We start from the raw sequence: 57,671 nt of genomic DNA on the forward strand, positions 1-57,671 counted from the left end.
ACGTGAGCCGGGCGCCGCCCGAAGCATTCAGCTCCTGGTCGCCCCCGAAGCGCTGCCCGTCCTGCGATAAGCCAAACCGTCATAATCTCTGTGGCGCGGTACTAGTTCACCCGGCCTTCGGATTCGATCTGGTCAGCGACACCGCGCAGCAGAGCCGGCAATTCCGAACGCATTCCCAGCATCTCGTACATGTTCAGCGTCGCGCCCAGCATCGCAAGTGCGACCGTCGACGCCGGCGCGCCGTTCCGGATGAGCTTGGCGTACCCGTCCATCAGCGATTCCGCTACTTCGACGAAATCGACGAAATCGGTAGAGCTCTGATCTGCAAGCAACCGCTGCAACCCTTTCATTATTTTGGCAGATCTATCGTCAGACGAAGTCATCAGTGCTCAGCCAATATTAGCTGCAATCCATTGGTTGCAGCGCCCAACAGAATGTGCCGAGTTCCCCATACCCGACTTCGACTCAAACCCCGCGATCGGCGGATTGATTGCAATTCCGACATGCTTGCCGGGGCGAATTGCGCAATTCCTGCCGACCGAAATCAGCCTTTATATCTAAAGCGGGTTCTCTTTTAGCATCGTTTGGCCGCCCGGCGGGAAGGGTAAATGGGCTAAATCTCGTGGATAAGTGCGCCTTTGCGGTTAAGCCGCTGATCCATAGTTCCTTTACTCGCCCGGCACGTTTGAAGCCGGTAGACGCGCCTCGGTTCTGCCCCCGATAGCAGTCCGTTTCGGCTGCTTGCCTGCTCATTCGAATTAGGCGCGCGGGCTGACAACGCCCGCCTGCAACCGGAATCTATCGAGTCCGAAAATGTACGAGCAGCGGATAATCCGGCACATCCAGTTTCACCCGCCTGCCACCGCTGATCTTCAACGGCCGGACGGTGTTCTCCAACGGGTCGAAAACGGTCACCGTGACGCGGCGGCGCGTGGTACGCGCCCTGACCGTTACCGGCTTGGACGCCGTAGCCAGGGATTCGCTCGTGTATTGATCCCATCGCCAGAATTCGGAGCGGTTCCAAAGGGCGACCAGGAGGCTTCCATTCTCGCGACGAATGACGATCCTACCGATCCCGTCGTCCGCATTTTCGAGCATCGCGCCGACCGTTCCGGTCGATGCCGCCGATCGCGTTCGTTCGAGGTATTTCGTCAGGTTATGAAGCGCCTCTGCCGCGACCTTCGGCCGATGATCGAACGTGAAAAGGCCAAAGTGGAATTCCGGCTGGCTCCTGTCCGGATCGGATTTCTGATCCAGCAATTCGTAGACATAGCTGCGCGAGATGCCCAACGCTGCACCTTCGAAGAACGCATTCAGCACGATCTTGGCCTGCGTGGTTTCATCGACGCCGAGTTGGGTCGCACTTGCCCAATAGGGTTTCCGCTCGGGCCATCCCTCGGGCAGGGTGAAATTGCCGAACTCGGTATTGGCTCGCGGCAATCGCGCCGCCGCGCCGCCATACATGCGCAAAGCGCTCTGAATGAATGTCCGGGGTTGCAGGGCGTTGTCACTGTAAGCGTGGACGTTTGCCACGTCCGCCATGCCTGAAAGGTCGTCGGTCGCAGCCCCTCCGGTGAAATAGAACACCGGGATCTGCTCCAGTTCCGGACGGGCCTGGACCTTGGCATAAAGCGCCCTCTGCGCCGCACGTGCCGCATCCTCGCCCTCAAGGCCGCCATAGGTAACCGGCCAGTTATTGATCTCGTTGAAACCCTCGATCGCGGCAACCGAGCCGGGGACCTGCGATACGAGCCTTGCCGCGAAATCCACCGTTTCGTCGATCCGGTCCGACGTGGCGATCAGGTCGAAGCGCAGTCCGGCGCCCGCGAGCCTGGCATAGCTTTGCAGTGGGACCGCTTCCCCGCCCGCATGCGTACGCAGGTGAACGAGGCCCAGGTACCGCATGTGGGCCTCGACGCGATCGAGCCGGGCATATGCGCCGTCGGTATAGTTCAGGTGTGCGTTCACGCCGAACGTGTCGAGGAAATCCGCTTCCGGGATCGCAGCCTCGATGTCGGTCGCGGGTTCGCGGCTCTCACCTTCGGCGAGGGAGTAGCCGCAGGCGACCAGCGCGAGCAACGGCAGGATTGTGCATGCAAGTCGTTTCATCGCTCCATTGCCGATATCGCAGGAATTGTCGCGGTCGTCAGGACATGGTCACGCGGCCCGCCTGCCACATTTCCAGCGCGGATCATAGCCTCTGCCCAAGAGGATGAGGCCGCAAGCCCGTCGCTTATCCTTCCGGATAGATGCCAATGCACGATACCCGGAAGAGCCCCCACGGAGCTAACCTGAGCGCACGACACCTCCCTCGAGCTTAAGGGGAAACATGCGCGAACTGGTCACGTCCATTGCCATGCCGCTGTTGAAACACGCGACGCGCAACTACGTCGCCGGCGAAACGCTCGAGGACGCGGCACAACTGGCAACGCGGGCCGCCAGGCGGAACCTGAGCTGCACGCTGTGCTACTGGAACGACGGAACGGAAGAACCGGAAGTCGTCGCCTCGGAATACGCGGCCATTCTCAACCTTCTGCGCGAGCGCGGGATCGACGGTGCCCTTGCCGCGAAACTGCCCGCATTGAAGGAATGCGAAGAGCAGGTCGACAGGACCGTCTCGCTCGCGCGCAAGCTGGGCGTGCCGGTCATTTTCGACGCCCATGCCCCGGCTCAATCCGACGACACCTTCAGGTTTCTGGAACTCCACGGCAGCAAGGGGCTTGGCCTCGCTATTCCCGGCCGCTGGCGCCGCAGCGTGAAAGACGCCGACCGGGCGGTCGAACTCGGCGTAAGGGTTCGCGTGGTGAAAGGCGAATGGGCCGATCCCCACGAGCCCGGAATGGACCTGCGCGAGGGGTACCTGCGGATCATCGAGCGTCTGGCAGGCCGCGCCGCATTCGTGGGCGTCGCCACGCACGACGCGCCGCTTGCGGCAAAGGCCATGCGGATCCTGGCGGAAGCAGGTACGCCTTTCGAGCAGGAGTTCGTCTTTCCCCTGCCGATCGACGCAGCATTGCGCGAAGGCGCGCGGTTCGGCGCCGGCGCTCGCCTCTACATTCCTTATGGCGAGGCCTGGCTGCCCTATTCGCTCTCACGGGCGTTCAGGAAGCCGAAGACGTTCTACTGGTTCGCGCGGGATCTGCTGGGCGGCAGGAAGTTCGTTCTCCCGCCAACGCACCCCGGCGCGCCTTCAGTCTTGTCCTAGGCCGTTTACGGCCTAGATCCGCGCGGCGCGAATCCAGTCGCGTTCGACCTTGGTCAGATCGGGATGCGGGAAATCGAGAAGTAAGACCACCCGCGGCTCGCCCGAAGGATTCACGGCTTCGTGCTTGTATGACGAATCGAAGATAAGCGGCTCCCCGTAGCGCCATTCCCGTCTGATACCTCCGACTTCGATATGCCCGCCATCGGGAACAATAAGCGGCAGATGAAGCGTGAGAAAGACGTTGGAAACGTCGCGATGCGGCAGGATGACGCCGTGCGGACCGAGGATCGAATACATCGCATCGCGGAATGCGGGATAGCCGGGCACTATCCTGAGCAAACGGGCAGCCACCGGACACAGGGCGAGATTTTCGGGCCTTTCCTCATGCCGCTGGACGAAGCTGAAGTTGTGCCAGTAATCACCGTCCAGCCCAACGTAATGATACCTCTCGATGCGATCGTCGTGGCGCGCAAGGACGGTTTCGGCTTCCGTCCGCAACGCGTCGACCGCCTCGACGAACCGGGGCATCCAGCTGAATTCCTCCGGATCGTGCCAGGGCTTCGAGGTGAGGCCGACAAACGTGAACCCTTGCGGGCTCGCGCGGACCGAGATTTCCGAGGAGCTATCCTCCCAGTCGATGGAGGCCGCGATCCGGTTCACGTTCGCGTCCGGATCGGCAAATTGCAGGGCTTCTCGCATCTTGCCGATACCCGCCTTGATCGCCTGCCTGCGACGCACGGCGGAGACGATCAGAAGCGCTGTCACGCCGATCGGCGCAAGCAACGAAATGCCGACCAGCGGGAACAGCTTGAGCCCGGCCAGCGACACGCGCTCGGCAAGCAGGACAAAGGCCGCGGCGCACACGAAAAGCGCCGCGGTCAGAACCAGCGCCGGACGCATCCATTTATGGAAGCGCGCGATCGCGCTTGTTCCCCAGTAGAGCTCGACCGGCTCGAGCAGCGCGGACCACGCCAGCCACAATAGAGCGAGAACGACGGCGACCATCATCAGGTGCTCCGCCAACCCGACCGGCCCACCGAAAATCGAAGCGTTGTTTTGCCGGAAAACGACGCTCTCGAACGCGATCAGCACCAGCAGCACAAACTGCGAAGCCAGCAGGGCGAAAATGCCGTTGAAGGTTCTAACCGTACCCATCTCGCGATGTTCCGTTGTTGCTACGGTCGATCAGCCGCCCGAGCCTGTTTTGACCAACGACAACCGCGTCCCTGATGATCGCGGCAGATCCAAGCGCATTTCTCGGATAGTATCTTAACCTGAGGCGAGGACGTTCGGTCGAGGTCCAGAATTTCGTCCAGTCGGCCGCCTTGCCGAGGAACTCATAGCGCTTGAGGCCGCGGCTTGCGGCCCTCTCGATGCTTTCCAGCATCAGGAGCTGACCCGGAGAGCAGCGGGCGAAGCGTTCATCGTAACCGATCTTGAACAACCAGAAGCTGTCGTCGCATTCGGCGCAGATCTGGGCGGCGGCGATCACGGAACCGATCTTCATGAAAGCAATCCGGAATATGCCATCGGCCGACGCGAGGTCCGCATAGCGCCTGAAGAAATCCATCTGCACCTTGTTATCCGCAATCGCCGTTCGGGTGCGTGATTTCCAGCTTCGTGCCTCGACCGCGATAGCCTGATCGAGCAGCGCCGATGCCTCGTGCGGCTGGGGCTGATGGAACTCGAAGGTTATCCTTCCATCCTCTTCGGCGCGGCGGCGCATACGGCGGAAATCGGAGCGCCGACGCGAGCTGAATCGAGTCAGCGCATCCTTCCAGCTATCGTCCAGCTCAATGTAGGGAGATCCTTCGGTCGGCCGCGTGACCAGCAGCCCCCTGGCCCGGGCTCTCGACTTGAAGGCCTCCGAAAACACCGTCCCCTCGGGCGGCTGCCCGAGGTTGACCGGAAGCCGCTGCGCCAGGATGGCATCGACCAGACGCTCGGCCGCCGCCGCGTCGGCATAGCGCGCTTCGCTCGGCTCGCCCAGTTCCTCCGCCCCTGCAAGGTACAATGTCGGGATCGCCCCCTTGCGAACAAATGGAGCGATTCCGCCCTCCGTGACCAGCAGCACGGCGGAACGGTCCCGGTACATCGTGGCGAAGCAGGCTTCGTTCCAGATGAAATGCTGCATGGGCGAGAGCCGGGGGACGTCAATCGCATCCCAGCGTTCCCTCGGCAGCAGGGCTTCGAGAGGAGAAGCTTCGGCTGATGGAACGATCGACCCGATCTTCATGGCTGACGGAATCTCCTGAAGTTCGGCGAATCTGAAACGCATCAATGCGTGACCGAGCCCAAAAACGGCATGTCCAAATTCCCGCCAAGGCTAACTCGAATGCGCAATGGCGGCAATCGGACCAGAAGTAGTAAGTCCGCAGGCATGGCCGGGCATAGGGATACTTCCACGCACCCCAGAGCGGGCAGGTTCACCGGGCCTGAAACGCGCATTGCCGGGCTTCGATTTGCGCCTGCCCATCCGGCCAGGCGGGAACCCGGCCCCGGGGCTTAATTGACGAGGAGCTGTCGTTGGAACTGACGTTCATCGGGTGGATCCAGGCAGTGATCGGTCTCGCGATCGTCGTTGCCGGCGGCCCGAACAGCGCGTTCCTCTTTCTCATCCTCAGCGGTCTTTTCGACGGTTCCGCCGCAGTCCTGCTTCCCGCGCTCGGGGGCTCGTCGATCCCTCCGGTTCAGTTCGCGCTGATGTTCGTATTTCTGCGAATTCTGGTTCCGAAGGGAGGAGTTTACGGCCGCTTTCCCGATGCCGTTCGCGCCAACGCCTGGCTGGTCCTCTTCTGCTTCTATGGCATTGCGCATGCATTCATCGGGCCAAGACTGTTCGGCGGGGCGATCAGCGTCTACCCCATGCGCCCCCACCCCGAATCCGGTCTTTTCGATGTCATTCCCCTGTGGCCGAAATCGCAAAACCTGACCGCCGGCACATACCTTTTGGGCTGCCTGTTAATCGCAATCGCCGCTTACATCTTCTGTCGCGGCCGGGGGGGAGGAAAAGTCCTCGTCGATGCGTCGATCTGGGGCGGCTGGTTCTTCATCATCACAGGCCTGCTGGACCTGCTGACGCGCGGGACGCCGTTCGAACAGACGCTGTCGATTTTCCGCAACGGCGACTATGTCCAGATGAACGTCGAAGTGGACGGATTCATCCGCATCCGTGGCCTCTTGCCCGAAGCCTCGACCTATGCTGGCGCCTGCTTCACCTTCTTCGCGATCAATACCGAGCTGTGGTACCGGTCCGTGCGGGCAAGAGCGACCGGCGTGCTGGCGATCGCCCTTGCCCTGATGCTGGTCATGAGCACGTCCTCTACGGCCTATGTCGCGCTCGCCGCTTACTCCGCGCTTTTCCTGCTTCGTGCCGTGGCCGTTCCCGGCGTGGCGCCAAGGGGAAAGCTGCTGCGCGTTTCCGCTGCCGGTTTCATGATCGTTTTCGCGGTGGCCGTCCTGATGGCGGTCATCCCCCAGCTGCCCGCCGCGATCTACCAGATGGTCGTCGAAATGACGGTAGAAAAATCGTCGAGCGATTCGGGGCAGCAGCGTCTGTTCTGGGCCATGCAAGGCGTGCATGCCCTCTTCGAATCCCATGGCCTGGGCATCGGGCCGGGGAGCTTCCGATCATCGAGCCTGATCACGGCCATTGCCGGCTCGATGGGACTGATCGGCATCGTGTCCTTCACGATGTATCTTCTCGCAGTCTTTCAGCCTTCGCGGCGATCGAGCTGGGGCCAGGGGGGAGAACTGCCCCAGATGCTTGGAGGCGCTTTCGCAAGCGCCGCCGTCTTCAGCCTCATCCCGGCCGCGATCGGGTCTCCCCAGCCCAGCCCCCCGGCCATGTTCTCGATGCTGGCAGGCGCCGCGCTCGCGCTGCGTCCCGCCCTGACCGGACGCCCGGCGGCGAGACGGCCCGGGAGAGCGCCTGAACCGGCAAACGAGCTACCGGCCGGCGACCCGGCATGACCGCTCGTCGCGCCTGTCAACCAGACCCGGGAAATCCTATGCGACGCCATCTACTCGATCCATCCGATCTCGACGCGGACCTGCTCGCCCTCTGGAAGCAGTTCTGCGACGGAAATTCGCTCTACCATAGTCCGTTCTATCGCCCGCAGTTCACGCAAGCCGTCGCCCTCGCCCGCCCGGATGCGCGCGTCGCGGTTCTGGAAGAGCGCGGTGATGTTGTCGGGTTCTTTCCCTTCCATCTGACCCGGAGCGGAACCGGCAAACCGATCGGCGGGCACATCAACGACTACCACGGACCAATCCTCGCCCCTGGCGTGGAACCGTCAGCACACGCTCTGCTGCAAGCTGCGGGAATCTCGGCATACGACTACAACCATTTGCCCGCGGCGTTCACCGCGCTGACCGCCGGCGCGCATACATTCTCAATCTCGCCGCAAATGGACTTGTCGGACGGATTCGAGGCCTACCTCGCTCGCAAGGGTTCTCAATGGTGGGGCAAGGTGAAGCGCGAGGTCCGGCGCCGGAAGCGAAAAGCCGAAGACGCATTCGGCCCGGTTCGCTTCGTGTTCCATGATCCATCCGATCGGGCCTACAGCGTGCATGTCGCGATGAAGAACACCCAATATGAACGGATGGGTCTGCGGGCGACGATGGGTGACGGTTGGGCCGGCAAAGTGCTCGAAACGCTGAGGCACATGCAAGAGCCCGACTTCGCCGGCATCATGAGCACCCTGTACGCGGGGGACCGCCTGATCGCCGGCCACGTCGGTCTGCGTTCCGCAACCGTGTTGCACTGGTGGTTTCCGTCGTACGACCTGAGCCTGTCCAAGCTCGGTCCGGGTATCAGCCTGATCCACGAGTGTATGTTGAGCATGCGGGAGCATGGTCTTGCGATCGTCGATTTCGGCAAGGGCGATGAAGACTTTAAAATGTATTTCGCCGATCGCCACGAAAAACTGTGCGAAGGGTCCATCAGCCACGCCGGGAGTATGGCGGCGACACTGCGACAGGGCACCGACGCCCTTGTCGGGTTCGCGGAGCGCCTGCCGCTGGGCAGGTTCAAGACCTATCCGCGCCGCGCGGTGGCGCGGCTGATCTCCGGCGTAAATCTTCCCGAAGAAGTCGGATAGCGGGGAACATGAGCGACTTACCGATTCGGAGTAGGCCAAATTTATCATCCGCGGCCCTGTGCGGGAATTCGGCGGCTATGGGGGGGTATCGCAGTTACCCGGCCCGCCAGGTTGATGTAATCGGGGAAGGAACAACTCCAGCGGTTCGACAAGGCACGGTCAGTCCCTCGGCATCGCCGCTGCCGATTTCGTGTCTAACGGTGGGAACTTGGGCGCAATCGATGAACCTTCCAAACATCAGTACGGTGAATGACCAATGCGCCGAGGCGCTGCGGATCCATGTCGTCATTGCAACCTGCGGCCGCAGCGAGTCGGTGCGCAAGCTGGTCCGGCACCTGGAGAAGCAGACACGCCCCGCCGACGGGATTCTGGTCGTCGGAACCTGCGCGGACGATGTCGAGGGCGTCGAAAGTACGGGATCGAACACAACCGTCGTCATCGCCCCGCGCGGGCTGTGTTGCCAGCGCAACGCAGCGATCGACCTGATAACGGGAACGTCGGACATCGTCGTTTTTTTTGACGACGATTTTGTTCCGGCCAACGATTACCTCGAGGCTGTTCAGAAGCTGATGACGGCGCCCCCCGATCTCGCCGGGCTGACCGGCGCGCTGGTCGACGACGGGATCATGCACGATCCCATAGCGTTCGAACACGCCGTCCACCGCCTGGAGACCGAACGCGAACGTCCGTCGCAAACCGGCCATCTGCCGAGAAAGGCCCTGTACGGTTGCAACATGGTCATCCGTCTCGATGCGCTCGGCGAGTTGCGTTTCGACGAGAACCTTCCGCTCTATGGATGGATGGAGGATGTCGATCTGACGTACCAGCTGGGCCGTCGCGGCAAGCTGATCTGCGCGCCGGAAACCACCGGAATCCATCTGGGCGTGCGGGGCGGACGGCAGCCGGGAAAACGCCTCGGCTACTCGCAGGTGGCGAACATCGTCTACCTCTATCGCAAGGGAACGATGCAGCCCGACATCGGCTGGCGTCAACTGCTGATGAACCTTGCGGCGAACCTGGTAAGGAGCATCGCGCCGGAGCCTCACGTCGACCGGCGCGGGCGACTGACGGGCAACCTGCTGGCGATCGCCGACCTGCTGCGCGGACGGCTCGATCCGCGCCGCATCACCTCGCTCTGAAGCCGCATGGGCGCGCAATGACACCGGCTCTCCCAACCCCGGGCAAATCCGGCCCGGCAATCCGGAGCCCGGCATGAGTCTGAAACTCGGCATGGTGCGGGGGGTGTTTTCGCTCGCGGGCGCGCGTCTGGCTGCGAACCTGCTGGGGGCGGTCGCCATCGTGATCCTGGCCCGCCTGCTCACGCCCGAAGACTTCGGAATAGTCGCGATCGCGGGATCGGTCCTCAGCCTCGTCCAGTCATGCACCGAACTGTCGCTGTCCAACGCGCTTGTTCAGAAGGACAAGGTCGACAAGAGCCACGTCGACACGGTGTGGACAATGGCACTGATTCGATCAGGCGCCCTGTGCCTGCTTTTCTCCGTCCTGGCATGGCCGCTGTCCGTCCTCTATTCGGTGCCCGAACTGGTCCCCGTCCTGATGATCTCCGGGCTGACCGGCGCGGTGATGGGCCTCCAGAACCCGCTGATCACGCTCGTAACCAAACAGATGCGCTTCGGGCCGATGGCATTGGTCCAGTTGGGGCACAAGCTCCTGAGCCACGGGGCCGCGATCGCGCTCGCCCTCGTCTTTTATTCCTATTGGGCGATCATTGCGGGCAATGCGCTGGGCGCTGTCTTCGCGGCGCTGCTTACCTACGTCCTCGTGCCCTATCGGCCGCGCTTCTCGCTGCTCCACGTCCGGGAGATCTGGTCGTTTTCCGGCTGGATGTTCTTCAAGCAGCTGTGCGAAACGCTCAACTGGCGGGTCGATCAACTCATACTCGGCGCGCTGGTCCCCAAGGCGCAGCTCGGCGTCTACGCCATAGCGGACAGCCTCGCCGTGATACCCTCGCGCGAAACGATCCAGCCCATCCGTCACGCCCTTTTCCCGGGCCTCGCCAATCTCAACGGAGATGCCGTCCGCCTGAAGAATGCCTGCCTGCGCGCCCAGGCGACGCTCGCGATGGTGACGGCGCCGCTCGGCATCGGGCTGGCCCTCGTCGCGGATCCGGCCGTCAGGATCGCGCTTGGAGAGCAGTGGATCGCCGCCATTCCCTTCGTGCAGATCAGCGCCGTGTTCTATACCATCAGCATCTTCAGCACCGGCTTGCAGCCGGTCGCGATGGCCATGGGACGAACGCGGATACTCTTTATCCAGCAAGCCATAGTGCTCGTTCTGAAAGTCCCCCTGATCATCGTCGGCTTCCTCTTCGGCGGACTGCTGGGGGCCGCCCTGGGGCGCTGCCTGTGCGAATTCATTTCGATGGTGCTGGAGCTGATAGCATCGAAAATTCTGACCGGCGTGTCCGTGACCGCCCAGGCCATCTCCCATATCATCACGCTCATCGGACTCACGGCCATGGCCGGCGGCGTGTACCTCGCACACAGGTTGCTCGAACGGGCCCAAAGCGGCCATGCTGTCCGGCTGGCCGCCGAAATCGCCGCTGGCGGCACGATCTACGCGGCGGCCGTAGCGGCCGTCTGGTTCGCCGCGGGGCGGCCGGATGGGCCGGTGAGCGAAATCCTCCAGGTCGCGGGGCGCGCCGGCTCCTCGCTTCGGCAGGTGCTCACCGCGCGCCAGCCCTCCCGCAGCCTTCATCCCTGACGCAGAGCAATCGCGTCCGTTCAGCCCGAACGGGGTAGCCCCGCCGCCCCTCCAAGACATTGTAGCTACCGCCTAATAGGGGATGGGAGGGGCACCAGCCGCATCCTAAAGTTCGGGACTTGAGGCGCTGGGGAATGGGTTTCGCTGCCCATCGCCCCGCAGCGCGACCCGGATGAGGCGCGGTTTGACTGGATGAGGATGCAAGGCCTCCGCATTGCAATGGTCCTGCACAGCCCGGTGCATCCCCCCGATTGGTGCGCGCGACTGGCCGAGCAAATCCGCGCCGAACCGCACCTCGAGCTGGTTGCCCTGCTGCAGCCGCCAGCGCACCTCCGTCGGCGTGCCGGCAGCCAGCTGCTGACGCTGTGGAACGCCTTAGAGCGAAAACTGGCAGCGAGGCCCAAGCCAGCCGATTTCGCGGCCTATTCCGACGCCACGAAGGATCTTCCCGTGCTGCCGGTCGGAGACACGGCGGCGATCGATCAGCTCGGCCTCGACGTGATCCTCGACCTGTCGGGCGCGTTCGGCAGCGATTGCCATGCCGGCCTTGCAGGCCATGGCTGCTGGTTCCTCGACTGCGTGGATCAGGAACCCGGCTACGCGGGGTTGGCCGCGATCGCTTCGGATGCGCCGGTGACTACGATCTCGCTGTTTGGCAGGGTAGCGGATCGGGACGCTTGCGCGGGCATCGCGACCGCATCGCTCAACACGAAGTTCATTGCCGCACGAAACGAACTCTTCATGTGCGAAAAGGCAGTGCCGCTCATCATGCGCGCCTTGCGGCGCACTCGCCATTTCGGCTCGCCCGACCGGCTGGACGATCTCGAATTTGCGCGGCCCCGCCCCCCGAAGGTCCCGGAGTTTCTGAACTATCTCGTTCATCTGGGCAGAACGGGGTCGCGACGGGCGCTCAACATGGTCCGGGAAAGGATCGGGACGCGGCCCGGCATGTTCTTCCTGAAATCGGATGAATGCGCGTGGTCCGATTTCAAACCGGCCGAGGCGCCAGCCCACGTCTCCGACAGGAACGCGTATTTCGCGGACCCGTTCCTCTGGCAGAAGGACGGTTCGCTGTTCTGTTTTTTCGAGGAATACGATTATCGGACCGCCCGGGGCCATATCAGCGTCGGCAAGTTCAGGCAGGGCGAACTGACCGAGATCCAGCCGGCGCTGCGCACCGATTATCACCTCTCTTTCCCGTTCCTCTTCCCGCACGCCGGCGAGCTTTACATGATGCCGGAAACATCGGAGCAGCGCCGGATCGAGGTCTGGAGATGCCGCGATTTCCCGAACCGCTGGGAGCGTTACACGACAGCGCTGGATGGAGTCGTCGCTTCGGATTCCACGCTCAACCTGATCGACGGGACCTGGTGGCTCTTCACCAATATCTCGAACGATCCGTTCCTGGACATGAACACCGAACTTCACATTTTCAGGGCGGACGGCCCCGGCCTCACGCGGCTGGAACCGCACGCGGTCAATCCCGTGGTGATGAACGCGCGGGAGGCGAGAAACGCGGGCCGCATACTGGAAATTGACGGAAAACTGTACCGGCCGGCGCAAGATAACTCGCACGGCTTCTACGGCTATGGCTTGCGGCTGATGGAAATCCGCCACCTGTCTCTCGACGACTACGAAGAGACACTCGCGCGGGTGATCGCGCCGGACTTCGAACCCGGCATCATCGGCTGCCATCACCTCGATATTCGTGCCGGCCGCGTCATCATGGACGTGCGCAAGGCGGCCGGCGGCATAGCGGGCCGGACGGCCGCCGCGAAGTCGGTCAGTCCTGCGAACGAGGCGCTTCTGCGCTCTCGGGGTCCGACCTCGGTGAGCCATCCCTGGCCGGTCCCGGTCGGCAATCGGAGCAAATGAACGGATGACCGCGATCGATGAAGTAGTCGTTATCAATGACTTCGCCAGTGCGCGGGGCGGTGCGACGATGGTCGCGCTGCAGGCGGTGCATCAATACCGCCGCTTGGGTTATCGGGTCACTTACATCTGCGGGGATTCCCCGACCGCCGAACTGAATGCGCTCGGCGTTGCGCAAGTGGGGCTGAATTCGTCCGCCCTGCTCGAGCTGCCCGCCGGGCAGGCATTCGCGCAAGGGCTGCACAATCGCCAGACCGAAGACGTCATCGGGCAGTGGATCCGTGAGAACGACACGCCGCGCACCGTATACCACCTGCACAACTGGTCGCAGATCCTCTCGCCTTCCGTCTTTCGCGCGCTGCGCAAGGTGGAGGACCGGCTGATCGTCACCTGCCATGACTTCTTCAACATCTGCCCCAACGGGGGCTTCTCACACTTCCGGAGTTCGACACCCTGCAGCTATCGCTCGCTTTCCGCGCAGTGTCTGCTGAGCCAGTGCGATCGTCGCAACCCCGCCAGGAAATACTGGAGGGCCTTGCGCCATATGCACCTGAACGGCCTCGCCCGGTTCGGCAAGAGCCGCAGCACGTTCACGTTCCTGCACACGCGCATGCAGGAAAAGTTCGTGAACAGTGGGTTTGCCGCAAACGACCTCGTCTCCATCCCCAATCCGGCTGAAGCCTGGACCGATGACAGGATCGAGGCAGAGCGCAACGAGGGCTTCCTGTTTGTGGGCCGCCTCGGCCGGGACAAGGGAGCCGATCTCGCGATCGATGCCGCGCGCGCGACAGGCCAGAAGATGACGCTGGTGGGCATCGGAGACCTCGTGCCGAACGGTTCCGCCGAAGAAACCGGGGTAGAAGTCACCGGATGGAAAGGCCGATCCGAAATAGCGGAAATAGCCAGACGCGCCCGCGCGGTCGTCGTGCCCAGCAGGGTGACCGAACCCTTCGGGCTGGTCATACTCGAGGCCGCGATGAGCGGGCTTCCGGTAATCGTATCGTCCCACGCCTATCTGGCCGGCGACGTCGTGCAAATGGGGTTTGGAGACACCTTCGACATCGCGCATCCCGGTCATCTCGCGGAGGTCATCGGCGCGTTCGCTGCCGACGATGAGCGGATCGAACGCATGAGCCGCGCGGGATTCGCAAATGCCCACTCGCTCTGCAACACTCCGGAGAGCTGGATTTCAAACTTCATCCGGATATTCGAGGCAAAGCTGGCACAATCGGTCGCCGCGTAGGGAGGGGCGTCTTGGTCAACCCACCGCCGAATTCGAAGACCGAGACCTCCCGGAACCTGCCACCATGAGCGAGCGCGTCGATGCCGTCGTCGTAGGCGCGGGAGTCGTGGGCCTGGCCGTCGCCCGCGCTCTGGCGCGAAAAGGGCGCGCCCCGCTTGTTCTCGATCGCGAGACGCGTTTCGGATCCTGGACCAGCAGCCGCAACTCCGAAGTCATCCACGCGGGCATCTACTATCCGCGCGGCTCCCTGAAGGCATCGCTCTGCGTCGCCGGCAAGGAGCGGCTATACGCCTTCTGCAGCCAGCGAGGCGTGCCCCACAGGCGCATCGGCAAGGTCATTTTCGCACACGACGAAAGCCAGCTGGCAGACCTCGAAGCCATCCGGCGCAACGGCGAAGATGCCGGGGTGACCGATCTCGTGGCGCTGGATCGCACGGAAGCGCGAAAGCTCGAACCCGAGCTGGCCTGTGCCGGCGCGCTGTTATCCCCATCGACCGGAATCGTCGACAGCCATGCCTTCATGCTGGCGCTGCTCGGCGAGGCCGAGGCGCACGATGCGATGCTGGTCACGGCGAGCCGGGTCGACCGGATCGTCCGTAAGGGCGGCCTCTACCACGTCTGGACGGACACAGGCGAAACAGCCGTGATCTCGACGCCAGTTCTTGTCAATGCGGCGGGCCTGGCCGCACAGGAAATCGCGCTTGCGACCGAGGGGCTGGACCCTGCGCACGTTCCGCCGATCCACTATGCACGCGGCGCCTACTTCACCTATTCGGGCAAGGTTCCGTTCTCGCATCTCATATACCCTGTGCCCGAACCGGGTGGCCTCGGCACGCACCTGACGTTCGATCTTCAGGGTCAGGCCCGCTTCGGTCCCGACGTCGAGTGGATCGACGCGGTGGACTATGCCGTCGATCCTTACCGCAAGGCAAAGTTCGCCGCGGCGGCGAAGCGGATCTGGCCGGCGCTCGACCCCGACAGGCTGCAACCCGGTTATGCAGGTGTGCGCCCCAAGCTCTCCGGCCCCGGCGAGCCGCCGGCCGACTTCGTGATCTCAGGCCCCGTGGACCACGGATGCGAGGGGCTGGTCAACCTCTTCGGAATCGAAAGCCCGGGCCTTACGGCGTCCCTGTCGATCGCCGAGGCAGTGGTGGGGAAACTCACGTAAGGCACGGTCGCTTCCTCGTCGAATCCGGGCGCCAGGTGCACGTCTCCGGCAAGATCCAGTCAACACGCGATATCGTTGCCCTTTCGGATTATGATTCTGCCCGTTCGGTCTAACCACAGTGCGTGTCTTCAGCATTACGTGAGATATGGCACCATGAGCGCAGATTGGCGTTGAATTTCCATGGATTTTTCTGAGCGCTCCACGGAAACCGATATGTCAGAGTTTTTACGACAGATGCGGAATCATCATGAGAAGTCAAACAGAATTAGTTACACTGGCCCTGCCCGTATTTAACGGATCAAATTACATAGCCAATGCGATTGAATCTGTTCTTGACCAGACACTCGCGGACTTCCGCCTCATCGTAACCGACAATGCCTCCGATGACGACACCGTGGACATAGTTTCGTCCTACGCGCGTCAGGACGACCGGATCACCCTGATAAGGAACCGGACAAATGTCGGAGCCGCGGCGAACTACAACCTGGGCTTCACCTACGGCTCGGGAGGATACTTCAAGTGGTGCGCGCACGACGACCATCTCAGCCCGAACTACCTGGAAGCCTGCGTGAACATGCTGGAGGCTAATCCGGATGCGGCCGTCGCCTACGGCCTGACCTCGCAGATCACGCCCACGAACGAACTGCTTCCGGTTCCCTCGGAAGAAACCCCGTCGATCGACAGCGACGACGCGACGCGGCGCTTCAGGCAGGTGATCGCCCTGGCCAAGACCTGCTTCCCGATATTCGGCGTCTTCCGCCGCGACCTTCTGGCGCGCTCGACCCTCCATCGGCCCTACTACGGCTCGGACCGGGCTCTGCTGGCCGAGATGGCGATCCTCGGCAAGTTCCTGCGTGTCGAGGAAGCCGTCTTCTACAACCGCGAGCACGAAGAGCGTTCCATCAACATCGACGACAAGCTCCAGCGCAGTGCCTGGCAGACCGGCCGCAAAAGCCGGGGCGCGGCGGCCGAACACATTCGGCTGGCGGCTCACCTCTTCGAGATCGCATCGCGGCACGGCGATGTTGTCGCCCCCTACAAGCTATGGGGCGGACTGATCCGCAGGAGCATGACCCCCATCGAACTGGGGCGCTATTTCCTCGAACTGACAAGCATGATTTCCCCGAAGATGGCGCAGTCCATCAAGGGCAGTTTCGTCGGGCGAACCGGATCACCCCAAGTCAATCAGGCGGCGTTCAAATGACCATTCAGGATTTTTCGAAAGTGAGAGTCGGCATCCTGGCCGGCGGCCTCGGCTCGCGACTGTCGGAAGAGACCGAAACCCGGCCCAAGCCCATGGTGGAGATCGGCGGCATGCCGATCCTCTGGCACATCATGAAAATCTATGCGCACCATGGTTTCAACGATTTCAGCGTCGCCCTTGGCTACAAGGGCGAGTTCATCAAGCGCTGGTTCCACGATCATTTCGCCGTGTCGGGTTCGGTGTCGATCAGCACGCGTTCAGGCGAGGTTGTCCGGCACTCGCCCGAGCAGGCGCCGAACTGGAACGTCGACCTCGTCGAGACGGGGATGAAGGCCGGCACGGGCGGGCGTATCAGGAAACTTGCGCCCTGGCTCGGCGACAACACCATGATGGTGACATGGGGGGACGGCGTCGCGGACATCGACCTTCGCGCGCTACTCGCCTTTCACAGGTCGCACGGGCGCCTGGCGACCCTGACCGCCGTCCGCCCTCCCGCCCGCTACGGCCACCTGGAGTTCGACGGAGACCTGATCACGAACTTCGCCGAAAAACCGCAGATCGGCGAGGGCTGGATCAACGGCGCCTTCTTCGTGCTCGAGCCCGGCGTGATGGACTACATCGAGGAAGAGGAGGAGATGTTCGAACATCGCCCGCTTTCGCGCCTCGCCGAGGACGGCCAGCTCATGGCCTATCGGCACACCTCCTTCTGGCAGTGCATGGACACCATGCGCGAAAAGCAGCTTCTCAACGATTACTGGAACTCCGGCAAGGCGCCCTGGAAAATCTGGAAGGACAATGAGCATGAAGATCCTGCTGACTGGGCACCTCGGGTACATCGGAACGGTACTCGCGCCGCGCTTGCTTGCGCGCGGTCATGACGTAACCGGACTCGATAGCGACCTGTTCGCCGAATGCAGTTTCGCCGGACCGGTCGCCCATATCCCGTCGATCGGCGGCGATGTCCGTGAATTCGTCGCCGAAGAGGATTCCATCGAGCGCCTGAGAGGTTTCGACGCGGTCATTCATCTGGCCGGCCTGTCGAACGATCCGCTCGGCGATTACAGGCCCGGTCTGACGCAGGAGATCAATGCCAGGGCTTCGTTCGAACTGGCCCGTCTCGCCAAGGCTGCCGGCGTGCCCCGTTTCGTTTTCGCGTCGTCCTGCTCGAACTACGGCGCGTCCGGAGATCAGTTCATCTCCGAGGCAGGCACTCTCAATCCCGTGACCCCCTACGGGCTGTCGAAAGTCGAGGCCGAAGTCGGGATTTCAGCGTTGGCCGACGCCTCCTTCAGCCCGACTTTCCTGCGCGCCTCGACGGCCTATGGCCTTTCGCCGAGGCTGAGGTTCGACCTCGTGGTCAACAACCTCACCGCGTGGGCCTGCACGACCGGCGATGTCCATCTGAAAAGCGACGGCTCACCCTGGCGGCCCATCGTCCATGTCGAGGACATCGCGCTTGCCTATATCGCAACGGTGGAAGCACCGCGCACGGAGGTACACTGCGAAGTCTTCAACGTCGGGCAGACCTCCGAAAACTACCAGATCCGGGAAATCGCCGAGATCGTGCGGGACGTCGTTCCCGGTTCGAAGATCGCCTTCGCCGACGGGGCAAGTCCGGATCTGCGCAATTACCGCGTGGACTGCAACTACATCGCCCTTCGCCTGCACGCCTTCAAGCCGCAGTGGACCTGTCGCCGCGGCGTCGAACAACTGTTTACCGCCTTCACCGAGAGCGGCCTGACGGTCGAGGCATTCGAAGGTCCGCGCTTCAAGCGCATTGCCCACCTCAAGCAGCGTATCGACGAGGGCTCGCTCAACGAACACCTGTATCCCGTCCGGCAACTCGCCGCGGCCTGAAGAGGACGACATGAACCAGATTCTGTTGCACCAGCGCCGTAACGCCTCGCAGACGGTCACCGGCTGCCGCTCCTGCGGCGGCACTTCGCTGCAGCCCTTTCTCGATCTCGGCTACACGCCGCTCGCGGACCGGCTGATCAAGCCGGAAACGTGCGAAGTCCCCGAACTCGTCTTTCCACTCGTCGTCGCGTTCTGCCCGGACTGCGCGCTCGTCCAGATACTCGAGACGGTTGCTCCGGAGATCCTGTTCGCGGACGCCTACCCCTATTACTCCTCGTTCTCGCCGGCATTGCTGGAGCACTCCCGGTCCAATGTCGAACAGCGGCTGGCCGAACGCGAGCTCGGCCCGTCGAGCCTGGTGGTGGAACTGGCCAGCAACGACGGATATCTGCTAAAAAACTATGTCGAGCGGGGAGTGCCGGTTTGCGGCATAGATCCGGCGGACGGGCCCGCCGCCGCCGCGCGGAAGGCCGGAGTGCCCACCCTCTGCGAATTCTTCACCGAGAGTTTCGCGCGCGAATTCGTGTCGGAGCATGGCCAGGCGGACATAGTTCATGCCAACAACGTCCTCGCCCACGTCGCCGACACCAACGGCTTCGTATCGGGAATCCGCAATCTCCTGAAACCCGACGGCACCGCCGTGATCGAGATGCCATACCTGCTGCGGCTGATCGAGCACGTCGAATTCGACACGATCTATCACGAGCACCTCTGCTATTTCTCGCTGACGGCGCTGGACAACCTCTTCCGGCGGCACGGACTTTTCCTCAACCGGGTGGAAGAACTTGCAATCCACGGCGGATCGCTTCGGATATTCGTCGAGCCGTTCGAAGCCACGGATACCGGCGTCAAGCAGATGCTGGCCCATGAAAAGGCGATCGGCCTCGATCAGCCTGCCTATTTCACCGAGTTCTCGGCCCGCGTCGACGCGCTGCGGGAGAAACTCGTCGCGCTGGTGGAGCAGCTCAAGGGCCAGGGCCATTCGATCGCCGCCTATGGCGCGGCGGCCAAGGGCGCCACGATGCTCAACTACTGCGGCCTCGACACGCGGCATCTCGATTTCGTCGTCGACCGCAACGTCAACAAGCAGGGCCTGCTCATGCCGGGCGCGCACCTCCCGATCCTCGATCCCGAGGAGTTGGCGAAGCGCAGGCCCGACTACGTGCTGATGCTGGCGTGGAACTTCGCGGATGAAATCCTGGCTCAGCAGCAGGCCTATCTGGCGGCGGGCGGGCGCTTTATCGTTCCGGTCCCCGAACCGAGGATCGTCGGATGAACTTTGCGGACCCCACCTTATCGGCACAGGCGCAAGGGCACGCCGCAGGAACGGCTTGTCCCAACTGCGGCGCGGGAGATACCCGGCTCTTCTACCGGGTCGAGGGTGTACCGACCAATTCCTGCCTTCTCTTCGAGACACGGGAAGAGGCGCTGGGCTGCAAGCGCGGCGAGATCTCGCTGCATTTCTGCGGCGGATGCGGCTTCATCTTCAACGCCGGCTTCGATCCCGACCAGACGGAATATTCGGACCGCTACGAAGAGACCCAGGGCTTCTCACCGACGTTCTCGCGCTTTCACAGGAACCTCGCGGTCGAACTCGTCGAACGCCACGGCCTGCGCGGCCGCGAGGTCATGGAGATCGGTTGCGGCAAGGGCGAATTCCTCGTGCTTCTCTCTCAGCTGGGCGAGAACAGGGGCGTGGGCGTCGATCCGAGCGCAATCCCGGAAAGGCTGGAGGGCGTTCCCGGCGCGGAGCGCGTGCGCCTGATCCCGGAGTACTTCGAACCCGGCCATTGCCGGGAGGAGCCCGACTTCCTGTGCTGCAAGATGACGCTGGAGCATATTCCCGACACGGCCGATTTCATCGCGACCATCCGCGCCGGGCTGACCGAGGCCAATGGCACGGTCGTCTTCTTCCAGGTACCCGAAACCTATCGCATCCTCCAGCAATGCGCCTTCGAGGACATCTATCACGAGCACTGTTCGTACTTCACCGAAACCTCGCTGCGGCGGCTGTTTGAAGGGTGCGGCTTCAAGGTTACCCGCACCGCGGTAGAATACGATGACCAGTACCTGACCATCGAGGCTCTGCCTTCCGCCGCGCGGAGCAGACGCGAGGATGATCCGTCGGTGTCGGAAATCGCTGAACTGGTGCGTACTTTTCCCGAGCGGGTCGCCGCCCACAGGGACCATTGGCGCGCCCTCGTGCGGGATGCCTCCGCAGCGGGGCGACGAGTGGTCCTGTGGGGCTCGGGATCAAAGGCGGTGTCGTTCCTGACTTCGCTTGGCCTCGCCGGCGAAGTTGATTGCGTCACCGACATCAACCCGAACCGCCACCATCACTTCATGCCGGGCACGGGTCACCGGATTGTGCCGCCAGACGATCTGGCCGCGATCGAGCCGGGCCTGATCGTGGTGATGAACCGAATCTACAAGGAGGAGATCGCGGATCACGTCCGGAATCTGGGACTGACCTGCGATATCGCGTGCCTTTGACGAACCTCCCGCCAAAGATCGCCGCACCTTCCGGCTATTCCGTCCGAAAGAGGGAACCATGAAGACGGCCATCGTGACAGCCACCGACCGGGGCTATTTGCCGGCAGCCTGCTGCCAGCTGAAATCGGTGGCCGATCATCTGCCGCCGGGCAGCGATGCGCATCTCCATCTGGTCTGCTGCGACGTCGATGAAGGCGAGCTTCAGGCGGCGACGGAATTCTTCGCGAGAAAGGGGATCGCGGTAAATATCATCGCGCCGAAAGAGGTCCGGGACGCGATCAGGCCGATCAACAGCCGCTGGCCGCGCGCCGCCTATCTGCGGCTCTATTTCGACATGATTTTCGGCGCGGACATCGACCGGCTGGTCTATCTCGATGCCGACACGAGGATCATGACATCGCTGGAGCCGCTCCTGACGGCGGATCTCAAGGGATATCCGGCCGCCGCGGTGCATGATTTCGTCTACTACCTGACAGGCAATATCCGACGGCGACGCAGGGACCTGTTTCTCGCCGACGACGCGCCATATCTCCAGTCCGGCGTCATGGTCTTCGACTGGCCCCGGATTCTCGCGGAAGGAACGCTGGCGCGGGCCCGCCAGTTCCTGGTCGATCATCCGGAAAACTGCCAGGAAGCGCCGGACCAGGATGCGCTCAACCATGTGCTCGAGGGACAATGGACCCCGCTCGATCCGCGCTGGAACCTCCACGAAACCTATCTCAATTTCGGCGGCGCGCTCACCCCCTATCTTGAGCACTACACCTCGACGAAGCCTTGGTCCCGGCGGCGGCCGCACCGTTGGCAGAACGCAGCGGCCTGGTACCGGAGCGAGCTTCGCGGCTCCGTGTGGTCCAACTTCATCCCGCCCCAGTCACCTATCGACAAGCTGAACGCCAGGATCGATTTCCTGACCTTCTGCTTCAAACCGAAGATACGCGATTTCCTCGCCTCACATGCGCCCGCGGTCGCAGATGCACTCAGGATTCCGCGTCACCGTTCGGATGACGCGGAGCTTCCATGGAGGCCGCGCAACAACAAGGATGTGGAGGACATGGCGCGCGCCCTCGTGGCCGAAGCGCGCGGAAAACGGGGCCTCATCCGTCCTCCGGAATCGGTTCTGGACGGCTACGGGGCCGGCCAGCCGATCGGGCTGGAGGCAGGGCGGGAAACCTACAGACACGTCGCGTCGGTCCCGAGCCCCGCGCACAGAAACTGACTGCCCCGCTCTTCAGCTTTAGGCCAGCTGCGCCTCCAGCTCGCCGAGCACGCGGTAGCAATCGAACACTTTCGCGACCGAGCTGTTGGGTTCACGGCCCTCGCGAATGGCGGCGATGAATTCGCGGTCCTGTAGTTCGATACCGTTCATCGAAACGTCGACCCTTGAGACGTCGATGGGTTCTTCCCTGCCGTTCACCAGATCATCGTAACGGGCGATGTAGGTGCCGGTATCGCCGATGTAGCGGAAGAACGTGCCGAGTGGCCCGTCGTTGTTGAACGAGAGAGAGAGGGTGCAGATCGCGCCGCTTTCGCTCTTGAGCTGGATCGACATGTCCATGGCGATGCCCAGTTCCGGATGGATCGGCCCCTGCATCGCATGCGCCTCGACGACCCGGCCGGCCTGATAGGCGAAAAGATCGACCGTATGCGCGGCGTGGTGCCACAGGAGATGGTCGGTCCAGCTGCGCGGCTCTCCCTTGGCGTTGATGTTCTTGCGGCGGAAGAAATAGGTCTGCACGTCCATCTGCTGGATATTGAATTCTCCGGCCGTGACACGGTTATGCACCCACTGGTGACTGGGATTGAAGCGGCGGGTGTGGCCGACCATGCAGGTGAGGCCCGTCTCCTTCTGCTTGGCGAGCACGGCCTGCGCATCCGCCCAACTGTCGGCTAGAGGGATTTCGACCTGAACGTGCTTGCCTGCGTCCATGCAGGCGATTGCCTGCGAGGCATGCATCTGCGTGGGCGTACACAGGATAACCGCGTCCACGTCATCGCGCGCGAGCGCATCTTCCAGCTCGGTCGAGCTGTGCTTCGCGCCATATTTCTCCGCCGTCGCGGCCGCCTGTTCTCCGGTGCGGCTGATGATCGAGACGATCTCGACACCATCGATGTTCCTGAGGCCGTCGAGGTGCTTTTCACCAAAGGCGCCGGCGCCGGCGAGTGCAATGCGCATGTGATACTCCTTGAAAGTCGTTTCCGGGGCAGCGACGTCAGGCCGCCTCGGGCTCCACGGGTTCGAGCACCAGGTGCCCGATGGCGGTGTTGCTGCACGGGATATGGTAATGCCGATGCAGGCAGCGGGTTTCCTTGCCCAGCGCGCCGCGCATGATCAGCCACATCACCATCTCGATTCCCTCGCTTCCGGTCTCGCGCAGGTATTCGATGTGCGGAATCCAGCGGGCGGCATCGGTGTTTCCGACAAGCTGGTCCATGAACCTGTTGTCCCATTCGCGGTTCAGCAGACCGGCGCGCGGACCCTGAAGCTGGTGGCTCATGCCGCCAGTGCCCCAGATCTGCACGTTGAGGTCTTCCGGGAAGCTCTCCACCGCGCGCCTGATCGCCTCGCCCAGCGCCCAGCAGCGATTACCCGAGGGCACTGGATAAGTTACCACGTTCACCGCCAGCGGCACGACCTTGACCGGCCACTTTTCCGGCTGGCCGAACATCATCGAGAGCGGAACGGTCAGGCCATGGTCGACGTCCATCTCGTTGATGATGGTCATGTCGAATTCGTCCAGGATCAGGCTTTGCGCGATGTGCCATGCCAGGTCCGGGTGACCTTCGACGTCAGGCACGGGGCGCGGCCCCCAGCCTTCGTCGGCCGGCTTGTACCGCTCGCCGCAACCGATCGCGAAAGTGGGCACGATCTTCATGTCGAAAGCGGAGGCATGATCGTTGTAGACAAGGATGACGACGTCGGGCTTTTCGGCCTTCTCCCACGCTTTCGTCCATTCGTAGCCCTTGAAGATCGGGCCGAAATAGTCGTCGCCGGTCTTGCCCTGATCGACGGCGACGCCAAGCAGCGGAACGTGGCTGGACCCCACGCCGGCAGTAATGCGGGCCATTCAATAGCCTCCCTTGATCGAGCGGTTGCCTTCGGGCGAGCGGCCACCTTTCAGCATCATTTCCTGGTATTGCGGGAACGTCATGTCGGTCATCGTCGAGACCGCCTCCGCAAAGCTGATGCCGTCGGTCGAAAACAGCTTCGAGAGGAAATAGACGTTGCCGCCCATGTCGAGCAGCGCGTTGTAGTCGCGCGCCAGCAACGCCTGCTTGGCATCCTCGCTGATCGGCCATTCGTCCAGATAAGCGCGCTCGTCCGTCTTGAACCGCTCGCGGTTCTCGGGCTTCATCAGACTCATCGCGAACTGGTTGATATGATACCCCTTGCGTGCCCGCGCTGCCGTATAGACGCGGGTGCCGGGAATATCCTCGAACTCGGCAAGATATTGGTGGATGTTCTGCGTGGGCTTTTCCGTATCCGTCACAGCCCCCTCTCCTTCAGCCTGGCGTCGAGACGCGGGAACACGCGGCGGGTATTGCCTTCGAAGATGGCGTGCCGTTCCTCCTCGCTGATATTAAGCGCGTCGATGTAGCGCTTGGTATCGTCGAAATAATGGCCGGTCGTCGGATCGATGCCGCGCACCGCGCCGACCATTTCCGAACCGAACAGGATGTTCTTGTTGTCGATCACGTCGGCCAGAAGGTTGATGCCCGGCTGGTGATAGACGCAGGTGTCGAAGAACACGTTGTTCATGATGTATTCGTCGAGCGACGGCTTCTTCAGCATGTCCGCCAGCCCGCGATAGCGGCCCCAGTGATAGGGCACGGCGCCGCCGCCATGCGGGATGATGAAGCGCAGGTTCGGGAACCGGCTGAACAGGTCACCCTGCATGAGTTGCATGAACGCGACCGTATCGGCGGCGAGATAGAACCCGCCGGTGGCATGCATCGCCGGGTTGCAGGAGCCGGAAACGTGGATCATCGCCGGCACGTCCAACTCGCACATCGCCTCATAGATCGGGAACCAGTATTCGTCGGTGAGCGGCGGATGCTCGAAATGACCGCCGCCCGGATCGGGATTGAGATTGCAGCCGACGAAGCCCAGCTCCTCCACGCAGCGGCGCAGTTCCTTGACGGAGGCCGTGAGGTCCGCCTTGGGGCTTTGCGGCAGCATACACACGCCCATGAAGGTCTCGGGGAACAGCTGCGTGACGCGATAGATCAGATCATTGCAGTGCCGCGCCCACGCCCCGGACACCTGCTGGTCGCCTACATGGTGCGCCATGGCGGAGGCGCGCGGGCTAAAGATCGTCAGGTCCGCGCCGCGCTCCCTGATGAGACGAAGCTGGTTCGTCTCGATCGTCTCGCGGATCTCGTCATCCGAAATCTCGGGATAAGGTGGTGGCGCCTTGCCTTCCTTGTAAGCAGCCTTCTGCTCTTCACGCCATGCGTCGTGCGCCTTGGGCAGCACTGTGTAATGGCCGTGGCAGTCGATCACCAACGTCATGCCTTTCGCATCCTTTCGTCCCTGATCTGGTCAATCTTCCCCGCGAGGCCCGCTGCCGGCGTCTTGAGCCCCAGCGTTCCGATCGTCCGCTGCCGCTCGACAGTGCCGCGCGTCATTGCCGCGCCGGTTCCGAGGCCTTCGAGCGTTCCGACGACTTCCTCCATCTCGGCGGCGCGGCGAACCCCGTGAACCATCATCCGGTCCAGGTTGTAGTCGGCGCGCTCCGCCCAGGGCCGGGGCTTCTCGCTGGCATCAAGCGAAGCGAGCACCTCGTCCAACACACCGGCTTCCCGCGCGGCGAGCACGCATTCCGCGGTCAGGGCTTCCATGCCCTTGACCATTACCGAACGGATCATCTTGATCGCCGAGGCGCGCCCCACATCGCCGCCAACCACTCGAAGATTGGTAAAGCCCAATCCGGCAAGCGCTGTGGCGGCCGCTTCGGCATCGCTGCCCGAGAGCAGCAGCGGCACGCCCAGACCTTGCGGACTGACCGGGGCCATTATCGCGACGTCCACATAGTGACCGCCGGCCGCCTCGATGATCGCGGCGGCGGCCTGCTTGGTTTGCGGCGCGGCGCTGTTCATGTCGCAGAAGATCGCGCCCGGCGCGATATCCCGCGATGCATCCCGCGCGGCGGCCACCGCCTGATCCGCAGTCACCAGAGACAAGATGAGGGGCACGCCGGCAAGCACATCTGCCATCTTCGCGCAGGCCGCGACGCCCGCCTCGCCCATGGCCGCCTGCATCGCCGGTTCACCGTGGAGCGCTTCGTAGACGGCAGCCGTGCCGCGCCACTGCCCGGCCAGCGAGAAAGTGCGCCCGGCTTCTCCAAAGCCGATAATGCCAACCTCATGCTTCATGAGACGACAAGTGCGCCGCGCGCTGCAAAACAGCCAATCGAAACTGACCCAAAGCTATAAGCTGACGCTAATTTGTCGTCATGCGCTGGAGGCCGCCTCCAGGTCGGCCATGAAGTCGGCCTGCACAGCGGTCGGCCGCCATGAGGCGCGCGTAGTGACGCCGATCGTACGCCCCAGACCCGCCGGCAATCGTCCAATGCGGCATAGCCACCCCGCCTCCAGTTCCACGGCGACCTGATCCGGCGAGAGCAGTGTCAGGCAGTCGCTGTCGATCAGCAATTGCCTTATCGTCATGACCGAGCCTGACTCCACCTGCACGCTTGGGGAAGCGAGGCCCTGCACCGCAAACATCCGCTCCCATGATTCGCGCAACGGTGCTCCCCGCGCGGCGATGATCCAGGGATAGCCAGCCAGTTCCGCGATCGACGGTTTCCGGCCTTCCAGCGGATGCCCTGCCCGCCCGATCACCACGGGCTCGTCGTAAAACAGCGGATGCTGGACGCAGTCCGGCTCGAGCAGAGGATCGCGCAAGGCACCGATCATAAGGTCGATGGCGCCATTGCGCAGCGGCTCGATCAGTTCCGCACGCGACCCCTCCACGATCGACAATCTGACCCTGGGATGACGACGGATGAAGCGGGTCACCGCTCCCGGCAAGACGCGTGCGCGCGCCAGGGGCATGGCGCCCACCGCGATGCGGCGCGTTTCGTGGCCCTGAAGAGCGTGCAATTCCGCCAGCCCCGATTCCAGCTCGACCCGCGCCAGCCGAAATGCGCGCGCCATCTGCGCCCCTGCCTCGGTGAGAACCACCACCTTGCCGCGCCGTGTTACCAGCGGGCGGCGGGTTGCCAGTGCAAGGTCGCTGATCGCGCGGTGCAGCGAGGCCAGCGACAGTCCGGTCAACGCGCCTGCTCCCTGATAGCTCCCGCAATCAGCGAAAGCGAGCAGGGCGCGAAACCGCGCCATGGTGACGTGCGGGCTGGCAATGTGTTCGAGCGCCGCGCTGATCCTGGGCACCAGAAGGTCCCCCGCCGCGGTGACCACCATGCCGTCATGGCGCCGCTCAAATAGCGGTGTGTCCAGCAGCGCCTCGATCCGCCCTAGCGCCTGCGTTATAGCAGGCTGGGTCAGATTGACCGCGTCTGCGGCCGCGTTCATCGTACCGAGCCTCGCGATCTCGGCAATCGCACGCAAGTGCCGCAAGTTGAGGTCCCAGAACTCCATGAAACCACGTTTAGCGAAATCTAATCGCGTGACCAGAGTTTCGCTTTGCGATCGCGGGGCCCCGTGTCCAACTGGAACACACGGAAATCCACCGGCAGGAGAATGCGGTCATGGGCGGCATCGTCGTACAGAACATCGAACGGGCGGCACTGGAGGTCATAGACGGCCTGGCCGAATGCGGCGTCGCGACCGTGCATGAGGCGCAGGGGCGCACCGGCCTGCTCGCCAACTATATGCGCCCGATCTATCGCGGCGCGCGCATCGCCGGATCGGCGGTGACGATCAGCGCTCCTCCGGGCGACAACTGGATGGTCCACGTCGCGATCGAACAGCTCAAGGCAGGCGACATCCTGCTGCTGGCGCCGACGAGCCCGTGCGAGGACGGCTATTTCGGAGACCTGCTGGCCACCAGCGCCCTGGCGCGCGGCTGCCGCGGCCTCGTCATCGACGCCGGCGTGCGCGACGTGCGCGATCTGACGGAGATGGGCTTCCCGGTATGGTCCAAGGCGATCTTCGCACAAGGCACGGTCAAGAACACGCTGGGCAGCGTCAATGTGCCGGTGGTCTGCGCCAATGCCGCCGTAAATCCCGGCGACGTGATCGTGGCCGACGACGACGGCGTATGCGTGGTCCCGCGCGAAAAGGCCGCCGAGGTGCTGGAAACGGCCCGCGCACGGGAGGCCAACGAAGCCGAAAAGCGCGAAAAACTCACCGCCGGGGTGCTCGGGCTGGACATGTACAAGATGCGCGAGCGGCTGGAAAAGGAAGGGTTGAAATATGTCTGACGCCCTTTCCAGCGCCCCCGTCATGTGGATGCGCGGGGGCACGTCCAAGGGCGGCTTTTTCCTGGAGGACGATCTGCCGGAAGGCACCGCCGCGCGCGATGCCTTCCTGCTCGGCGTCATGGGCTCGCCCGATCCGCGCCAGGTAGACGGCATGGGCGGGGCCGATCCGCTGACCAGCAAGGTTGCGGTAGTGAGCAAGTCCGCGCGCGCGGGGATCGATGTCGATTACCTGTTCCTGCAGGTCTTCGTGGACAAGGCGCTGGTGTCCGACCAGCAGAACTGCGGCAACATTCTGGCCGGCGTGGGTCCCTTCGCGATCGAGCGCGGGCTGGTGGCGGCAACCAGCGATGAGACGCGCGTTGCCATCTACATGGAGAACACCGGGCAAATCGCGGTGGCCACGATTGAAACACCGGGCGGACAGGTCAGCTACAAGGGTCAGGCCTCCATCGACGGCGTGCCCGGCACCCATGCGCCGATTCCCCTGGAATTTCGCGACACGGCGGGGTCATCCTGCGGCGCCCTGCTGCCCACGGGCAACGCGGCTGACGTGATCGAGGGTGTGCCCTGCACGCTGATCGACAACGGCATGCCCTGCATCGTGTTCAGGGCCGAGGATGTCGGCGCCACCGGGTACGAAAGCCGCGAGGATCTGGAAAGCGAGGCCTTCGCCCCCATCCGCGCGAGGATCGAGGCCATCCGCCTCGCGGCCGGGCCGCTGATGAACCTGGGCGACGTGACGGAAAAGTCGGTCCCGAAAATGACTCTCGTCGCCCCGCCCCGACATGGCGGCGCGGTGACCACGCGGGTCTTCATCCCGCACCGCGCCCACGCGTCTATCGGCGTGCTCGGCGCGGTTACAGCGGCGACCGCCTGCCTGATCGAAGGCTCGCCCGCCGCCGACGTGGCCGCAGTCCCCGAAGGCGCGCGCAAGACGCTGAGCATCGAACACCCGACCGGCGAGATGAGCTGCGTGCTCGAAGTCGATGAAAGCGGCGCCGTTACCAGCGCCGCCCTGCTGCGCACCGCGCGCAAGCTGATGGATGGGATTGTCTATGTCTGACCGTATCGTAAGCTGGCACGCCAATCCCTCGAAACCGGCTTACGTGCCGCCGCCGGGCGCGGTGGACGCGCATTGCCATGTCTTCGGCCCGATGGCGCGGTTCCCTTTCAGCCCCAAGGCCAAGTACCTGCCCGAGGACGCCGGACCGGACAGGCTCTTCGCTCTGCGCGATCATTTGGGTTTTTCGCGCAACGTGATCGTGCAGGCAAGCTGCCACGGTACCGACAATGCCGCCACGCTCGACGCCATCGCAAGGTCGAACGGCAAGGCGCGCGGCGTCGCGGTGGTCGATCCGGCGATTTCGCAGGCCGATCTGGCCGCCCTGCACGAAGGCGGCATTCGCGGCATCCGTTTCAATTTCCTGAAGCGCCTGGTCGATGACGCGCCCAAGGACAAGTTCCTCGAAGTCAGCAAGCGCCTGCCCGATGGCTGGCATGTGGTGATCTATTTCGAGGCCGATATCCTTGAGGATCTGCGCCCGTTCATGGACGCCATTCCGGTGCCGCTGGTGATCGATCACATGGGCCGCCCCGATGTGACGCAGGGGCCGGACGGCGCGGACATGAAGGCCTTCCGCCGTTTGCTCGACAGCCGCGAGGACATCTGGTTCAAGGCCACCTGCCCCGACCGTCTGAACCCAGCCGTCGATGGCAGAGGGGGCGATCCGTGGAACGCATTTGCCGACGCGGTGGCGCCGCTGGTCGAGGACTATCAGCATCGCGCGCTCTGGGGCACCGACTGGCCGCATCCCAACATGCAGGGCAACGTGCCCGACGACGGGCATCTCGTGGATATGATCTCGCGCATCGCGCCGACCGATGCACTGCAGCGCAGACTGCTGATAACCAATCCGATGCAGCTTTACTGGCCGGAGGAAGTCTGAGCGGCGCGGACCGGAAACGCGCCGGATCAGGTAAAGACAAAGCAGGCTTCCCCCACTCATGTACCGGTGTTCTATTCAGGGACAATGCCCAATGAAGACTGGAGTTTCCCTGTTCGGATGGTATAAAATATATACAATGGGGATGGATGCAGACACGACACCGGCGTTTGTGATCAAGGCGGAAGACCTGCCCGCCCTCCATTTTCTTCACCCAAACCACCCGCAACCGCTGCTCTACGAATGGATCAATCGCGGCACGGACCAGAAGATGCGGCGCTCATCCATAGAGATGCTGCTGAGAACGCTGTCCCACGACGAGGTATCGCCCAGCGTCGCCCGCCTACATCATTCCTCCGGGCTGAGGGTATCATTCAGGACGAGCAGGGAGCGCGACCTGTTTGCCGCTGCATTCTCATGCGCTCACAACCAGTTGAACGTCAGGAAGCAGCATCTTGTTGCGGCCATGTTCGACGAACGGGCGGACGCCGAGCGAGTAGTGTCGGAACTGAAGAGCAATGATATCCCCGACAGCTCGATTTCGCTGTTGTGGCGGGCTGGCCAGTTCAGGGACCCTGACAATGGGGACTGGCAGGGGCACAGCAAGCTGAGCGTCGCCGCTGCTGCGGCGGGCGGCGGCATCGCAGGAGCCATGCTGGGAGCGGCTATCCTCTTCATTCCCGGGATAGGGTTGGTGGCGGCGGCCGGCGCGATTGCCGCTTCGTCATTCTCATCCGTCGCCAGCGTCAGCGCGATCATCGGCGCCACCGGCGGAGCCATGGCGAGAATGCTGACCGACCACGACGTTGACGGCAGGGAAGCCAACTACTTCGAAGGGCAGATCCGTCGGGGAAAGGTATTCGTCTCGGTCGATACCCGTATCGCCGAAGGCCAGCGCGAGATCGCGCGGCGCATCCTCTTGCGAAACGGCGGTCACGTCGCCCCGGAAGGCTGATACTGCAGCTTGGGATGATACGCTGCGCGGGTTGATCCCTTTCCCGCGCCTCACGCCAGGCGGCGCTGGATGGCGGGCATTTCGAAGAGCTCCTCAATGTCCGGGGCCGGCATGGGCCTGCCGGTCAGAAAGCCCTGGAATTCGGTGCATCCCGCGAGGATGAGCTGCTGCCGCTGTTCCTCGGTTTCCACGCCTTCCGCGATCACGCCGAGGCGGAAGGACTTTGCCAGCTTTACGATCGCGCTCACCAGCCCTTCGACTTCTTCCGCCTCATCGAGACTGCTTATGAACGACCGGTCGATCTTGATCTTGTCCACCTGGAAGCGGTGGAGCAGGCTAAGGCTCGAATAACCCGTTCCGAAGTCGTCGAGGACGATGGAAAATCCCACGCGCCTGAGAAGGTCCACATTCTCGGCAGTGGCCGGCCCATCTCCCAGTAGTGCGGTCTCGGTCAGCTCGATCTCGTACCGCGTGGGATCGATGCCCGCCTTGGCGGCGAACTGGATCACTTGCGCCGCGTAGCCCGGCGTGCGCATCTGGATCGCCGAGACGTTGATGGCAACGCGCAGATGGCGCCAGGAGCCGGTCTCCTCGAACACCCGGCCCAGCACGAATTCGCCGATAGCCATGATCAGCCCGGACTCTTCGGCGATCGGTATGAAGACCTCCGGCGAGATTTCGCCCAGATTCGGATGAGACCAGCGCAGCAGAGCTTCGACGCCCCAGGCCTCGCCCGCGATGTCCACCTGCGGTTGATAGACCAGGCGGAGCGCACCATTCCTGAGCGCGGTGCGCAGGTTCTCCTCAATTGCCCGGCGCGCCCGGAAGGCTTCGTCCATGCCGGGCTCGAAGAAGGTTGCGCGGCCCCGGCCCTGCGTTTTTGATTCGTAGAGCGCCAGGTCGGCCCGGCGCAGGACCTGCGAGGGATCGGCCTCGTTGCTGTCGATGACGGCGACTCCGATCGAGCAGCCGACGTCGATGCGGCCATACGGGCAGTCCATCGGCTGCATGATGAGCGAAAGGCAGCATTCGGCCAATTCCTCGGCAGCGCGCCTGTCGAGGACGGGGCATAGCAATACGAACTCGTCGCCGCCGAGACGCGCGATGAGCGCGTCGCTGGCGGACATGGACGCGGCGTGCAGGCGTTCCGCAAGGGTCTTGAGCAGATCGTCGCCCGCGTGATGTCCCAGCGTGTCGTTCACTTCCTTGAAGCGGTCGAGGTCGACGCAGAGCACTGCCAGAAGCGGAAAGTCCCTGCCGATTCCGGCCAGCATGGCGGGCATGCGATTGAACAGCATGGTGCGGTTGGGCACGCGTGTAAGCTGATCGTGATAGGCCAGATGCTTGGCCTGTCTCTCGCTCGCGATGACCTCGTCGACGATCACGCGACTGCGCCGAACGATCAGCCATCCGACGGCCCCGAACACCAGCAGGGCCCCGAACAGCGGCAGCCTCAACTGGTGATACAGAGCGCTGCCCGGCTGCCGGGGCGTCCAGGCGAGCGCGCCGATCTCCCTGCCGGTAGGCGACCGCAGCGATAGCGAAGCCTGGTTGCCTGCATGAGCCGAGGAATTCACCAGTTCCAGATCGTCCACGAGATAGCGGGCCGCAAAGGTGCCGAGGACAGTGCCATCGATCGGCATCGCCGTAATCACCACCGGAGCCCTTGGGCCTTTCGGCAGCACCAGACCGAGATCCGGCTGTATCAGGGTCGCGATGACGATGTAGACTCGGCCCTCGACCCGGACCATGCCGTTGGCCTGGATCGGCTGGGTCACTGGATGGTTGCTTGCCGGATCGGGTCTGATCGGCGGGCGCAAGGTTTCGGCGTTGCGGATAGGGACGAGCAGCGCGGTCACGACATCGATGAAAGGACGGAACGCTTTCTTGTCGGCCTGTTTGCCGTCGACGGCGGCGTAGATGACCTTGCCATCGCCGTCGACGAAGAACGTCCGGGAAAACCCGTTGAAAGTATAAAGCTGGGAGCCGAAATTGACGTCGGCGAAATCAGCGTCGAATTCGTGGTCGAGCCTGGCGATCGCCTTGTCCCAGTCGGCCTGCGGGACAATGACCTCCTCATATTGCTCGATCTGGCGGTGAAAGCCTTGCTCCACCATGTGCTGTTCGCGCTGCAACGCGGTGCGGTCGAATCGATGGATGAGGAAAATCGTCAGCAGGACCAGCAGAAGAAGCCCGCCAAACGTCAGCCCGGCAATCGGCACCAGCAGACGATGGCGTCGGAATTTCTCCCCGATTCCAACTCTGGCACCCAAATGCCGGCCCCCCACCTGATCCCACCATCCCGTCCGACGATAACGAATCGGAATTAGACGAACCTCGCTAAGGAAACCCTAAGGCCCGAAACGGCAACGAAATTTGTGCCGGTCCGCTCAGCGGAAATCGCGCGATCCTGGCAGAATGCGGACGTCTCGCGGATGCTTCCGCGAGGCTGTCGCACCTGAATGCCGGGCCGGTGGCGCGGTGGACGCATCGTGTCCAATGGAGGACAACCGGTTCAGCGCCTCGCTGGCATCGATGACGCGACGGGCCATCAGGTGGACCACGCCTTCCTTGCTGCGCTGGACTTCTCCTTCGATCACCATGAGCCGGGCAGCCATGACCGCGCGCCGCTGGCGTTCGAAGTCGCGCGCCCAGAGCAGCGCGTTGACCACGCCGGTCTCATCCTCGATGGTGATGAAGATCGCCTTGCCGGTGCCGGGCCGCTGACGGATCAGCACGACACCCGCCGCGCGCACTTTCGCGCCGTCCTTCCCGGCATTGATCGAGGCGCAATCGAGCACGCCGCGGCCTGCGAAATGGGCGCGCAGGAACTGCATCGGATGGCCTTTGAGCGAGAGCCGGTGAGTCTGGTAGTCGGCGACGACTTCCTCTGAGGGCGGCATCGGCGGCAACGCGGCATCGGGCTCGCGCCCCAGTTCCGGCAAGTCCCGCGCCGCGAACAGCGGAAGCTGCGCCGGCGGCACGCGCCGCGCTTCCCAGCCGGCCTCGCGCCGGCCCTGCCCCAGCGAACCGAGAGCGTCGGAATCGGCGAGGAGATGCAGCGCACGCGAAGGCAGCCCGGCGCGGCGGGCAAGGTCTTCCATGCTGACGATCGGCCCCTGCATGCGCGCCTTCGCAAGCTCCTGCGCCCAGCCCTCGCGAAAGCCGTCGATCTGGCGCAGGCCGAGACGCAGCATATGTTCGCCTTCCAGCGTATTGTCCCACTCGCTGGCATTGACGTCGATCGGCCGCACTTCCACCCCATGCTCGCGCGCGTCGCGCACAAGCTGGGCGGGAGCGTAGAAGCCCATGGGCTGACTGTTGAGCAGGGCGCAGGCGAACGCCGCCGGATAGTGGCACTTCAGCCAGGACGAGACATAGGCCAGCCAGGCGAAAGCCTGCGCATGGCTTTCGGGAAAGCCGTATTCGCCAAAGCCCTTGATCTGTTCGAAGCAGCGCTCGGCGAAATCGCGGGGATAGCCGCGCGCGGCCATGCCCTCGATCAGCAGCGACTGGTAATGATGCACGGTGCCGACATGGCGGAATGTCGCCATGGCGCGGCGCAGCCCGTCGGCCTGAGCGGGGGTGAAGCGGGCGGCCACGATCGCCAGTTTCATCGCCTGTTCCTGGAACAGCGGCACGCCCAGCGTCTTTTCCAGCACATCGCGCAGCTCATCCGGATTGTCCGGCGGACCGGGATATTCGGCCGCTTCCTCGCCATTGCGCCGCCGCAGATAGGGGTGGACCATGCCGCCCTGGATCGGCCCCGGCCGCACGATCGCCACCTGGATGACGAGATCATAGAGGCATTTGGGCTTCATGCGCGGCAGCATCGAGATTTGCGCGCGGCTTTCGACCTGGAACGTACCGATGCTGTCCGCCCTTTGCAGCATCCTGTAGGTGGTCTCGTCCTCGCGCGGGACCGTGGCAAGCGTCAGGTCGCGCAGGCCATGCGCGCGCAGCAGGTCGAAGCACTTGCGGATGCAGGTCAGCATGCCCAGCGCCAGCACGTCCACTTTCATCATGCCCAGCGTATCGAGATCGTCCTTGTCCCATTCGATGAAGGTCCGGTCGGGCATGGCCGCATTGTGGATCGGCACCAGTTCGTCGAGCCGACCCTGCGTCAACACGAAGCCGCCGACATGCTGCGAGAGGTGGCGCGGGAATTCGAGCAACTGGCCGACCATGTCGCGCAGGCGCATGAGTTCGGGATTGGCGGGATCGAAGCCCGCCTCGGCCAGCCGCTCCTCGGGCATGGCGTCACCGCCCCATGTGCCCCACACCGTGCCCGCAAGCCGCGCCGTCACGTCCTCGGTCAGGCCCAGCGCCTTGCCCACCTCGCGCACGGCGCTGCGCTGGCGATAGTGGATGACGGTGGCGGCAATCCCCGCCTTCTCGCGACCATAACGGCGAAAGACGTACTGCATCACTTCCTCGCGCCGCTCGTGCTCGAAATCGACGTCGATGTCGGGCGGCTCGTTGCGTTCCTCGGAGAGGAAGCGGGAGAACAGCAGTTTTTCCTTCACCGGATCGATCGGGGTGACCCCCAGCAGGTAACAGACCAGCGAATTGGCGGCGCTGCCCCGGCCCTGGCACAGGATCGGCGGATCGAGGCTGCGGGCATGGCGCACGATGTCATGCACGGTGAGGAAATAGCACGCATAGCCCCGAAGGCGGATCAGGCGAAACTCCTCGTCCAGCACCGCACGGTAGGAAGCGGGCAGGCCATCGGGGAAGCGCTCGCGCCCGCCCTGCTCCACGAGATGTTCGAACCAGCCCTGCGGCGTCCAGCCCTCGGGCACCGGCTCGCGCGGGTATTCGTAGACGAGCTGGTCGAGCGTGAAATCCACGCGCCCGAACAGCTCGCGCGTCGCCGCCAGCGCTTCCGGACAATCGCGGAACAGACCCGCCATTTCGGCCGGGGGCTTGAGGTGCCGCTCGGCATTGGCGGCAAGGCGGCGTCCGGCGGTCTGGACGGTGAGGCCTTCGCGAATGCAGGTCAGTACGTCCTGCAGGGGGCGGTCCTCGGGCCGGGCATGAAACGCGTCGTTGGTGGCGATGAGCGGCACGCCGGTTTCCGCCGAGAGCCTCATGCGCCCGACCAGCCGCCGCGCGTCGCGACCGCCGCGCGGCATCGTCGCGGCAAGCCACAGGTGCGGCGTAGCCTCGCGCAGGGCGCCCAGCAGCGCGGCATCGCCGTCCATCGCGATCAGCGCCATGTCTTCGGCATGGCTCAGCAGGTCGGGCAGGCGGAGTTCGCATGCGCCCTTCTCCGCGCGCAGATTGCCGGTCGTGAGCAGCCGGGTCAGCCGCCCCCAGCCCCGGCGGGTCAGCGGATAGGCGACCACATCGGGCGTATCGTCGGCAAAGGCGAGGCGCGCGCCGACGATCAGCCGGAAACCGCCGGCTACTCCGCCCAGATCCTTCCACGCCTGATGCGCGCGGACCACGCCTGCCACGGTGTTGCGGTCGGCAATGCCGATGCCCGCCATGCCCAGCACCTGCGCGCGCGCGACCATCTCGCGCGGGTGCGAGGCGCCGCGCAGGAAGCTGAAGTTGCTGGCCGCCACCGGCTCGGCAAAGAAAGGCGTTTCCGCACCGGTCACGGGAACAATCCGTGCAGATACCAGCGCGGATCGGGACGCTCCTCGAACAGGCCGCTGCGGAACAGCCAGTAGCGCCGCCCCGCGCTGTCCTCGATCCGGTAATAGTCGCGCGTCGGCCCTGCCTCGCCGGGGAGATGGCCGCCGCGTCTGCGCCACCATTCCGCCGCGATCCGCTCCGGCCCTTCGGCCAGCCGCACCTCGTGAAGCTGCCCCCGCCAGCGGAAGCGCTGCGGCGGCCCGTCCGGCACCCCGGCAACGACCGAAACCGGCTGCGGCGGATCGAGCAGGTAGAGCGGGCGGGGAAGAATATCGCCCCCGTCATCCCGGCGAACGCCGGCTGTCGTTCGACGCGACCTCTCGGCAAGGGCGTGCGTAAACACCTCCAGCGGTCCCGGCGTTCGCCGGGATGACGGGTTATCCTTCCCTCCTGCGGCGGGGACCAGAGCCTGCGCCTTTTCCGGCAAATGCCGGTCGCGCGGAACAATACGGCGGACCCGCTCCATCCCCAGCCGCACGCCGAGCCGGTCGATCAGCGCCGCCACGCTCTCGCCGGCCGCCTCGGACCGGTCCAGGGCGATCTGGCGCGCGGCCAGCGGCTCGGCGCGCGGCACGGCCAGAGTGATCGCGTCGAAGCCGAAGCCCGGATCGAGCGGATCGGCCAAAGTCTCGATCCGTTCGCGCATCAGGCGCATGACGGTGGGCGGATCGCGCACCGGCTGGCCGGTCTCCACCGCCAGCCGCCGCCGCGCGCCGTCGCTGCGGCAGAGCGTCGCCACGAAGCGCCGTCCGCCGATCGCGCGCGCCGCCATGTCACGCTCCAGCCGGCCCAGCAAATCCTCGATCACATCGAGCACATCGTCGGTGCGGGCGATGGGTTCGGCGAAGCGGGCCTCGGCGCGGACCGGGGCGGGGATGACATGCGGCGCGATCGGCGCGCGGGTTTCGCCCAGGATCTCGCGCAGGCGCACCACCGCCTCCTCGCCGAAGCGCGCCGCCAGCCCCGCCATCGGCCGCCGGGCAAGGTCGCCGATGCGCGTGAGTCCCGCGCGGCGCAAGGCGATCAGCGCCGCCGCCTCCAGTTCGAGCGCGGCGACGGGAAGCGCGTGGATGTCCTCGCTTCCGTTCCCATGGCGGACCAGCGCGCGCGCCGCCGCCGCATTGCCGGCGAAGGCATGACGCAGGCTGTAGCGCGCCAGTTCCGCCGCGCGGCCGGCCAGTTCCCGCTCGCCGCCCAGCAGGTGCGCGCAGCCGGTGATGTCGAGCACGATGCCGTCGGGCGGATCGGCCGCCGCCATCGGCGTCACATGCGCCATGGCTGCGACCAGCCCGCCCAGCTCGCGGCGGTCCGCTTCCGGATCGTGCGGCAGTGTCGCCAGCCCCGGACAGCGCGCCCGCGCATCGGCCAGCGCCATGCCCGCGACAAGGCCCATGGCCTGCGCCGAGGCATCCACCGCCGCCAGCCGCAGGGCATTGCCGCTGCGCTCGACAAGCGCGAATGGCTCAGGCGGCGCGGGGATCGATGGTCCGGCCGTCTGCCGCGCCCGCTCGCAGGAGAGGTAGGGCAACCACAGTGCCAGGTATCTCCGTTTCATCGCTTGGCTCCCGGAAAGCGCCACGTCCGGCATCCCATTCCAGCCGCCAGCGCCCTCCGGCGGGGCCATCCCGGCGGCGCAGCAGCTCCACCTCGATCGCCGGCCAGCCGGGCGCGCCGGCTTCCCACGGGACGGAAGGCGCACTGGCGACCGACCAGCCGGTCCGCGCGGCGCTGGGGCGGGGCTTCGTATCGATGCGCAGGACAATCACGCGCGCCCGCGTCCGCTCCGCGGCAAGGGCGAGCCGGCGGCTGGCGGTCAGGTCATAGCCGGCAAAACGGCCCCGCGTTTCGAGCAGGACCGTGCCCACGCCGGGGCAACGCGCCGCGTCCAGCCCGGCCCGCAGCAATTCCAGCTCATCCCCGGCATCGACAAGGACCAACTGCTCGGGGGCGAATCCCAACATCGCCAGCCCCTCACCGCACAAGATCGGCGCAGGGCGCCGGGATGACCGGCGTGCGACAAGCAGAGTCTCCCCGCGGACCGAGGCGAGTACAAAGGCCAGCGCCGCCGCCTGATCGTCCTCTCCGGCATGGATTTCATGCAGCCATCCCGGATCGAGGCCGGGAAGACGCCGGTTTGAGGGCTGGGAAAGGCGCGCGCCGCGCGGTTTCTGCCATTTGAAAGTATGGTCCGACATAGGAACGAATCACCAAGTATGTTCCTATTATGTTCCATATCAGACCCACGTGTCCACCCTGGCGGAAGCTGGCCTGCGCAAGGATGCCCGCCGGCGCTATTGCCCCGCCCTGGCCTGCGCAATCGCCACCTTGGCCGCCGCAGTGCCGCTGGCGATGGCCTGTTTCACGCAGTCCGTATCGGGGTCCAAGGGGTGAAGCCTGTCGAGTTCCCTGCACACATCCCGCGCCACTGTTGCCACCCGCGTCATCAGCCGCTCGTCGTCGCCCGGTCGCGCAAGATCGAGATCGTGGTAGAAGACCGGAATCCTGACCGTGGAAATCACCGATGCAGCGCCGGTATAGGGCGAACGTTCCACGGCGAGCGGAACCGAGCGCGGCGCCTCGACGATGATTTCCCTGCTCTCATCCGTCTCCTGCGCCAGAGCGGCAGGCACTCCAAGCGCGAGGACCACCGCCAGAACCTTGCGCACCATGTCTCTCCGATCTGTCATAACCTGCTGTACCTCCGGCCGGCATCCTTACAGGCATCGGCAAGCCGATCATTGATCGGTCGCAATGCGCTCCGTGGGCCCGTTGCTTCTCCGGCCTTAGGCCGTAAACTCATAAACGGCGCCATCGAGGTTTGAAGCAAAATGGCTCAGCGCAAGGAAAGAAGGCGCAGGAATATGTCGATATTTCAAGCCTTCTTGACGCGGCGATGGGCCATTTTGGTCAAATCGCTGCGCGACGCCCTCGATGGTGCCGTTTATGAGTTTACGGCCTTAGCTGCTAGGGAAACGTCATGTTCAACGCGCGCGGTATCTTCACGGGTATTACGGAAGCCCAGAAAGCCGGCGTTCCCGCCGCGCTGGTCACGATCACCCATGTCTCGGGCTCGTCCGTGCGCCATCCCGGAACGCACATGGCGGTCACCGCCGAAGGCGCGATGTTCGGCTCGCTGTCCGGCGGGTGCATCGAACATGCCGTGATCGCCGAAGCACGACAGGCAATCGAAAACGGAAAGCCCCACTGCGTCCGCTACGGGCGTGGCTCGCCCTTCATCGACATTCGCCTGCCTTGCGGCGGGTCCGTCGACCTGCTGATCAATCCCCTCGCTTCAGAAAGAAACATCGGCCGTGACCTGACCTCGATGCTGGCGCGGCGGCGCCCCTTCGCCCTGCGCCTGCCCCGCCATGAGGGACAGCCCGAAGTCGGCGGCGAGCTTCCCGAAGGCCGGGTCGCGATCGAGGACGATTTCATCGTCGTCCGCCATTCGCCGCCGCTGCGGCTGGTGATCGCCGGGCACGGCGCGACCGTGGACTGCCTGCGCGACCTTGCGCTTGCCAGCGATATCGAAACGCAAGTGTTTTCGCCCGACGAGCAGCAGATCGAACGCTCGCTGGCGGCAGGCGCGGCGGCGACATGGCTGCGGACCAGCGGCAGCGGCCTGCCGCTTTCGCTGGATCATCGGACGGCTTTCGCGATGCTCTTTCACGATCACGACTGGGAGCCCTCGCTGCTGGCCGGGGCGCTCGACAGCCCGGCCTTCTACATCGGCGCCATGGGCAGCCGGAAGACCCACGCCGAGCGCTGCGAACGCCTGCGCGCCCTGGGCGTCGGGAAGGCGGACATGGAACGCATCGTCGCCCCCATCGGCCTTATCCCGTCGCTGCGCGATCCGGAGACCCTGGCGATCTCGGTCCTCGCGCAAGTGGTCGACGGGTTCAACCGCCTGCCGGTATAGAGCGGCGTGCGGGATATCTGAGCCACCGTGACGGAGCCGATTTTGGCCTGGCGCGAGGCGCGAGGAGGGAGCCATGCCGATGCATAGTGACCGACAAGCAACGCTGTGCCGGGCCAAAAGCGGCCCGCCCCGGAGGGGTTGCCGCAGGAAGCCCCTCGGACAGCGTCACCTTGCTTGTCCGGGCAACCCAGCCCGACCTGCACAAGGTTCCTTGCCGAGAGGCTTCCTGCGGCAATCACGGTGGGTCAGATATCCCGCACGCCGCTCTAGGCCAGCCGCGCCGCCTGATCGAGCCGCGCCCTGGCCTCGTCAAGCTGCGCCCGCGCCTCGCCGAGCAGTTCGCGCAGCGCGCGTTCCTCGTCGGGTGACGTCTGGGCGTTGCGATCCAGAAATCCGTGCAGAAACAGCCGCACGCTGTAGCGGGTATGGCGTTCAACCTCGTCCGGGTCGATCAGCATCCCCCATGCCGCGTTGTTGGCCGGGCCGCCTACCACGAGGTTCAGGAAAGCCTGCGCCGCCTGCCCGGCATCATCCCTTGCCCCGTCCGGCCCGCCAAGGTGCCGGCGAAACAGGTCGGTCAGATAGGCAAGCGTCGGCTCGGTGCCGCGCTGGACGTTTCCGGTGCTGATTTCCGGCATGTGCATCGCTTCCGCATTGGTCAGACGCAACAGCCTGAGCCCGGCCGGGCTCAACACGTTCGTGACGAGGATCTGGCCGATCCGCAGCAACGTTTCCTCAAGATCGTCGCACTCCGCCGCGCGCAGGCGCTCCACGGGTACGATCCATTCGTCGATGGCGCGGCTCAGCGCGGCTTTGAACAGGCTGGTCTTGTCGCCATAGCGGGCATAGACGGTGCGCTTGGCCATGCCTGCGGACGCCGTGATGGCATCGATGCTGGTGCCATCAAAACCCTTCTCGAAAAACAGCTCGAGCGCCTTGTCCAGCAGTTGCTCGTTGCTGAGCGTTGGCCGGCCCGGACGCCGGCGGCCGGCCGAGGATTCACCTTCGGCGCTGTTGTTCGTTCGTGCGCTCGACGCCATGGCGACCTGCCTTGCCCCTGTCGGTTTCCGTTGCATCTGTCCTAGTGCCCACGAGCACAGGCCGCAACCTGTTTGAAACGACAAGGGTGCAAAAACATGCAACGCGCGGCCAATTCAGGGATGACTCGGCGCCGAATCGCTGTTATTGAAACGACAAGGGTAACAATCGTTCAGCCCCCGAGGCTGAAACCCGGGAGAGTTCCGAATGGCACTGCAAGCCGCCAATCTGAGGCCGCGCATCGGCGCGCAGGTACACATCGGAAAAGCCGAGCTGCTGTCGGGTGAACACGCACCGGAAATTCGCGCATTGCTGGTCGAACGCGGCGTCATCGTCATTCGTGACGTCCCGTTGACCGACGACGATCTGCGGGCCGCCGCGCGCACGCTGGGTGACCTCAGGATCGGTTCGGCGCGTCGCGGCTCGGACGGCAAGGTGCTGAACGAGGGCGACGAAGGCGTATTGAAAGTCAGCCTCGATCCGAAGATCAACCCGGAGTACGCGCGCTTCCTGTTCGGCAATCAGCTCTGGCACATGGACGGGACCTATTCGGAGAAGATCCCGCCCTTCGCCACGCTGCTGACGCCGGTGGCGCTCTCACGCGAGGGCGGCGACACGCTCTTCGCCAACACTTACGCCGCATATGAGGACCTGTCCGAGGAGGACAAGCGGACGCTTGCTCCCTTGCGCGTGCGGCACTCACTGCAGGCGGCCCTTTTCCCCGCCAAACGAGACTGCACGCCCGAGGAATTCGCCGTCTGGGCCAGCTATCCGCAGCAGACGCATCCGCTGGTGTGGGAGCACAAGTCCGGCCGCAAGTCGCTCGTGCTCAGCACCGCCTGCGCCTACGTCGAAGGCATGCATTCCGCCGAGAGCCATGACCTGCTCGAACGGTTGATGCGCCACGCGACGCACGACCAGTACGTCTACCGCCACCAGTGGCGCATGGGCGATCTCGCCATCTGGGACAACACCGGCACCATGCACCGCGTCATGCCCTTCGAGGAAGGCAGCAGGCGCGAACTGCATCGCTGTACGCTGAACGGCGAGGAACCGATTGTCGCCCCGGCACGCGCGATGGCCGCAAGCGCCTGAGCGCAACGCGAATTCGACAAGGAGAGAGATGACATGCAGGTCGGCGTTCACCTGGGCTACCAGAACCTTCACGGTCTGCCCGACTACGAATTCTTCCGCCGCGAGACCCAGCTTGCGATCGAGGCCGAAGCGATGGGCTTCGATTTCGCGGCGATGGTGGAACACCACTTCACCGACTACGCGGCCTGTCCTGATCCGCTGCAGGCGCTGAGCTGGGTCGCGGCGAAGACCAAGACCATCAAGCTGATGCCCGCCGCCGTCATCCTGCCGTGGAACGATCCGCTGCGCGTAGTCGAGAAGACGGCGATGCTCGATGCCCTGTGCGAAGGCCGCCTCTATCTCGGCATGGGACGCGGTGCGGCGCGGCGCGAGTTCAAGTCCTTCAATCGCGACCTCGCCGACTCGCGCGAGATATTCGACGAATCCGCGCTCATCATCATGAACGGACTTGAGACCGGCGTGGTCGAGGCTGACGGCAAGTGGTTTCAGATCCCCCGCACCGAGATCCGCCCCCGCCCCGAAGGCTGGACTCGCGATCGCTGCGTGATGGTCTCGATGTCGCCTTCCTCGGCCGAGGTTGCCGCCGATTACGGTCTGAAGGCCTTGCGCTTCAGTCAGGGCGACTGGTCGAAGGCCATGCCCGAAATCAACAATTACCGCGAGACGTTCAAGGCCAAACACGGCAAGGCCGCACCGCCGTTCATCATCTCGGATTTCATGGTCTGCTTCGACAGCAAGGAGAAAGTGACCGAGTACACCGACAAGTATTTCGCGGCGCAGTTCCTGCAGGTGGCGAACCACTACGAGTTCATGTCCGACCATTTCAAGTCGCTGCCCAGCTATGCGACCTACGCCTACATGGGTCAGGCCGCCGAGGCCCGCGGCGGGCCGGACAAGGCCTACAAGGACTATGTCGGCGGCAACCTGATCGGCACGCCGGAAGAGCTCTACGAGAAGCACCTCATGCGCAAGTCGATGGTCGGCGACTATGAGATCATCGCCAATTTCAGCTTCGGCGGCATGCCCTACGAGGACGTCTACGAGCAGATGAAACTCTTTGCCGACAAGGTCATGCCAAAGCTCAAGGCCGAAGAGCCCGTCTTGGCGTAACATCGCCCCCTCCAGAGGAGGAGGTGAAGGAGAGACGAATGACCGAAATTGCAGGGCGTACGGCCCTCGTCACCGGGGGCGGCAGCGGCATCGGCATGGGGCTGGCGAAGGAACTGGCGCGGCAGGGCGCGAAAGTGGCCGTTGCCGACATCATGCCGGACAATGCCGAGAAAGTCGTTGCCGCGATCCGCGAGTCGGGCGGCAAGGCCATGGCGGTCGAATGCGACGTGTGCGAACGCGCCTCGATCGCGGCGATGAAGGACAAGGTGACGGCCGAACTCGGCCCGGTACACCTGCTGTTCGCCAATGCCGGGGCGAGCTCGTTCGATCCGCTGGTGGAGATGTCGGACGACGATGTCGACTGGATCCTCCAGGTCAACCTGCACGGCGTGATGAACACCACCCGCGCCTTCCTGCCGGACATGATCGCGGCGAGGGAAGGCCATGTTTGCGCGACCGCTTCCATGGCCGGACTGCTGCCCGGATGGATACCGGTCCACGCCCCCTATTCGGCGGCCAAGGCCGGGATCATCGGCCTGATGATGAACCTCGCGCTGGAACTCGCGCAGCACAACGTGTTCACCACCAGCTATTGCCCCGGCGGCGTCGCCACGGGGATGAAGGACAACAACGCCCGCTACCGCCCCGCCCGCTTCGGCGGCCCCGGCGAGACCGAACTGCATGTCGGCGAGGCGTCGGAGAACGCCAAGTCGATGGCGTTCTACACCCCCGATGCGATCGCCCCGATGGTGCTCGATGCCGTCAGGAACAATCGCGCCTTCGTCTTCGATCATCCCGAACATCGCGATATCTTTCGCCGCACCTATTCCGGGGTAGTCGAGGCATGTTACGATGCGGTCGACGCGTGGCACGCGCAACACGGCACACCAGAGGCAAATCCGCACGGCGCAAGGCTTGCCGCCTCATGACGGGCCGCAAGGGAACCGAGGAGAGGTAACAATGGCGCAGCTCGATGTCGGACCGCTTATCGCCGGGCGTGAATTCGGTGCCCGCATTCGCGGCATTTCCTTCGAGCAGGCAAGCGATCCCGCGATCCGCGAGGAAGTGAATGCCCTGTTCGAAAAACACGGCATGATCGTGTTCGAGCAGGTCGAGCCTTCCGGCCGGATGCACGTGGCGCTCAGCGACATCTTCGGGCCGCTCAAGGATCACCCCAGCAAGGCTGTCCCGCGCGTCGATCAGGACGGGATGCCCGGCGTCATCGACATGGAAGCCAAGGTCGCGGAGAAAGGCACGATGACGGTCGAGGGCCGCACCGTGATCTCGTGGCTGCCCTGGCATTTCGACCATGCCTACAACAACGAACTCAACCGCGCCGGGGTGCTGCGGGCCATCGACATTCCGCCCGAAGGCGGGCTGACCGGCTTTCTCGACGGGATCGAGCTGTACCAGAGGCTCTCGCCTGAGTTGCGTGAGCGGATCGAGGGCAGGAACATCCTCTACCGCATGAACGTCATCATGAAGGACTTCCGCTTCGGCGTGCCGGACGACTATACCGTCCATTCCGAACGCCCCGGCTCCGCTGCGGTCATGGAAGCGGCGAAGGACGTGCCCCGCGCCGTGCACCCGGCGGTCTGGACGCGCGAGACCGGCGAAAAGGTACTGCACCTCTCCCCCTGGATGGCCGAAGGCATCGAAGGCGCGGAAACGCCCGAGGGCGAGGCGCTGGTCGAGGCCGTATCGCGCGAGATCTTCGCGCTGGGCAAGGAACTGGCCTATTGGCACAAGTGGTCGACCACCGACATGCTGGTCTGGGACAACTGGCGTGTGCTCCACGCCGTCAGCGGCCACGATCCCCGCTACAAGCGCCGCATGCAGCGCACCACGATCAAGGGCGACTACGGATTGGGCTATTTCGAAGGCGGCGCATCGAACGACAACGAGATCCTTGAGCGGACGTACTGACGATGAAATCGCCCTCCTCCCCGTGTGGGGGAGGAGGAGCTAAAATGCCGGGGAGCCTGTAAGCCGGGTTCTGTGCCTGGCGTGGTATCCCCAAACAGGGACCTAACGCCGCAGCGGCAGCCATTCCTCTCGGCGGCGCGTTGCCACGCCGCTCCAGCGACCAACCCGGGCTGCCTGGGTCCGAAACCGACCCGCTTCGGCCCAAAAGCCTAGGCAAGCAGCCCCTATTCGGTCTTGCTCCGGGTGGGGTTTACCATGCCGCTTGCCGTTGCCGGAAGCGCGGTGCGCTCTTGCCGCACCCTTTCACCCTTGCCTGTGCCCCCGATCATCCCGAAGGAAGCGCGGGCCATCGGCGGTATACTCTCTGTGGCACTGTCCCTGGGCTTCGCAAGGCATGACGCCCCACTCACCCGGCGGGCGTTACCCGCCACCCTTGTTTCGTGGAGCCCGGACTTTCCTCGGCGCAACTTGCGTTGCGACGCGGCTGCCCAGCTCCCCGGCAGGCGATCATCTAGCACGGCCGGTGTCGCGCTCCAACAGGAGTTCGAACAGGATTCCACCGAGCTCACCGTCGATTTCACCGTCGATGATCAGCGGCCGCCAGCGCCGCTGGAACGCGCGAACCGCCGCGCGGCCGTCGCTGATGTCGTAGCCGAAACGCTCCAGCGCAAGGTAGAACGCTCCGGGATTGTCATAGAACAGGTTCATCTTCGCCGCCGGAGTCTCAAGCACCAGCCCGAGCTGGGCCAACCGTCGCCAGTCGAAATACTCGCCCGGGTCCTGCTTTCTGGCGGGCGCGACGTCGGAATGTCCGACGACGTTGGCGCGCGGAATGTCATGCCGGTCAATGATATCCGCCAGCAGGGGCAACAAGGCGTCCATCTGCGCTTCGGGGAACGGGCGATAGCCGAACTCGTGCCCCGGATTGACCAGTTCGATGCCGATGCTGGCCGAATTCACGTCGGTCAAGCCGCGCCAGTACGAGCGACCCGCGTGCCAGGCGCGCTTCTCCTCGGGCACGAGCCGGGTGACCATGCCGTCCTCGTCGATCATGTAGTGGGCGGAGACTTCGGCCTCCGGGTCGCACATGCGCTCCAGCGCTTCCTTGGCGGTCTTCATGCCGGTGTAGTGCAGCACGACCATCGAGATCGGCAGCTTGCGCTCATTCCAGTTGGGCGATTCGACGATGTGATTGACCAGCCATCGATTCATCGCCTCGCCCCCCGTTCGCGTGTGCTCCTCAGGCCCCCGGCAGAACCGCGCCCAGCACCAGCGCATCTTCAGCCAGCACGAACTGCAATCCGCCGCCCGTCTCCTGTGCCAACTGATGCAGCATGGCCGCCGGCGCGGTCCGGCTGGACAGTTCACCCTCGGGAAGCGCGCCTTCGAGCGCCCGGCCTATATCGCGATCGAACGCGATGCGAGGGCCGGCCGAACGTACCACGATCTCGCTCGTTCCGTCACGCAGTTCCGCGGCGATATCCAGCGTACCGCCGCGCGGTAGCGCCTCGATGCCGATCATGCCGAAATTGAGCAGCGTCTTGATCGCCGGCTTGGGCATCGCTTCGCTGGACAAAGCCCAGTTGATCGAGATTCGTGCGTTACTGGCAACCAGCCCGTCGATCAGCACGCGCGCCTCGTTCACCGGGATCAGTTCACCGAAACCCCCAGCCGCGCCGAAGGCAAGGCGGAAGAACTTGAGCTTGTCCGCTGAAATGCGGGCGCTCTGGTCAAGCAACTCCAGGCACCGCTGGCGCATTTCCGGATCTTTCTCATCCGCCAGCAGTTCAAGCCCGTTGGAAAGGGCTCCAACCGGGCTGAGCATGTCGTGACACAGACGGGAACACAGAAGGCTGGCAAGTTCGACGGAACTGACGGTCATCAATCGCAGGCTCTCGCTTTTTCGTGCAGGGCAACGGAAAGTTCTTTTCGTGCAGGCATTTTCAACCCGCGCCGAACGCCCCGCTCCTATTTGAGGAGGACCTTTCCCGCTCTTGCACCAGAAAGCAACCGTGCCCGATGCTGATTCCCTTCGAATGCCAGTGGATTTCTCCCGCAAGGCCCCTGCCCGCCTATCGGATCGCGAAATCGACCCATTCGAATCCTTCCTCTGCGTCGCGCCACAGCGCCACTTCACTGCCGGCGACGATCGCCCATATCCGCCGGTCGCCAGAGGCATGTTCGCAATCGGTGGCCGACGGCACCGGATGCCCTGCCGGGTGCGAGTGATAGTAGCCCAGAACCTGCGGGCCGCCCGCCCGCGCGGCCTTGTGCGCGGACAGCAGAACGGCCGGATCGATCTCGAAGCGGATCTCCGGCTGCGGCGCCACGTTGGCGGCGGGCAGCGCTTCCTCGATCCGCCCACCGCGCCCCAGCAGCACGCCGCAACATTCGAGCGGCGCCGCCCGGGCCGCTTCACCGCGCAGTTTTGCGAGGGCGCCACTTGTCACTTCGACAACCATCCCCAAATCGTAGCCGCGATGGGGGCCAGTGCAAACAGTGACAATGATCTGATCGAGGGCCTGATCGGCCCCGCCGGCGGCCGGATCGACAAGGCGCTTGCCGAGGCCAGCGGCCTCTCGCGCGAGCGGATCAAGGCGCTGATGGGTGAAGGCCGGGTCTCGCTGGCGGGCAAGCCCGTCCTGCAGGCCTCGCTCAAGGTCGCGGAGGGCACTGCGTTCGCCATCTCGGTCCCCGCCGTGGCACCCGCCGAAGCGGTGGCGCAGGACATCCCCCTCCATGTGGTCTTCGAAGATGAATACCTGATCGTCGTCGACAAACCGGCGGGCCTCGTCGTCCATCCCGCTGCGGGCAATCCCGACGGGACGCTCGTCAATGCCCTGCTGCACCACTGCCGGGGCCAGCTTTCCGGCATCGGCGGCGTCGCACGGCCGGGAATCGTCCACCGCATCGACAAGGACACCTCCGGCCTGCTCGTCGTCGCCAAGACCGATCGTGCCCATGAAGGCCTTGCCGCCCAGTTCGCCGACCATTCGATCGAACGCGCCTATATGGCCGTCGTCGGCGGTTATCCGGTTCCGGCTTCCGGCACGGTAACCGGCGCCATTGCCCGTTCGAATACCAACCGCAAGAAGATGGCGATCGTGGAGGACGGCCGGGGCAAGCACGCGGTGACGCACTACCGCACGATCGAACGGCTCACGGGCGCGTCGCTCGTGGAATGTCGCCTTGAGACCGGGCGCACTCACCAGGTGCGCGTTCACATGTCGTCAATCGGCCATGCGCTATTGGGCGATCCTGTCTATGGTCGCACTCCTTCAGCGCTCCGCCCGATTCTCCAGCGGCACCAATTTTGCCGCCAGGCGCTACACGCGGCGGAACTCGGCTTCGTCCATCCCGTTATGGAAAAGAAGGTGCACTTCGTCAGCGCCATCCCCGCCGATATGACGGGGCTGATCGACGATTTGCGACACTGAAATCGGATTTATGTGCTATGTTAACAAGGTGGCCACAAGCTAAGACGCCTCGCAAGGGTCTTTGACCGTTGGCCGACCGGAAAGGACGGAAGAACGTGAGCAACAACCGACGTAATCTCCCGGCAGTGCCGGCCCTTGGCGGTGAGCAGAGCCTTAACCGCTATCTGGCCGAGATCCGCAAGTTCCCTGTGCTTTCGGCCGAGCAGGAATACATGCTCGCCAAGCGCTACAAGGAACATGAGGATCCCGAAGCTGCCGCACAACTGGTGACCAGCCACCTGCGCCTCGTCGCGAAGATCGCGATGGGGTACCGCGGCTATGGCCTGCCTGTCTCGGAACTGATTTCCGAAGGCAACATCGGCCTCATGCAGGGCGTGAAGAAGTTTGAACCCGATCGGGGCTTCCGCCTCGCCACTTATGCTATGTGGTGGATCAAAGCCTCAATACAAGAGTTCATCCTGCGTTCGTGGAGCCTGGTGAAGATGGGCACCACCGCCGCGCAGAAGAAACTCTTCTTCAACCTGCGCCGCATGAAGAAGAACCTCGACGCCTACGAGGACACCGACCTGCACCCGGACGATGTCGCCAAGATCGCGACCACGCTGGGCGTGTCGGAAACCGAAGTCGTCAACATGAACCGGCGCATGATGATGGGCGGCGATGCCTCGCTGAACGTCTCCTTGCGCGAGGAAGGCGAAGGCCAGTGGATGGATATCCTGGCCGACGAAGGCCCGCTGCAGGACGAACTCGTCGCCAATGCCGAGGAGGCTTCGGTCCGCCATGACATGCTCGTGGAGGCCATGGACGCGCTCAACGAGCGCGAGCGCGACATTCTTACCGAGCGCCGGCTTACCGAGGATCCCAAGACGCTGGAGGAACTGAGCCAGGTCTATAACGTCAGCCGCGAACGCGTGCGGCAGATCGAGGTGCGTGCCTTCGAAAAGCTGCAGAAGGCGATGAACCGCCTTGCCGGCGAAAAGAAAATGGTACCGGCGACCTGACACCAACCGGCTATGCTGCGAAATTCCGGCCGGGCTCTCGCGAGGGAGCCCGGCCTTTTCGTATGCGCGGGCCGCCCCGGGGCAGCGCGCCCAAGGTTTTTTTGCACATGCGATCACCGGGCCGGCTTTGGCGAGACTGGCGCACGTACCGGCCTTTCGGCTAGAAGCGGCGCATCCGTCTCCAACAAGTCAGTAGCCTGCCTTCATGCGCTTCATTGCCAAGCTCATCGTCTGGTTCATCGCGATCAGCCTGGGCCTCACGGTACTCTACCGCTTCGTTCCGCCGCCCGTCACTGTCACCATGCTGGTGGATGGCAACGGGATCACGAAGGACTGGGAACCGCTCAGCCGGATCGACCGCAACATGGTCGCCGCCGTGATCGCGGGCGAAGACGGCAAGTTCTGCAGTCACACCGGCTTCGACACGGAAGCGATTGAAAAGGCGATGGAGCGCAACGCGAAAGGCGGCCGCCTGCGCGGCGGATCGACCATCAGCCAGCAGACCGCGAAGAACGTGTTCCTCTGGCAGGGCGATGGCTGGACCCGCTACCTGCGCAAGGGGCTGGAGGTCTGGTTCACGTTCCTGATCGAGAACTTGTGGGACAAGCGACGGATCATGGAAGTCTACCTCAACGTCGCCGAGACCGGTATCGGCACTTACGGCGTCGAGGCCGGCGCCCAGCGCTACTTCGGCAAGTCCGCGGCCAACCTCACCCGGCTGGAGGCCGCGCGCATGGCGGCCGCCCTGCCCAGCCCGAAGAAGCGGGCGGTCAAAAGCCCCGCCGGCTTCACACGTCGTTATGGCAATACGATCGCCGCCCGTATCGGCACGGTAAAGCGCGACGGCTATGACTCGTGCGTCTACCAGTAATTCAGCGTGCGGTTAGCCCCGGATTGTGATCGTTTAGCCGGGTACGAAGCGAGTTCTGCAAAAAGGCCGTCGTCGCATAATGGCCGACGAGAATCGGCAATTCGAGCAACTGGCGCGAATCGAGATGCTCTGAAAGCTCGTCCCAGGTCGCGTCGGAGATCATGGCGTCGCCATGCAGTTCCTCGACCGCACGCAGGACTGCACGTTCGAGTTCATCCCACCCTTGCGCCTGCGAGCCGACGGTGATGCGGTCGATTTCCTCGGATGTGAAAAGGGCGGCGCGCGTCGCGTGGACATGCTCGCCCCACATGTATGGCGCACCATAAAGCCAGCCTGCGCGCAGCACCGCCAGTTCGCGGATCCTGCGGGAAAGCGCCGACTGCTCGGTCGCGGCAACGCCAAGCGAGATATAGCCCGCGAAGAACTCCGGACTATTGGCAAGCGTTGCAAAGAAGGACGCCAGCGGCTCGCCCTTGGGATAGCCGTAGATCACGCGCAACCGCTCGAGCGCGGCCATATGCCGTTCATCGAGAGCGTCCTCCCCAAGACGCGGGAGGCGCTCGCCTTCTCCCAGCACTCGTGCCGTGCGCGCGGCGGCATCCCATGACATGTGCGGCAGTCCTCCCTCGTGCGAATTCGCTTGTCGAAAAATGTGCTACCGCGCCCGGGAAACGTCGAACAGGGGCCAAGCGGCATTTACCGCCTGCGGGATGCAGTCCGACAAAAAGCGGCGGGGTCCGGATCGCATCCTTTCGCGTTCCTGGCTTCGTCCGGCCAATTGGCCGCAATGTGATGTTACGTCATCGCTTGATGGGATCCGTCGCAGCATGCAAATGCAGCGGCCATGGGCGCGCAACATCATAATCACGGGCACGGGCATGGGCCTGGGCATCACCACCATGGACCGCCGGCCTCCGGTAACGCCAGCAAGGCCTTCGCGATTGCGGTGACGCTCAATGTCGGCTTCGTAATCGCCGAAGTTGCCGCCGGGCTCGTCAGCGGCTCGATGGCGCTGCTGGCCGACGCGGGGCACAACCTTTCGGACGTCCTCTCCCTCCTGCTGGCCTGGGCTGCCAACATCCTCTCGGCACGTCCTCCCTCGCAGCGCTTCACTTATGGGCTGAAAAGTTCATCAATTCTGGCCGCGATTGCCAATGCCGCGCTGCTGTGGGTCGCCATCGGGGCGATTCTGGTCGAGACGATCCGCCGCTTCGCCGAGCCCGCGCCGGTCGCAGGGATGACGATGATCGTTGTCGCCGGCATCGGCATCGTCGTGAACGCGGTATCCGCGCTGCTCTTCGCCAAGGGGCGCAAGTCGGACCTGAACCTGCGGGCCGCCTTCGTCCACCTCATGGCCGATGCCGCCGTTTCCGCAGGCGTTGTCGTCGCCGGGATCGCCGTCCTGCTGACCGGACAGGCTCTGATCGACCCGATCACCTCGCTGCTCATCACCGCCGTCATTGCCTGGTCAAGCTGGGGGCTTCTGGGCGATTCACTGCGTATGGGCATGCTGGGCGTACCCAGCGGGATCGACATCGGCGAAGTTCGCGCGTTTCTGGAGCGGCAACGCGGAGTCGAGCGTGTCCACGACCTTCACGTTTGGCCGATGAGCACGACGCAAACCGCGCTGACCGCGCATCTGGTCATGCCCGGCGGGCATCCTTCCGATGCTTTCCTGCGCGAAATCGCCCATGCCCTCGATCACGATTTCGGCATCGACCACCCGACTTTTCAGGTCGAGACGGACCCCGAAGGCGCCTGCGTGGTCGAATGCCACGCAGCGACCTGATCAGCCCGCGATGAATTCGTGGCGGGCGCCGAGGAAATCGGCCGGATCGATGGCAAATCCGGCGGAAACGCAATCCTGCCGGGTCAGCCGGAGATCGAGCTTGCCTTCGAAGTGTCCCCTTGCCCGAGCCTCATCGGCAATGTTCCAGACGAGTGCGTAGATCCCGTTCTGCTCCCAGATCAGGAATTCGCCCAGCGCGCCTGAATTGGCGTCATCGGGCTGCACGAAGGCGACGTTCGTGTCACCGATCCGCAAAAGCACGCGCCGCGCAGGCTGGGGCATGTCGGTGCGGCCATCCTCCAGCAGTTCCCCGTCGACGATTTCGGTGAAGAAGCGCAGGGCGCCTTCAATGTCCCTCGTGACACAGGCAATATGATCGAGGCCCGTCACACCGCAGGGATGCCCTGCCCCCACTTGCGGAGACCAGTTGCCGCGATCGTAGGGATCGTTGGGCATCGGCAGTTCGCAGACTTCCAGCAGGACGCCGCCCGTTGATTCGGGCTTCACGAAGAAGAAGACGCCATAGTCGCCGGCTACGGTACAACCCGCCTCGCGGAACGCGGCACTGGCAGCCTTTCCGTCGGGCACCTTGAGTTCGAAGGAGTGAAACGCCTGCCCTATCTTCGCGGTCATGCGGGCGAACGCCTTGGTCAGATCGCCCGGATTTCGCGGCGCCATCGGCTCGATCATGTGATCGGTGACGTATAGCAGGGCCGCGTCGCGATCCTCGGCCGGGAAATAGTTCTCCGCGAAGACCAGGCCGCCCAGCGCGTCCTGATAGAGCTGGCGGCACCGGCCGATGTCGGTCGTGGCGTGGATCGTGTGGATGATCCGTGAGACGTGGATGCGGCTGTCGGCCATGGCTTTCCCCTTTGGGGGCAGCGTACGGACGCAGGCGGGCAGCGCGCAAGCCGGGCCTCAGACTCCGCGGGAGCGATACGGAGCCCAAACGGAAAAGGCCGCCCGCATCGCTGCGAGCGGCCTTTCGCATCATAGCGAAGGTCGTCAGGCTGCCGCTTCGGCCTTGTCGCCCTTGAGGACGCGGACCGGTTCCTTGCGGCCTTCGACCACTTCCTTGTCCACCACGATTTCGGCGATGTCGGTCTCGGTCGGCAGATCGTACATCGTGTCGAGCAACAGCCCTTCCACGATGGAGCGCAACCCGCGCGCGCCGGTCTTGCGGTCGATCGCCTTCTGGGCAATCGCCTCCAGCGCTTCCTCGGTGAAGGACAGTTCGACGTCCTCCAGCTCGAAGAGCTTGTGATACTGCTTGATCAGCGCGTTCCTCGGCTCGCGCAGGATCTTGACCAGCGCGGAGATGTCGAGATCCTCGAGCGTCGCGATAACCGGCAAGCGGCCGACGAACTCCGGGATCAGGCCGAACTTCAGCAGATCTTCCGGCTCGGCCTTCTGGAGTAGTTCGCCCACGCGGCGCTTGTCCGGATCGGCGACATGCGCGCCGAAGCCGATCGAACGCTTCTGCAGGCGATCGGCTATGATCTTTTCCAGGCCCGCGAAAGCGCCGCCGCAGATGAACAGGATATTGGTCGTATCCACCTGCAGGAATTCCTGCTGCGGATGCTTGCGGCCGCCCTGCGGCGGAACCGAAGCGGTGGTGCCTTCCATCAGCTTCAGAAGCGCCTGCTGCACGCCCTCGCCCGATACGTCGCGCGTGATCGACGGGTTCTCGGCCTTGCGGCTGATTTTGTCGATCTCGTCGATGTAGACGATGCCGTGCTGTGCCTTCTCGACGTTGTAGTCCGAAGACTGGAGCAGCTTGAGGATGATGTTCTCCACATCCTCGCCCACATAGCCCGCTTCGGTCAGCGTAGTGGCATCGGCCATCGTGAACGGCACGTCGAACGTCTTGGCGAGCGTCTGGGCAAGCAGCGTCTTGCCCGAACCGGTCGGGCCAACGAGCAGGATGTTCGACTTCGAAAGCTCGACCTCGCCCTGCTTGCCGCTGTGCTTGAGGCGCTTGTAGTGGTTATGCACCGCCACCGAGAGCACGCGCTTCGCGCGGTCCTGGCCGATCACGTAATCGTTGAGAGTCTCGCAGATTTCGCGGGGAGTCGGCACGCCGCCGTCCTTCTTGCCCGCGATTCCCGCCTTGGTTTCCTCACGAATGATGTCGTTGCACAGCTCGACACACTCATCGCAGATGAAAACCGTTGGCCCCGCGATCAGCTTGCGCACTTCGTGCTGGGACTTCCCGCAGAAGCTGCAGTACAGGGTGCTTTTCGCGTCAGATCCGCTCAATTTCGTCATTTTCCGTCTTGGGCCTCCTGATGAGGCGACTCGATTAGTCTACTCTGCCGGGTGCCGGTTTAGCAATCCTAGGTAGAATTGATTGATACTGCCTGAAGATCGCGTTCCCCGAGCCTTAACGGCCCGGGTTTTCGCCGTCAGCCTTCGCCGGACTTTTCGGCATCGGGCCGCGATTCGAACACCTTGTCGACAAGGCCGAACGTCAGGGCTTCCTCAGCCTCGAGGAACGTGTCGCGATCCATCGCCTTTTCGACCTCGTCAAGCGACTTGCCGGTGTATTTCACATAGAGATCGTTGAGCCGCTTGCGCATCCGCAGGATTTCGCGCGCCTGGATCTCGATGTCCGACGCCATGCCGCGCGCGCCGCCCGAAGGCTGATGGACCATGATCCGCGCATTGGGGAGCGCGATGCGCATGCCCGGTTCGCCGGCGGCCAGCAGGAAGCTACCCATTGATGCGGCCTGCCCGATGCAAACCGTCGAAACGCGCGGGCGGATGTACTGCATGGTGTCATGGATCGCCATGCCCGCCGTGACGACGCCGCCCGGCGAATTGATGTACATCGAGATGTCCTTGGAGGGGTTCTCCGATTCCAGGAACAGCAGCTGTGCGACGATCAGCGAGGCCATGTGGTCCTCGACCTCGCCGGTAACGAAGACGATGCGTTCGCGCAGCATGCGCGAGTAGATGTCGAAGCTGCGCTCGCCGCGACTGGTCTGCTCGACGACCATCGGCACCAGGGCGCCGGTCACGGGATCGGCAGTGAACTTTCCTTGGGCGCCGGAGGCGCCAAACAGGTCGAGCATGGGAGTCCTCATCTGATTTGGTCCGCCTATGTCGCGTGCCCGTCACCGATGTTCAAGGGCTTTAAGCGATCAATCGTCGCGGCGGGCGGGACAAATCGTCGCTCGGCGCGGTCGAACGGCGACGGGATTACCGGTAACCGCCCCCGCTTCCTGCGCGAAACGCGGAAGCACCCGTGAAACATGAAAGGCCCGGGGCGATCCGTGCCCCGAGCCCTTCGCGATGTTCAATCCCGAGCGGATCAGTGTTCGGTCTTGGCGGCAGCCTTCTTGGCCGGAGCCTTCTTGGCGGCCGGCTTCTTGGCCGCGGGCTTGGCTTCACCTTCTCCGGCGGCCGCCTCGGTCTTCTTGGCTGCCGGCTTTTTCGCAGGAGCCTTCTTCGCGGCGGGCTTTTCAGCTTCCTCCGCCGCGGCTTCGGCCTTCTTGGCCGGGGCCTTCTTCTTGGCGGCGGGCTTCTCGGCCTCGCCTTCCTCGGCCGCAGCTTCGGCTTTCTTCGCCGGAGCCTTCTTGGCGGGCGCCTTCTTGGCGGCGGGCTTCTTGGCTTCGGAGGCCTCGCTCTCGGTGTCCGCCTCGATCGCGGCCTGCAGTTCCTCGCGCGTCACCTCACGCTCGGTGACTTCGGCCTTCTCGATCAGGAAGTCGACGACCTTGTCCTCATAGAGCGGCGCGCGAAGCTGGGCGGCCATCATCGGATCGTTGGCGACATATTCCATGAAACGCTGGCGGTCTTCGGGACGGTACTGCTGCGCGGCTTGGGAAACCAGCATCGACATTTCCTGCTGCGTGACCTCGACGCCGTTCTTCTGGCCGATCTCGGAGAGGAGCAGGCCCAGACGCACGCGGCGCTCAGCGATCTTGCGGTAATCGTCCTTCTCCGCCTCGATCTCCTTCAGAGCCGCCTCGGGATCTTCCTCCTGGCCGGCCTCGTGCGTGAGCTGCTGCCATATCTGCGAGAATTCGGCCTCCACCATGGTCGGCGGCACTTCGAAGTCGTGGCCGGCGGCAAGCTGGTCCAGCAGCGAGCGCTTCATCGCCGTACGGGTAAGGCCGGCGGTCTCCTGCTCAAGCTGGCCCTTGAGCAGGCCGCGCAGCTGTTCGAGGCTCTCAAGGCCCAGTTCCTTGGCGAAATCGTCGTCGATCTTCGATTCGGCGGGAGCCTTCACTTCGTGGGCGACGACGTCGAAGGTCGCTTCCTTGCCCTTGAGGTTCTCGGCGGGATAGTCCTCGGGGAAGGTCACCGTGATGGTGCGCTCGTCACCGGCCCTGATCCCGGCAAGCTGCTCTTCAAAGCCCGGAATGAAACGGCCCGCGCCGATCACGAGCGGCGCCTTCTCTGCCTTGCCGCCCTCGAACTCGACACCGTCGAGCTTGCCGGTGAAGTCGAGGATCACCTGATCGCCGTCCTCTGCGGCGCCATCCTTGGTCTCGAAGCGCTGCTGCTGCGAAGCAATGCGCTCCACCGCTTCGTCGACCTGTGCCTCTTCAACCGGCACCGTCAGCTTTTCGAGCTTCAGACCCTCGAGCGTGGGGGCCTCGACATGCGGCAGGATTTCGAGGCTGACGGTCAGCTCGGCATCCTTGCCCTGCTCATAGCCCTCGCCCAGCGAGACGTCCGGGTTCATC

General features: G+C 64.0%; 51 protein-coding genes and 1 other RNA gene (1 of these 52 running past the window's edge). 27 read left to right on the plus strand and 25 right to left on the minus strand.

Going from position 1 to position 57,671, the window contains the following annotated elements; all coding sequences use genetic code 11:
* Positions 1-101: 101 nt before the first annotated feature.
* Positions 102-332: a hypothetical protein gene (locus tag IEX32_RS13945; protein ID WP_188772159.1), complete on the minus strand. Its 231-nt coding sequence runs from the start codon at positions 330-332 to the stop codon at positions 102-104.
* A gap of 466 nt (positions 333-798) precedes the next feature.
* On the minus strand, positions 799-2,109 hold the full coding sequence (locus tag IEX32_RS13950; protein WP_188772160.1) for a calcium-binding protein: 1,311 nt from the start codon (positions 2,107-2,109) through the stop codon (positions 799-801).
* Positions 2,110-2,329: 220 nt separating this feature from the next.
* On the opposite strand from IEX32_RS13950, the gene IEX32_RS13955 reads away from it, so the two are divergent.
* Positions 2,330-3,205: a proline dehydrogenase family protein gene (locus tag IEX32_RS13955; RefSeq protein ID WP_188772161.1), complete on the plus strand. Its 876-nt coding sequence runs from the start codon at positions 2,330-2,332 to the stop codon at positions 3,203-3,205.
* A 12-nt stretch (positions 3,206-3,217) separates the two neighbouring features.
* On the opposite strand, the gene IEX32_RS13960 is transcribed toward IEX32_RS13955, so the two are convergent.
* Positions 3,218-4,360 carry an aspartyl/asparaginyl beta-hydroxylase domain-containing protein gene (locus IEX32_RS13960; RefSeq protein WP_188772162.1) on the minus strand — a complete coding sequence of 381 codons (1,143 nt, stop codon included), beginning with the start codon at positions 4,358-4,360 and terminating at the stop codon, positions 3,218-3,220.
* Entirely contained in the window at positions 4,347-5,441 is a 1,095-nt protein-coding gene (locus IEX32_RS13965; RefSeq protein WP_188772163.1) for a GNAT family N-acetyltransferase, read from the minus strand. Before IEX32_RS13965 ends, IEX32_RS13960 begins: the two co-directional genes overlap by 14 nt.
* 290 nt (positions 5,442-5,731) lie before the next feature.
* Between IEX32_RS13965 and IEX32_RS13970 the strand changes: the two genes are divergently transcribed.
* The 13 genes from IEX32_RS13970 to IEX32_RS14030 all read left to right on the plus strand — a co-directional run bounded on the left by IEX32_RS13970 (position 5,732) and on the right by IEX32_RS14030 (position 22,084).
* On the plus strand, positions 5,732-7,177 hold the full coding sequence (locus IEX32_RS13970; protein ID WP_229736376.1) for an O-antigen ligase family protein: 1,446 nt from the start codon (positions 5,732-5,734) through the stop codon (positions 7,175-7,177).
* Positions 7,174-8,307 (plus strand): GNAT family N-acetyltransferase, encoded by a 1,134-nt coding sequence (locus IEX32_RS13975; protein WP_229736377.1) that lies wholly within the window; start codon positions 7,174-7,176, stop codon positions 8,305-8,307. Before IEX32_RS13970 ends, IEX32_RS13975 begins: the two co-directional genes overlap by 4 nt.
* 221 nt (positions 8,308-8,528) lie before the next feature.
* Positions 8,529-9,446 (plus strand): glycosyltransferase family 2 protein, encoded by a 918-nt coding sequence (locus IEX32_RS13980; RefSeq protein ID WP_188772164.1) that lies wholly within the window; start codon positions 8,529-8,531, stop codon positions 9,444-9,446.
* Between the two features lie 73 nt (positions 9,447-9,519).
* Positions 9,520-11,031 carry a lipopolysaccharide biosynthesis protein gene (locus tag IEX32_RS13985; RefSeq protein WP_188772165.1) on the plus strand — a complete coding sequence of 504 codons (1,512 nt, stop codon included), beginning with the start codon at positions 9,520-9,522 and terminating at the stop codon, positions 11,029-11,031.
* A 192-nt stretch (positions 11,032-11,223) separates the two neighbouring features.
* Positions 11,224-12,906: a glucosamine inositolphosphorylceramide transferase family protein gene (locus IEX32_RS13990; protein WP_188772166.1), complete on the plus strand. Its 1,683-nt coding sequence runs from the start codon at positions 11,224-11,226 to the stop codon at positions 12,904-12,906.
* A gap of 4 nt (positions 12,907-12,910) precedes the next feature.
* Positions 12,911-14,146, plus strand: coding sequence for a glycosyltransferase family 4 protein (locus IEX32_RS13995; protein ID WP_188772167.1), 1,236 nt, complete (start codon positions 12,911-12,913; stop codon positions 14,144-14,146).
* A gap of 64 nt (positions 14,147-14,210) precedes the next feature.
* Entirely contained in the window at positions 14,211-15,314 is a 1,104-nt protein-coding gene (locus tag IEX32_RS14000) for an NAD(P)/FAD-dependent oxidoreductase (protein ID WP_188772168.1), read from the plus strand.
* Between the two features lie 247 nt (positions 15,315-15,561).
* Positions 15,562-16,518 (plus strand): glycosyltransferase family 2 protein, encoded by a 957-nt coding sequence (locus IEX32_RS14005; protein ID WP_188772169.1) that lies wholly within the window; start codon positions 15,562-15,564, stop codon positions 16,516-16,518.
* Entirely contained in the window at positions 16,515-17,396 is an 882-nt protein-coding gene (gene rfbF, locus IEX32_RS14010; RefSeq protein ID WP_308421055.1) for a glucose-1-phosphate cytidylyltransferase, read from the plus strand. Before IEX32_RS14005 ends, rfbF begins: the two co-directional genes overlap by 4 nt.
* Entirely contained in the window at positions 17,314-18,375 is a 1,062-nt protein-coding gene (locus tag IEX32_RS14015; RefSeq protein WP_229736378.1) for an NAD-dependent epimerase/dehydratase family protein, read from the plus strand. Before rfbF ends, IEX32_RS14015 begins: the two co-directional genes overlap by 83 nt.
* 10 nt (positions 18,376-18,385) lie before the next feature.
* On the plus strand, positions 18,386-19,651 hold the full coding sequence (locus IEX32_RS14020) for a class I SAM-dependent methyltransferase (RefSeq protein ID WP_188772170.1): 1,266 nt from the start codon (positions 18,386-18,388) through the stop codon (positions 19,649-19,651).
* A complete protein-coding gene (locus tag IEX32_RS14025) occupies positions 19,648-20,868 on the plus strand; it encodes a class I SAM-dependent methyltransferase (protein WP_188772171.1) in 1,221 nt (406 codons plus the stop codon). Before IEX32_RS14020 ends, IEX32_RS14025 begins: the two co-directional genes overlap by 4 nt.
* 58 nt (positions 20,869-20,926) lie before the next feature.
* Positions 20,927-22,084, plus strand: a complete 1,158-nt coding sequence (locus tag IEX32_RS14030) for a glycosyltransferase family 8 protein (RefSeq protein ID WP_188772172.1) — start codon at positions 20,927-20,929, stop codon at positions 22,082-22,084.
* 18 nt (positions 22,085-22,102) lie between these two features.
* Here IEX32_RS14030 and IEX32_RS14035 read toward each other — a convergent pair whose 3' ends face one another.
* The 6 genes from IEX32_RS14035 to IEX32_RS14060 form a co-directional block, all read right to left on the minus strand.
* Positions 22,103-23,041: a Gfo/Idh/MocA family oxidoreductase gene (locus tag IEX32_RS14035; protein WP_188772173.1), complete on the minus strand. Its 939-nt coding sequence runs from the start codon at positions 23,039-23,041 to the stop codon at positions 22,103-22,105.
* 37 nt (positions 23,042-23,078) lie between these two features.
* Positions 23,079-23,933, minus strand: a complete 855-nt coding sequence (locus tag IEX32_RS14040; protein ID WP_188772174.1) for a class III extradiol dioxygenase subunit beta — start codon at positions 23,931-23,933, stop codon at positions 23,079-23,081.
* Entirely contained in the window at positions 23,934-24,356 is a 423-nt protein-coding gene (gene ligA, locus IEX32_RS14045) for a protocatechuate 4,5-dioxygenase subunit alpha (protein WP_188772175.1), read from the minus strand. It lies immediately after the preceding gene.
* A complete protein-coding gene (locus tag IEX32_RS14050; RefSeq protein ID WP_188772176.1) occupies positions 24,353-25,378 on the minus strand; it encodes an amidohydrolase family protein in 1,026 nt (341 codons plus the stop codon). Before IEX32_RS14050 ends, ligA begins: the two co-directional genes overlap by 4 nt.
* Entirely contained in the window at positions 25,375-26,241 is an 867-nt protein-coding gene (locus tag IEX32_RS14055) for an NAD(P)-dependent oxidoreductase (RefSeq protein ID WP_188772177.1), read from the minus strand. The genes IEX32_RS14050 and IEX32_RS14055 overlap by 4 nt, the downstream gene beginning before the upstream one ends.
* A gap of 78 nt (positions 26,242-26,319) precedes the next feature.
* Positions 26,320-27,465, minus strand: coding sequence for a LysR family transcriptional regulator (locus IEX32_RS14060; RefSeq protein ID WP_188772178.1), 1,146 nt, complete (start codon positions 27,463-27,465; stop codon positions 26,320-26,322).
* A 110-nt stretch (positions 27,466-27,575) separates the two neighbouring features.
* Between IEX32_RS14060 and ligK the strand changes: the two genes are divergently transcribed.
* The 4 genes from ligK to IEX32_RS14080 all read left to right on the plus strand — a co-directional run bounded on the left by ligK (position 27,576) and on the right by IEX32_RS14080 (position 31,148).
* Positions 27,576-28,250, plus strand: a complete 675-nt coding sequence (gene ligK, locus IEX32_RS14065) for a 4-carboxy-4-hydroxy-2-oxoadipate aldolase/oxaloacetate decarboxylase (protein WP_188772179.1) — start codon at positions 27,576-27,578, stop codon at positions 28,248-28,250.
* Positions 28,243-29,313 carry a 4-oxalomesaconate tautomerase gene (locus tag IEX32_RS14070; protein WP_188772180.1) on the plus strand — a complete coding sequence of 357 codons (1,071 nt, stop codon included), beginning with the start codon at positions 28,243-28,245 and terminating at the stop codon, positions 29,311-29,313. The genes ligK and IEX32_RS14070 overlap by 8 nt, the downstream gene beginning before the upstream one ends.
* Entirely contained in the window at positions 29,306-30,196 is an 891-nt protein-coding gene (locus tag IEX32_RS14075; protein ID WP_308421056.1) for an amidohydrolase family protein, read from the plus strand. Before IEX32_RS14070 ends, IEX32_RS14075 begins: the two co-directional genes overlap by 8 nt.
* Before the next feature lie 136 nt (positions 30,197-30,332).
* A complete protein-coding gene (locus IEX32_RS14080; protein WP_188772181.1) occupies positions 30,333-31,148 on the plus strand; it encodes a hypothetical protein in 816 nt (271 codons plus the stop codon).
* A 50-nt stretch (positions 31,149-31,198) separates the two neighbouring features.
* Here IEX32_RS14080 and IEX32_RS14085 read toward each other — a convergent pair whose 3' ends face one another.
* From IEX32_RS14085 to IEX32_RS14105, 5 genes are all read right to left on the minus strand, one after another.
* Entirely contained in the window at positions 31,199-33,421 is a 2,223-nt protein-coding gene (locus IEX32_RS14085) for a putative bifunctional diguanylate cyclase/phosphodiesterase (RefSeq protein ID WP_188772182.1), read from the minus strand.
* Positions 33,422-33,538: 117 nt separating this feature from the next.
* Entirely contained in the window at positions 33,539-36,754 is a 3,216-nt protein-coding gene (locus tag IEX32_RS14090) for an error-prone DNA polymerase (RefSeq protein WP_229736379.1), read from the minus strand.
* Complete coding sequence (locus IEX32_RS14095; RefSeq protein WP_229736380.1) at positions 36,751-38,346, minus strand: Y-family DNA polymerase; 1,596 nt, start codon at positions 38,344-38,346, stop codon at positions 36,751-36,753. Before IEX32_RS14095 ends, IEX32_RS14090 begins: the two co-directional genes overlap by 4 nt.
* Positions 38,255-38,986, minus strand: a complete 732-nt coding sequence (locus IEX32_RS14100; RefSeq protein WP_188772184.1) for an ImuA family protein — start codon at positions 38,984-38,986, stop codon at positions 38,255-38,257. The genes IEX32_RS14095 and IEX32_RS14100 overlap by 92 nt, the downstream gene beginning before the upstream one ends.
* A gap of 96 nt (positions 38,987-39,082) precedes the next feature.
* On the minus strand, positions 39,083-39,478 hold the full coding sequence (locus IEX32_RS14105) for a UrcA family protein (RefSeq protein WP_188772185.1): 396 nt from the start codon (positions 39,476-39,478) through the stop codon (positions 39,083-39,085).
* 290 nt (positions 39,479-39,768) lie between these two features.
* Between IEX32_RS14105 and IEX32_RS14110 the strand changes: the two genes are divergently transcribed.
* Positions 39,769-40,710 carry an XdhC family protein gene (locus IEX32_RS14110; RefSeq protein ID WP_188772186.1) on the plus strand — a complete coding sequence of 314 codons (942 nt, stop codon included), beginning with the start codon at positions 39,769-39,771 and terminating at the stop codon, positions 40,708-40,710.
* 266 nt (positions 40,711-40,976) lie between these two features.
* Here the strand turns inward: IEX32_RS14110 and IEX32_RS14115 are convergent, their stop codons facing one another.
* A complete protein-coding gene (locus IEX32_RS14115) occupies positions 40,977-41,750 on the minus strand; it encodes a TetR/AcrR family transcriptional regulator (RefSeq protein ID WP_188772217.1) in 774 nt (257 codons plus the stop codon).
* A 205-nt stretch (positions 41,751-41,955) separates the two neighbouring features.
* Here IEX32_RS14115 and IEX32_RS14120 point away from each other — a divergent pair, with 205 nt between their 5' ends.
* Genes IEX32_RS14120 through IEX32_RS14135 form a run of 4 tightly spaced genes read left to right on the plus strand, consistent with a single transcriptional unit; the run spans position 41,956 to position 45,879 of the window.
* Positions 41,956-42,843 carry a TauD/TfdA dioxygenase family protein gene (locus tag IEX32_RS14120; protein WP_188772187.1) on the plus strand — a complete coding sequence of 296 codons (888 nt, stop codon included), beginning with the start codon at positions 41,956-41,958 and terminating at the stop codon, positions 42,841-42,843.
* A gap of 33 nt (positions 42,844-42,876) precedes the next feature.
* Entirely contained in the window at positions 42,877-43,953 is a 1,077-nt protein-coding gene (locus IEX32_RS14125) for an LLM class flavin-dependent oxidoreductase (RefSeq protein WP_188772188.1), read from the plus strand.
* A 38-nt stretch (positions 43,954-43,991) separates the two neighbouring features.
* Complete coding sequence (locus IEX32_RS14130) at positions 43,992-44,882, plus strand: SDR family NAD(P)-dependent oxidoreductase (protein WP_188772189.1); 891 nt, start codon at positions 43,992-43,994, stop codon at positions 44,880-44,882.
* 31 nt (positions 44,883-44,913) lie between these two features.
* Positions 44,914-45,879, plus strand: a complete 966-nt coding sequence (locus IEX32_RS14135) for a TauD/TfdA dioxygenase family protein (RefSeq protein WP_188772190.1) — start codon at positions 44,914-44,916, stop codon at positions 45,877-45,879.
* Between the two features lie 43 nt (positions 45,880-45,922).
* Here IEX32_RS14135 and rnpB read toward each other — a convergent pair.
* From rnpB to IEX32_RS14155, 4 genes are all read right to left on the minus strand, one after another.
* Positions 45,923-46,379: RNase P RNA component class A (rnpB, locus tag IEX32_RS14140), an RNA gene on the minus strand.
* A gap of 7 nt (positions 46,380-46,386) precedes the next feature.
* A complete protein-coding gene (locus tag IEX32_RS14145; RefSeq protein WP_188772191.1) occupies positions 46,387-47,091 on the minus strand; it encodes an N-acetylmuramoyl-L-alanine amidase in 705 nt (234 codons plus the stop codon).
* A gap of 28 nt (positions 47,092-47,119) precedes the next feature.
* A complete protein-coding gene (locus tag IEX32_RS14150; RefSeq protein WP_188772192.1) occupies positions 47,120-47,761 on the minus strand; it encodes a histidine phosphotransferase family protein in 642 nt (213 codons plus the stop codon).
* A 190-nt stretch (positions 47,762-47,951) separates the two neighbouring features.
* On the minus strand, positions 47,952-48,329 hold the full coding sequence (locus tag IEX32_RS14155) for a M67 family metallopeptidase (RefSeq protein WP_308421057.1): 378 nt from the start codon (positions 48,327-48,329) through the stop codon (positions 47,952-47,954).
* A gap of 30 nt (positions 48,330-48,359) precedes the next feature.
* Between IEX32_RS14155 and IEX32_RS14160 the strand changes: the two genes are divergently transcribed.
* From IEX32_RS14160 to mtgA, 3 genes are all read left to right on the plus strand, one after another.
* A complete protein-coding gene (locus tag IEX32_RS14160; RefSeq protein WP_188772194.1) occupies positions 48,360-49,316 on the plus strand; it encodes an RluA family pseudouridine synthase in 957 nt (318 codons plus the stop codon).
* A gap of 95 nt (positions 49,317-49,411) precedes the next feature.
* Entirely contained in the window at positions 49,412-50,317 is a 906-nt protein-coding gene (gene rpoH, locus IEX32_RS14165) for an RNA polymerase sigma factor RpoH (protein ID WP_188772195.1), read from the plus strand.
* Positions 50,318-50,522: 205 nt separating this feature from the next.
* On the plus strand, positions 50,523-51,188 hold the full coding sequence (mtgA, locus tag IEX32_RS14170; RefSeq protein WP_188772196.1) for a monofunctional biosynthetic peptidoglycan transglycosylase: 666 nt from the start codon (positions 50,523-50,525) through the stop codon (positions 51,186-51,188).
* 1 nt (position 51,189) lies between these two features.
* On the opposite strand, the gene IEX32_RS14175 is transcribed toward mtgA, so the two are convergent.
* Entirely contained in the window at positions 51,190-51,798 is a 609-nt protein-coding gene (locus IEX32_RS14175; protein ID WP_188772197.1) for a carboxymuconolactone decarboxylase family protein, read from the minus strand.
* A gap of 234 nt (positions 51,799-52,032) precedes the next feature.
* On the opposite strand from IEX32_RS14175, the gene IEX32_RS14180 reads away from it, so the two are divergent.
* A complete protein-coding gene (locus tag IEX32_RS14180; protein WP_188772198.1) occupies positions 52,033-52,977 on the plus strand; it encodes a cation diffusion facilitator family transporter in 945 nt (314 codons plus the stop codon).
* Here IEX32_RS14180 and IEX32_RS14185 read toward each other — a convergent pair whose 3' ends face one another.
* From IEX32_RS14185 to tig, 4 genes are all read right to left on the minus strand, one after another.
* Positions 52,978-53,838, minus strand: a complete 861-nt coding sequence (locus tag IEX32_RS14185; protein WP_188772199.1) for a VOC family protein — start codon at positions 53,836-53,838, stop codon at positions 52,978-52,980.
* A gap of 144 nt (positions 53,839-53,982) precedes the next feature.
* Positions 53,983-55,245, minus strand: coding sequence for an ATP-dependent Clp protease ATP-binding subunit ClpX (gene clpX / locus IEX32_RS14190; RefSeq protein ID WP_188772200.1), 1,263 nt, complete (start codon positions 55,243-55,245; stop codon positions 53,983-53,985).
* A gap of 137 nt (positions 55,246-55,382) precedes the next feature.
* A complete protein-coding gene (clpP, locus tag IEX32_RS14195) occupies positions 55,383-56,051 on the minus strand; it encodes an ATP-dependent Clp endopeptidase proteolytic subunit ClpP (protein WP_188772201.1) in 669 nt (222 codons plus the stop codon).
* Positions 56,052-56,290: 239 nt separating this feature from the next.
* A protein-coding gene (tig, locus tag IEX32_RS14200; RefSeq protein ID WP_188772218.1) for a trigger factor crosses the window boundary here: on the minus strand, positions 56,291-57,671 show its 3' portion. 260 nt of this gene lie beyond the right edge of the window; only the last 1,381 of its 1,641 coding nucleotides appear in the window; its start codon lies beyond the right edge, outside the window; it ends in the stop codon at positions 56,291-56,293.

Source organism: Novosphingobium endophyticum (assembly GCF_014640675.1).
In the GTDB taxonomy this organism is placed as follows: domain Bacteria; phylum Pseudomonadota; class Alphaproteobacteria; order Sphingomonadales; family Sphingomonadaceae; genus Novosphingobium; species Novosphingobium endophyticum.

Excerpts from the sequence above, each read along its gene's own strand:
- mtgA (WP_188772196.1), top strand. The coding sequence starts at position 50,523 with ATGCGCTTCATTGCCAAGCTCATCGTCTGGTTCATCGCGATCAGCCTG.
- IEX32_RS13980 (WP_188772164.1), top strand. The coding sequence starts at position 8,529 with ATGAACCTTCCAAACATCAGTACGGTGAATGACCAATGCGCCGAGGCG.
- rfbF (WP_308421055.1), top strand. The coding sequence starts at position 16,515 with ATGACCATTCAGGATTTTTCGAAAGTGAGAGTCGGCATCCTGGCCGGC.
- IEX32_RS14100 (WP_188772184.1), bottom strand. The coding sequence starts at position 38,986 with ATGTCGGACCATACTTTCAAATGGCAGAAACCGCGCGGCGCGCGCCTT.
- IEX32_RS13990 (WP_188772166.1), top strand. The coding sequence starts at position 11,224 with ATGAGGATGCAAGGCCTCCGCATTGCAATGGTCCTGCACAGCCCGGTG.
- IEX32_RS14060 (WP_188772178.1), bottom strand. The coding sequence starts at position 27,465 with ATGGAGTTCTGGGACCTCAACTTGCGGCACTTGCGTGCGATTGCCGAG.
- IEX32_RS14120 (WP_188772187.1), top strand. The coding sequence starts at position 41,956 with ATGGCACTGCAAGCCGCCAATCTGAGGCCGCGCATCGGCGCGCAGGTA.
- IEX32_RS14000 (WP_188772168.1), top strand. The coding sequence starts at position 14,211 with ATGAGCGAGCGCGTCGATGCCGTCGTCGTAGGCGCGGGAGTCGTGGGC.
- IEX32_RS13985 (WP_188772165.1), top strand. The coding sequence starts at position 9,520 with ATGAGTCTGAAACTCGGCATGGTGCGGGGGGTGTTTTCGCTCGCGGGC.
- IEX32_RS13960 (WP_188772162.1), bottom strand. The coding sequence starts at position 4,360 with ATGGGTACGGTTAGAACCTTCAACGGCATTTTCGCCCTGCTGGCTTCG.
- clpX (WP_188772200.1), bottom strand. The coding sequence starts at position 55,245 with ATGACGAAATTGAGCGGATCTGACGCGAAAAGCACCCTGTACTGCAGC.
- IEX32_RS14040 (WP_188772174.1), bottom strand. The coding sequence starts at position 23,933 with ATGGCCCGCATTACTGCCGGCGTGGGGTCCAGCCACGTTCCGCTGCTT.
- IEX32_RS14175 (WP_188772197.1), bottom strand. The coding sequence starts at position 51,798 with ATGTCATGGGATGCCGCCGCGCGCACGGCACGAGTGCTGGGAGAAGGC.
- IEX32_RS14015 (WP_229736378.1), top strand. The coding sequence starts at position 17,314 with ATGAGCATGAAGATCCTGCTGACTGGGCACCTCGGGTACATCGGAACG.
- IEX32_RS14025 (WP_188772171.1), top strand. The coding sequence starts at position 19,648 with ATGAACTTTGCGGACCCCACCTTATCGGCACAGGCGCAAGGGCACGCC.
- IEX32_RS13950 (WP_188772160.1), bottom strand. The coding sequence starts at position 2,109 with ATGAAACGACTTGCATGCACAATCCTGCCGTTGCTCGCGCTGGTCGCC.
- IEX32_RS14095 (WP_229736380.1), bottom strand. The coding sequence starts at position 38,346 with ATGAAACGGAGATACCTGGCACTGTGGTTGCCCTACCTCTCCTGCGAG.
- IEX32_RS14080 (WP_188772181.1), top strand. The coding sequence starts at position 30,333 with ATGGGGATGGATGCAGACACGACACCGGCGTTTGTGATCAAGGCGGAA.
- IEX32_RS13975 (WP_229736377.1), top strand. The coding sequence starts at position 7,174 with ATGACCGCTCGTCGCGCCTGTCAACCAGACCCGGGAAATCCTATGCGA.
- IEX32_RS14145 (WP_188772191.1), bottom strand. The coding sequence starts at position 47,091 with ATGAATCGATGGCTGGTCAATCACATCGTCGAATCGCCCAACTGGAAT.
- IEX32_RS13995 (WP_188772167.1), top strand. The coding sequence starts at position 12,911 with ATGACCGCGATCGATGAAGTAGTCGTTATCAATGACTTCGCCAGTGCG.
- IEX32_RS14020 (WP_188772170.1), top strand. The coding sequence starts at position 18,386 with ATGAACCAGATTCTGTTGCACCAGCGCCGTAACGCCTCGCAGACGGTC.
- IEX32_RS14070 (WP_188772180.1), top strand. The coding sequence starts at position 28,243 with ATGTCTGACGCCCTTTCCAGCGCCCCCGTCATGTGGATGCGCGGGGGC.
- IEX32_RS14055 (WP_188772177.1), bottom strand. The coding sequence starts at position 26,241 with ATGAAGCATGAGGTTGGCATTATCGGCTTTGGAGAAGCCGGGCGCACT.
- IEX32_RS14105 (WP_188772185.1), bottom strand. The coding sequence starts at position 39,478 with ATGACAGATCGGAGAGACATGGTGCGCAAGGTTCTGGCGGTGGTCCTC.
- IEX32_RS14180 (WP_188772198.1), top strand. The coding sequence starts at position 52,033 with ATGGGCGCGCAACATCATAATCACGGGCACGGGCATGGGCCTGGGCAT.
- IEX32_RS14115 (WP_188772217.1), bottom strand. The coding sequence starts at position 41,750 with ATGGCGTCGAGCGCACGAACGAACAACAGCGCCGAAGGTGAATCCTCG.
- IEX32_RS14125 (WP_188772188.1), top strand. The coding sequence starts at position 42,877 with ATGCAGGTCGGCGTTCACCTGGGCTACCAGAACCTTCACGGTCTGCCC.
- IEX32_RS13955 (WP_188772161.1), top strand. The coding sequence starts at position 2,330 with ATGCGCGAACTGGTCACGTCCATTGCCATGCCGCTGTTGAAACACGCG.
- ligK (WP_188772179.1), top strand. The coding sequence starts at position 27,576 with ATGGGCGGCATCGTCGTACAGAACATCGAACGGGCGGCACTGGAGGTC.
- IEX32_RS14075 (WP_308421056.1), top strand. The coding sequence starts at position 29,306 with ATGTCTGACCGTATCGTAAGCTGGCACGCCAATCCCTCGAAACCGGCT.
- IEX32_RS14160 (WP_188772194.1), top strand. The coding sequence starts at position 48,360 with ATGGGGGCCAGTGCAAACAGTGACAATGATCTGATCGAGGGCCTGATC.
- IEX32_RS13965 (WP_188772163.1), bottom strand. The coding sequence starts at position 5,441 with ATGAAGATCGGGTCGATCGTTCCATCAGCCGAAGCTTCTCCTCTCGAA.
- IEX32_RS14110 (WP_188772186.1), top strand. The coding sequence starts at position 39,769 with ATGTTCAACGCGCGCGGTATCTTCACGGGTATTACGGAAGCCCAGAAA.
- IEX32_RS14130 (WP_188772189.1), top strand. The coding sequence starts at position 43,992 with ATGACCGAAATTGCAGGGCGTACGGCCCTCGTCACCGGGGGCGGCAGC.
- IEX32_RS14035 (WP_188772173.1), bottom strand. The coding sequence starts at position 23,041 with ATGCGCATTGCACTCGCCGGCGCCGGCGCCTTTGGTGAAAAGCACCTC.
- IEX32_RS14005 (WP_188772169.1), top strand. The coding sequence starts at position 15,562 with ATGAGAAGTCAAACAGAATTAGTTACACTGGCCCTGCCCGTATTTAAC.
- IEX32_RS14030 (WP_188772172.1), top strand. The coding sequence starts at position 20,927 with ATGAAGACGGCCATCGTGACAGCCACCGACCGGGGCTATTTGCCGGCA.
- IEX32_RS14185 (WP_188772199.1), bottom strand. The coding sequence starts at position 53,838 with ATGGCCGACAGCCGCATCCACGTCTCACGGATCATCCACACGATCCAC.
- IEX32_RS14050 (WP_188772176.1), bottom strand. The coding sequence starts at position 25,378 with ATGACGTTGGTGATCGACTGCCACGGCCATTACACAGTGCTGCCCAAG.
- IEX32_RS14150 (WP_188772192.1), bottom strand. The coding sequence starts at position 47,761 with ATGACCGTCAGTTCCGTCGAACTTGCCAGCCTTCTGTGTTCCCGTCTG.
- clpP (WP_188772201.1), bottom strand. The coding sequence starts at position 56,051 with ATGCTCGACCTGTTTGGCGCCTCCGGCGCCCAAGGAAAGTTCACTGCC.
- IEX32_RS14135 (WP_188772190.1), top strand. The coding sequence starts at position 44,914 with ATGGCGCAGCTCGATGTCGGACCGCTTATCGCCGGGCGTGAATTCGGT.